Origin of the sequence: Acinetobacter oleivorans DR1, from assembly GCF_000196795.1 — a bacterium.
Taxonomy (GTDB): Bacteria; Pseudomonadota; Gammaproteobacteria; order Pseudomonadales; family Moraxellaceae; genus Acinetobacter; species Acinetobacter oleivorans.
The window spans coordinates 1-57,671 of the sequence record NC_014259.1 but is presented as its reverse complement, the minus strand read 5'-3'; the positions used below and the strand labels follow the sequence as shown (position 1 = coordinate 57,671).

Annotated in this window: 44 protein-coding genes, 2 tRNA genes and 3 rRNA genes; 19 read left to right on the top strand and 30 right to left on the bottom strand. The window is 40.7% G+C overall.

Annotated features, from left to right (window positions below):
* Positions 1–43 precede the first annotated feature (43 nt).
* Genes mutY through ahr form a run of 5 tightly spaced genes read left to right on the top strand, consistent with a single transcriptional unit; the run spans position 44 to position 3,575 of the window.
* Entirely contained in the window at positions 44–1,078 is a 1,035-nt protein-coding gene (gene mutY / locus AOLE_RS00245; RefSeq protein ID WP_013196531.1) for an A/G-specific adenine glycosylase, read from the top strand.
* 47 nt (positions 1,079–1,125) lie between these two features.
* The gene (locus AOLE_RS00240; protein WP_005300382.1) at positions 1,126–1,662 is read left to right on the top strand and encodes a M23 family metallopeptidase; all 537 of its coding nucleotides are present in this window, start codon (positions 1,126–1,128) and stop codon (positions 1,660–1,662) included.
* Positions 1,663–1,671: 9 nt separating this feature from the next.
* Positions 1,672–1,917, top strand: coding sequence for a hypothetical protein (locus AOLE_RS00235; protein WP_001287364.1), 246 nt, complete (start codon positions 1,672–1,674; stop codon positions 1,915–1,917).
* A 30-nt stretch (positions 1,918–1,947) separates the two neighbouring features.
* On the top strand, positions 1,948–2,508 hold the full coding sequence (locus AOLE_RS00230; protein WP_005300378.1) for a DNA-3-methyladenine glycosylase I: 561 nt from the start codon (positions 1,948–1,950) through the stop codon (positions 2,506–2,508).
* Between the two features lie 38 nt (positions 2,509–2,546).
* On the top strand, positions 2,547–3,575 hold the full coding sequence (gene ahr, locus AOLE_RS00225; protein ID WP_013196530.1) for an NADPH-dependent aldehyde reductase Ahr: 1,029 nt from the start codon (positions 2,547–2,549) through the stop codon (positions 3,573–3,575).
* A 2-nt stretch (positions 3,576–3,577) separates the two neighbouring features.
* Here ahr and AOLE_RS00220 read toward each other — a convergent pair whose 3' ends face one another.
* Complete coding sequence (locus AOLE_RS00220; protein ID WP_013196529.1) at positions 3,578–5,002, bottom strand: aminotransferase-like domain-containing protein; 1,425 nt, start codon at positions 5,000–5,002, stop codon at positions 3,578–3,580.
* Between the two features lie 90 nt (positions 5,003–5,092).
* Here AOLE_RS00220 and AOLE_RS00215 point away from each other — a divergent pair, with 90 nt between their 5' ends.
* Entirely contained in the window at positions 5,093–5,467 is a 375-nt protein-coding gene (locus tag AOLE_RS00215) for a hypothetical protein (RefSeq protein ID WP_013196528.1), read from the top strand.
* On the opposite strand, the gene AOLE_RS00210 is transcribed toward AOLE_RS00215, so the two are convergent.
* Positions 5,451–6,353: a LysR family transcriptional regulator gene (locus AOLE_RS00210; RefSeq protein WP_013196527.1), complete on the bottom strand. Its 903-nt coding sequence runs from the start codon at positions 6,351–6,353 to the stop codon at positions 5,451–5,453. The two genes, AOLE_RS00215 and AOLE_RS00210, sit on opposite strands and share 17 nt — an antisense overlap.
* 120 nt (positions 6,354–6,473) lie before the next feature.
* On the opposite strand from AOLE_RS00210, the gene dkgB reads away from it, so the two are divergent.
* A complete protein-coding gene (dkgB, locus tag AOLE_RS00205; RefSeq protein WP_013196526.1) occupies positions 6,474–7,277 on the top strand; it encodes a 2,5-didehydrogluconate reductase DkgB in 804 nt (267 codons plus the stop codon).
* A 4-nt stretch (positions 7,278–7,281) separates the two neighbouring features.
* A complete protein-coding gene (locus tag AOLE_RS00200; protein WP_013196525.1) occupies positions 7,282–8,472 on the top strand; it encodes an MFS transporter in 1,191 nt (396 codons plus the stop codon).
* A 41-nt stretch (positions 8,473–8,513) separates the two neighbouring features.
* On the opposite strand, the gene AOLE_RS00195 is transcribed toward AOLE_RS00200, so the two are convergent.
* Both AOLE_RS00195 and dapB read right to left on the bottom strand, forming a co-directional pair.
* Positions 8,514–9,167, bottom strand: coding sequence for an START domain-containing protein (locus AOLE_RS00195; RefSeq protein WP_013196524.1), 654 nt, complete (start codon positions 9,165–9,167; stop codon positions 8,514–8,516).
* Positions 9,168–9,217: 50 nt separating this feature from the next.
* Positions 9,218–10,039: a 4-hydroxy-tetrahydrodipicolinate reductase gene (gene dapB, locus AOLE_RS00190; RefSeq protein WP_013196523.1), complete on the bottom strand. Its 822-nt coding sequence runs from the start codon at positions 10,037–10,039 to the stop codon at positions 9,218–9,220.
* A 183-nt stretch (positions 10,040–10,222) separates the two neighbouring features.
* On the opposite strand from dapB, the gene AOLE_RS00185 reads away from it, so the two are divergent.
* Complete coding sequence (locus AOLE_RS00185; RefSeq protein ID WP_013196522.1) at positions 10,223–10,582, top strand: hypothetical protein; 360 nt, start codon at positions 10,223–10,225, stop codon at positions 10,580–10,582.
* A gap of 114 nt (positions 10,583–10,696) precedes the next feature.
* Here the strand turns inward: AOLE_RS00185 and dnaJ are convergent, their stop codons facing one another.
* From dnaJ to AOLE_RS00165, 4 genes are all read right to left on the bottom strand, one after another.
* Positions 10,697–11,809 (bottom strand): molecular chaperone DnaJ, encoded by a 1,113-nt coding sequence (gene dnaJ, locus AOLE_RS00180; RefSeq protein ID WP_002119101.1) that lies wholly within the window; start codon positions 11,807–11,809, stop codon positions 10,697–10,699.
* 103 nt (positions 11,810–11,912) lie between these two features.
* A complete protein-coding gene (locus AOLE_RS00175) occupies positions 11,913–12,290 on the bottom strand; it encodes a hypothetical protein (RefSeq protein ID WP_004790237.1) in 378 nt (125 codons plus the stop codon).
* Between the two features lie 139 nt (positions 12,291–12,429).
* Positions 12,430–15,555 carry an efflux RND transporter permease subunit gene (locus AOLE_RS00170; RefSeq protein ID WP_013196521.1) on the bottom strand — a complete coding sequence of 1,042 codons (3,126 nt, stop codon included), beginning with the start codon at positions 15,553–15,555 and terminating at the stop codon, positions 12,430–12,432.
* The gene (locus AOLE_RS00165; RefSeq protein WP_005300346.1) at positions 15,552–16,658 is read right to left on the bottom strand and encodes an efflux RND transporter periplasmic adaptor subunit; all 1,107 of its coding nucleotides are present in this window, start codon (positions 16,656–16,658) and stop codon (positions 15,552–15,554) included. Before AOLE_RS00165 ends, AOLE_RS00170 begins: the two co-directional genes overlap by 4 nt.
* Before the next feature lie 149 nt (positions 16,659–16,807).
* On the opposite strand from AOLE_RS00165, the gene AOLE_RS00160 reads away from it, so the two are divergent.
* From AOLE_RS00160 to AOLE_RS00145, 4 genes are all read left to right on the top strand, one after another.
* Positions 16,808–17,431 (top strand): TetR/AcrR family transcriptional regulator, encoded by a 624-nt coding sequence (locus tag AOLE_RS00160; RefSeq protein ID WP_013196520.1) that lies wholly within the window; start codon positions 16,808–16,810, stop codon positions 17,429–17,431.
* Positions 17,432–17,601: 170 nt separating this feature from the next.
* On the top strand, positions 17,602–20,286 hold the full coding sequence (gene ppc / locus AOLE_RS00155; protein WP_004790246.1) for a phosphoenolpyruvate carboxylase: 2,685 nt from the start codon (positions 17,602–17,604) through the stop codon (positions 20,284–20,286).
* A 297-nt stretch (positions 20,287–20,583) separates the two neighbouring features.
* Positions 20,584–21,879 carry a solute carrier family 23 protein gene (locus AOLE_RS00150; RefSeq protein WP_013196519.1) on the top strand — a complete coding sequence of 432 codons (1,296 nt, stop codon included), beginning with the start codon at positions 20,584–20,586 and terminating at the stop codon, positions 21,877–21,879.
* Between the two features lie 79 nt (positions 21,880–21,958).
* Positions 21,959–22,861 carry a LysR family transcriptional regulator gene (locus tag AOLE_RS00145; protein ID WP_013196518.1) on the top strand — a complete coding sequence of 301 codons (903 nt, stop codon included), beginning with the start codon at positions 21,959–21,961 and terminating at the stop codon, positions 22,859–22,861.
* On the opposite strand, the gene AOLE_RS00140 is transcribed toward AOLE_RS00145, so the two are convergent.
* The 3 genes from AOLE_RS00140 to ilvD all read right to left on the bottom strand — a co-directional run bounded on the left by AOLE_RS00140 (position 22,858) and on the right by ilvD (position 27,107).
* The gene (locus AOLE_RS00140) at positions 22,858–23,589 is read right to left on the bottom strand and encodes a sulfite exporter TauE/SafE family protein (RefSeq protein ID WP_013196517.1); all 732 of its coding nucleotides are present in this window, start codon (positions 23,587–23,589) and stop codon (positions 22,858–22,860) included. The genes AOLE_RS00145 and AOLE_RS00140 overlap by 4 nt on opposite strands.
* 78 nt (positions 23,590–23,667) lie before the next feature.
* The gene (locus tag AOLE_RS00135; protein WP_005300333.1) at positions 23,668–24,957 is read right to left on the bottom strand and encodes a hypothetical protein; all 1,290 of its coding nucleotides are present in this window, start codon (positions 24,955–24,957) and stop codon (positions 23,668–23,670) included.
* A 320-nt stretch (positions 24,958–25,277) separates the two neighbouring features.
* Complete coding sequence (gene ilvD / locus AOLE_RS00130) at positions 25,278–27,107, bottom strand: dihydroxy-acid dehydratase (protein ID WP_013196516.1); 1,830 nt, start codon at positions 27,105–27,107, stop codon at positions 25,278–25,280.
* Between the two features lie 348 nt (positions 27,108–27,455).
* On the opposite strand from ilvD, the gene fmt reads away from it, so the two are divergent.
* Positions 27,456–28,418, top strand: a complete 963-nt coding sequence (gene fmt / locus AOLE_RS00125) for a methionyl-tRNA formyltransferase (RefSeq protein ID WP_013196515.1) — start codon at positions 27,456–27,458, stop codon at positions 28,416–28,418.
* Entirely contained in the window at positions 28,415–29,719 is a 1,305-nt protein-coding gene (gene rsmB, locus AOLE_RS00120; protein ID WP_013196514.1) for a 16S rRNA (cytosine(967)-C(5))-methyltransferase RsmB, read from the top strand. The genes fmt and rsmB overlap by 4 nt, the downstream gene beginning before the upstream one ends.
* Positions 29,720–29,758: 39 nt before the next feature.
* On the opposite strand, the gene AOLE_RS19605 is transcribed toward rsmB, so the two are convergent.
* Both AOLE_RS19605 and AOLE_RS00115 read right to left on the bottom strand, forming a co-directional pair.
* Positions 29,759–29,902, bottom strand: a complete 144-nt coding sequence (locus AOLE_RS19605; protein WP_004790262.1) for a methionine/alanine import family NSS transporter small subunit — start codon at positions 29,900–29,902, stop codon at positions 29,759–29,761.
* A gap of 12 nt (positions 29,903–29,914) precedes the next feature.
* Positions 29,915–31,393 carry a sodium-dependent transporter gene (locus AOLE_RS00115; protein ID WP_005300319.1) on the bottom strand — a complete coding sequence of 493 codons (1,479 nt, stop codon included), beginning with the start codon at positions 31,391–31,393 and terminating at the stop codon, positions 29,915–29,917.
* Positions 31,394–32,034: 641 nt separating this feature from the next.
* On the opposite strand from AOLE_RS00115, the gene AOLE_RS00110 reads away from it, so the two are divergent.
* The gene (locus AOLE_RS00110) at positions 32,035–32,736 is read left to right on the top strand and encodes a TIGR04219 family outer membrane beta-barrel protein (RefSeq protein WP_081399233.1); all 702 of its coding nucleotides are present in this window, start codon (positions 32,035–32,037) and stop codon (positions 32,734–32,736) included.
* A gap of 64 nt (positions 32,737–32,800) precedes the next feature.
* On the opposite strand, the gene AOLE_RS00105 is transcribed toward AOLE_RS00110, so the two are convergent.
* From AOLE_RS00105 to tyrS, 7 genes are all read right to left on the bottom strand, one after another.
* Positions 32,801–33,397: a glutathione S-transferase family protein gene (locus AOLE_RS00105; protein ID WP_013196512.1), complete on the bottom strand. Its 597-nt coding sequence runs from the start codon at positions 33,395–33,397 to the stop codon at positions 32,801–32,803.
* Between the two features lie 165 nt (positions 33,398–33,562).
* A 5S ribosomal RNA gene (gene rrf, locus AOLE_RS00100) occupies positions 33,563–33,677 on the bottom strand.
* Positions 33,678–33,856: 179 nt separating this feature from the next.
* A 23S ribosomal RNA gene (locus AOLE_RS00095) occupies positions 33,857–36,749 on the bottom strand.
* Positions 36,750–37,101: 352 nt separating this feature from the next.
* A tRNA-Ala gene (locus AOLE_RS00090) sits at positions 37,102–37,177 on the bottom strand.
* A 55-nt stretch (positions 37,178–37,232) separates the two neighbouring features.
* Positions 37,233–37,309, bottom strand: a tRNA-Ile gene (locus AOLE_RS00085).
* Positions 37,310–37,368: 59 nt separating this feature from the next.
* Positions 37,369–38,906: ribosomal RNA gene (locus AOLE_RS00080) — 16S ribosomal RNA — on the bottom strand.
* Together the 16S, 23S and 5S rRNA genes with 2 tRNA genes alongside form the textbook arrangement of a ribosomal RNA operon.
* A 908-nt stretch (positions 38,907–39,814) precedes the next feature.
* On the bottom strand, positions 39,815–41,047 hold the full coding sequence (gene tyrS / locus AOLE_RS00070; RefSeq protein WP_013196511.1) for a tyrosine--tRNA ligase: 1,233 nt from the start codon (positions 41,045–41,047) through the stop codon (positions 39,815–39,817).
* Between the two features lie 61 nt (positions 41,048–41,108).
* Between tyrS and AOLE_RS00065 the strand changes: the two genes are divergently transcribed.
* Positions 41,109–42,236, top strand: coding sequence for an anhydro-N-acetylmuramic acid kinase (locus tag AOLE_RS00065; protein ID WP_013196510.1), 1,128 nt, complete (start codon positions 41,109–41,111; stop codon positions 42,234–42,236).
* 127 nt (positions 42,237–42,363) lie between these two features.
* Positions 42,364–43,206, top strand: a complete 843-nt coding sequence (locus AOLE_RS00060; RefSeq protein ID WP_013196509.1) for an alpha/beta fold hydrolase — start codon at positions 42,364–42,366, stop codon at positions 43,204–43,206.
* A gap of 59 nt (positions 43,207–43,265) precedes the next feature.
* Here the strand turns inward: AOLE_RS00060 and erpA are convergent, their stop codons facing one another.
* From erpA to AOLE_RS00040, 4 genes are all read right to left on the bottom strand, one after another.
* The gene (gene erpA / locus AOLE_RS00055) at positions 43,266–43,601 is read right to left on the bottom strand and encodes an iron-sulfur cluster insertion protein ErpA (protein WP_003656048.1); all 336 of its coding nucleotides are present in this window, start codon (positions 43,599–43,601) and stop codon (positions 43,266–43,268) included.
* Between the two features lie 124 nt (positions 43,602–43,725).
* Positions 43,726–44,730 (bottom strand): putative solute-binding protein, encoded by a 1,005-nt coding sequence (locus AOLE_RS00050; protein WP_013196508.1) that lies wholly within the window; start codon positions 44,728–44,730, stop codon positions 43,726–43,728.
* A gap of 352 nt (positions 44,731–45,082) precedes the next feature.
* Complete coding sequence (locus AOLE_RS20215) at positions 45,083–46,090, bottom strand: putative solute-binding protein (RefSeq protein WP_003656045.1); 1,008 nt, start codon at positions 46,088–46,090, stop codon at positions 45,083–45,085.
* Between the two features lie 255 nt (positions 46,091–46,345).
* Entirely contained in the window at positions 46,346–47,350 is a 1,005-nt protein-coding gene (locus AOLE_RS00040; RefSeq protein ID WP_013196507.1) for a putative solute-binding protein, read from the bottom strand.
* A 253-nt stretch (positions 47,351–47,603) separates the two neighbouring features.
* Here AOLE_RS00040 and AOLE_RS00035 point away from each other — a divergent pair, with 253 nt between their 5' ends.
* Positions 47,604–49,535: an ATP-binding cassette domain-containing protein gene (locus tag AOLE_RS00035; RefSeq protein WP_013196506.1), complete on the top strand. Its 1,932-nt coding sequence runs from the start codon at positions 47,604–47,606 to the stop codon at positions 49,533–49,535.
* A 50-nt stretch (positions 49,536–49,585) separates the two neighbouring features.
* Here AOLE_RS00035 and AOLE_RS00030 read toward each other — a convergent pair whose 3' ends face one another.
* From AOLE_RS00030 to dnaA, 6 genes are all read right to left on the bottom strand, one after another.
* A complete protein-coding gene (locus AOLE_RS00030) occupies positions 49,586–50,512 on the bottom strand; it encodes a TolB-like translocation protein (RefSeq protein WP_013196505.1) in 927 nt (308 codons plus the stop codon).
* 135 nt (positions 50,513–50,647) lie between these two features.
* A complete protein-coding gene (gene cybC, locus AOLE_RS00025) occupies positions 50,648–51,040 on the bottom strand; it encodes a cytochrome b562 (protein ID WP_005308364.1) in 393 nt (130 codons plus the stop codon).
* Positions 51,041–51,077: 37 nt separating this feature from the next.
* Complete coding sequence (gene gyrB, locus AOLE_RS00020; protein ID WP_004795574.1) at positions 51,078–53,546, bottom strand: DNA topoisomerase (ATP-hydrolyzing) subunit B; 2,469 nt, start codon at positions 53,544–53,546, stop codon at positions 51,078–51,080.
* A 52-nt stretch (positions 53,547–53,598) separates the two neighbouring features.
* Complete coding sequence (recF, locus tag AOLE_RS00015) at positions 53,599–54,681, bottom strand: DNA replication/repair protein RecF (protein WP_005308367.1); 1,083 nt, start codon at positions 54,679–54,681, stop codon at positions 53,599–53,601.
* A gap of 14 nt (positions 54,682–54,695) precedes the next feature.
* On the bottom strand, positions 54,696–55,844 hold the full coding sequence (gene dnaN / locus AOLE_RS00010) for a DNA polymerase III subunit beta (protein ID WP_005308370.1): 1,149 nt from the start codon (positions 55,842–55,844) through the stop codon (positions 54,696–54,698).
* A gap of 97 nt (positions 55,845–55,941) precedes the next feature.
* Positions 55,942–57,348: a chromosomal replication initiator protein DnaA gene (dnaA, locus tag AOLE_RS00005; protein WP_005308372.1), complete on the bottom strand. Its 1,407-nt coding sequence runs from the start codon at positions 57,346–57,348 to the stop codon at positions 55,942–55,944.
* Positions 57,349–57,671 lie beyond the last annotated feature (323 nt).

The window sequence follows — 57,671 nt, the reverse complement described above, 5'->3', positions numbered from 1 at the left end:
TTTCAGCTATAATTTAGCCCTTACTTCTCTTCTATAGCTGTTCATGCCTGAATTTTCTTTTTCTGATGCTCTTTTAAACTGGTTCGATGAACATGGTCGTCACGATTTGCCTTGGCAAGTTGCAGATGATCCGTACAAAGTTTGGGTTTCTGAAATTATGTTGCAGCAGACTCAGGTGAAAACGGTTCTGCAATATTTTGACCGCTTCATGGAGCGCTTCCCAACTGTAGAGATGTTAGGTCATGCAACTTGGGATGAAGTAGCGCCTTATTGGGCGGGTCTAGGCTATTACGCTCGTGCACGCAATTTGCATAAAGCTGCTGGTCTTGTTACTCAGCAGGGTAAGTTTCCTAAAACACTTGAAGAATGGATTGCACTACCCGGCATTGGTCCCTCTACCGCAGGCGCACTCATGTCTTTGGGTTTACGTCAGTACGGCGTGATTATGGATGGCAACGTGAAACGCGTTTTAGCTCGTTTCTTTGCCATTGAAGATGATTTAAGCAAACCACAGCACGAACGTGAAATGTGGAAACTGGCTGAAGAGCTTTGCCCGACACATCGTAACCATGACTACACGCAAGCGATTATGGACTTGGGTGCAACTATTTGTACGCCTAAAAAGCCTCTTTGTTTATATTGTCCAATGCAAGCTCATTGTCAGGCTTATCAGCAAGGTTTAGAACAAGAATTACCTTTTAAGAAACCGAAAAAAACACCACCTGTTAGAATAGCAGATGTTCTTATTATTCAGTGCGAAGATGAATGGTTCTGGCAACAACGCCAAGCTCATGGCCTATGGGGTGGTTTATTCTGTTTACCTATTTTAGAAAATGAACATGAACGACTGAGCTTAAGCCAGCAATTTAAATTACAGGCTCAACCACAAACTTTTCAAATCAGTCATAGCTTCACTCACTTTACATGGTTACTTAATGCTCATGTGTTCCACGTGGAACCTGATCAAAAAGAACATCTATCAATTGAACTTGAAGGCCAATGGTTAAGTCCGGAACAGGCTATTGCCAAAGGTGTACCAACAGCTATGAAAAAATTGATCTCGACAAGCCGTTCGTGACATAGTGAGCAAAATAATTTTGATATGACTGTGACAGGGAGTATTTTGTGCGACGTTTTGTTTCTCATTTCTCACTTGGTTTTCTGATTATTCTATTGGCTGCCTGTGCCAGTGCACCTAAAAAACCTGCCCCACTTCCACCTGCTCAAGTTAATAAACTTAAAAGTATGCAGCTTCCAAATCGACTGCCTGTACCCGTGAAAGGTGTCGATCGAGATGAGTTAAAAGACACATGGGGAGCTGCTCGCAGTCAGGGTCGTAGTCACGAAGGAATTGATATTTTGGCTCCACGTGGAACCAAAGTGTACAGTGCAACTGAAGGGCTCGTTGCCGATCTTCGCAATAACAACTTAGGTGGCAAAGTCATCTGGATTTTAGGTCCAGCTGGAACATGGCATTATTATGCCCACCTTGATGACCACAAACGTGGCTTAAATGTTGGTGACTATGTCAAAAAAGGCGATCTAATTGGCTATGTCGGCAATACCGGCAATGCACGTTATACTTCACCTCATCTTCATTATGGTCTTTACCTAGATGGTAAAGGTCGTGGTGCTGTTAATCCTTATTCATATTTACGCTAGGAACATTTTATGTCGGAAGCGCTGATCAATCGCTTAGTAGAGTTTGCCGAGTCTGGCAACCAGCAAAAGATCATTTTAAATGGCAATAGCTATCAAGGCTGGATCATGGAAATCAGTGATGATGCCCTGCTAATCAGTACCGGTTTTTCAGATAAAGTTGGTAAAGACTTTTGGCTAAAGTTTGAAGACTTAACTCAAGCTGAACTGTATTATTGGGATACTCGCCCAAATGAATGGGTGCTGTTTAAACTTTAAAATTCTAAGATAAATATAAGGAGCATTATCATGAAAACTCAACGTTGCGGATGGTGTTCCGACGATCCACTCTATATTGCCTACCATGATGAAGAATGGGGCAAACCGGAACATGACGAAGCACGTTTATTTGAAATGCTTTGCCTTGAAGGCCAGCAAGCTGGTTTATCTTGGATTACCGTACTGAAAAAAAGAGAAAGCTATCGTCAGCATTTTTTTAATCATCCGATTGCAGAAATTGCTTCATTCACAGATGATTTTTTAGAACTAAAATTATCCGATGCAGGCTTAATTCGCCACTTAGGCAAACTCAAAGCTATTCGTGATAATGCAATTGCGTGGCAAGCGCTCAAAGCACAAGTCGGTGACGTTCCTAAATGGCTTTGGCAGTTTGTAGATGCAGCTCCACAACACAATGATGTTGTAGATTATCGTAAGGCTCCTGCACAAACTGAACTCAGCGTAAAACTTTCCAAGACTCTTAAAAAGAATGGCTTCAAATTTGTCGGCCCAACCACTTGCTATGCTTTTATGCAAGCAGTAGGCATGGTCGATGATCATGAAAATGATTGTCAATTTAAAGCTTCATAACCCACTCGAACGGTCCAAATCCGCTTAAGGAGTTTCCGATGAGCAATAATATGATTCAGGCTTATGCCGCAATGCAAGCAGGTGAAAAACTGGTTCCCTATCAATTTGATGCAGGTGAATTACAACCGCATCAGGTTGAGGTAAAAGTTGAATACTGTGGTTTATGTCATTCTGATGTTTCTGTTTTGAACAATGAATGGCGCTCAACTGTGTACCCTGTGGTTGCGGGTCATGAAATTATTGGACGAATTGTTGCTTTGGGTTCAGAAGTCAAAGGTCTACAAATCGGGCAACGTGTCGGCATTGGCTGGACTGCTGAAAGTTGCCAAGCCTGTGATGAATGTATTGGTGGTCAGCAAGTACTTTGTACAGGCGGAAGTGTTGCAACAATCGTAGGGCATGCTGGTGGTTTTGCCGATAAAGTCCGTGCAGGTTGGCAGTGGGCTATTCCCCTCCCTGACGATTTAGACGCTGAAAGTGCTGGTCCTTTACTTTGTGGCGGAATTACCGTTTTTGACCCGTTGCTTAAACATAAAATTCAAGCAACACATCATGTCGGTGTGATTGGCATTGGTGGCTTAGGTCATATAGCCATTAAGCTACTCAAAGCTTGGGGCTGTGAGATCACTGCATTTAGTTCCAACCCTGATAAAACAGAGGAACTTAAAGCAATGGGAGCAGATCATGTCGTGAATAGCCGCGATACAGACGTGGTAAAAGCTCAAAAAGGGAAATTCGATTTATTGCTAAGTACCGTGAATGTGACTCTAAATTGGCCTGCTTTTATTGCAACACTGGCACCAAACGGAACCTTACATTTCTTAGGCCTTACGCTTGAGCCTGTTCCTGTTTCTGTAGGTTCACTTATTAGTGGTGCTAAGTCAGTGACAGGCTCACCGACGGGTTCACCAGCTGCACTACGTCAACTTTTGAAGTTTGCTGCACGCAAAAAAATTGCGCCTCAAATTGAGCTATTTCCAATGTCACAGCTCAATGAAGCAATTGAACGTTTACACTCAGGTCAGGCACGCTACCGCATTGTGTTGAAAGCAGACTTCGCAGAATAAAACTAACTTAAGGTTTTCATCTGTTGTCGTGACCATTCCGCCAAGTCACTAATTGCTTGGCGGACATCTGCTGTTAATTCATGACCCGCATTTAAACGAATGAAATGTCGATATCGTTCATCCTCACCAAAGACATGGCCCGGTACCACAGTAATTCCTTCAGCTTTCGCAGTGTAATAAAGCGCTAAGGTATCTACTTCCTTTGGTAACTGTATCCAGAGTGCGTAGCCCCCTTCTGGCTGACTTAACGCAATGGGAAGGCCATCAAAGGCTCTTAAAATGCAACTGCGATATTGTTCGACCTGTCGCATTAGATTTGGTCGTAGCTGCTCTAAATGCTCTCGATAACCACGGCTATAAATAAAATCAGCTAAGCCTAATTGTAGCGGTGTATTTACGCCAATATTACTTGCTAGTAGCTCAAGCCTTAAATGCTGTAGCTTTGAACTTAAACAGAACCACCCCACCCGATACGCGCTCGATAATGACTTAGAAACTGATCCACACCAAATGACATAGCCTGCGCGGTCCCAATAGCGAATCGGTAGCGGGCGTTCGTTGCTGTAACCGCATTCACCAAAAATATCGTCTTCAATAATAAAGCACTGATACTTTGCAGCTAATTCAGCAATCTTTTGTTTTTCCGCATTACTTAAACAATATCCTAAAGGATTTTGATAGTTGGCTGTCATCAGGCAAACCTTCGCCAAACCCTGCTGCATCAATGATTCTAAACGTTCAAGATCAATGCCTCGATGATGCGCTGGAATTTCAATAATCTGCCGTTTTAAACTTGCTATAAGCTGTAGTTGCCCATTAAAAGTAGGTGTCGGAATCAAAATACTATCGCCTACTTCTGTTAGATGCTGAATGACTAACGATAAAGCGGGGATACAACCATTGGTAATAAAAATATCTTCCGTTGCAATGAAGATTCCGTCTTCGCGCCAATGATCAGAAAGGGCTTTTCTTAATTGCTCATGTCCTTGTTTATTACAATAGAGAAAATCTTGTGGCTGGCAATTTTTTAAAGCCCGTTGAATAGAACGACGTAAACCCTCTACCGGAATAAAATGTGGCGTCAACTGAATCGAGCCCAACGGTACGAGATGGCTTTGTAAGGCTGCTTCTTGAATTTGGTTATGCAACTCTAAATTTGAGACTTGCCGAGGTAAAGACAAAAAATCTGGGCTATCCGGAATAGGGCTAGATTGAGTACGAGCAACCACAAAATAACCTGATTTCGGCTTTACATAAATCAGTCCCCTCGCCTCAAGCAATTCATAGCAACTTTTTGCTGTGCTTAAGCTAATACTGTGCTGACGAGCGAAATCTCGTAATGAAATCAGCTTTTGATGAGGCTTAAGCTCATCTTGATAAATTCGATGTGCTAATTGATTGGCAAGAACCTGATATTGGAAAGTCATTCTGTGCTGCTTTTTTAAAAATTTCTGTATCTGTACTGGTTTATAGAACACCTTTACGCTATAGAAATCAACTCAAAGAGTAGCAAGGCCATGAAATTAAAAGCTATATTGTTATTTACTATTGCTTTAGCTGGTTGCCAAACTGAGCCACAAAACGAGCAGTACAGACATACTGTTTGCCAAAGCCTGATTGAAGGTTATTTAAAAATGACCAATCAACAAGACTATAAAATGGAGCAACGCACTGATGATGAGGCCAGTACGATTTCTCATTATCAATATAAGCGTAATAGCTCTAATGAAGTTGTCATGGTGAATTCGACTTATTCCAAATTATATTTTAGTTGTCGACAACAGCAAAAAAGCTATTTTCTGGCACAGCATTCATCAGAGGGACAAATCACTCCAATTTTAGAAGTTCATTTTCCAACTGATGGGTATGCTACTTTTAGAGAGCGCTTTTAAAACCATCTTTTAACTGTTCTACCAAAAACTCAATGAATAAACGGATTCGTTTTGGTAGATGCTCTTGTTGATAATACACAGCATGGATGCTTTGATATTGATGTTCAATTTGGTCTTCGAATAATGCAATCAAGCGTCCTTCTTGAATATCTTTCCAAACTTCAAATTCAGATAGTCGTGCGATACCATGACCTCTAATCGTGAGTTGGCGTACCGTCTCACCGCTAGAAGCTTTAATATTTGCTTGTGCGAAAAAATATTCATCGCCGACTTTAATCGGCCAGCTATTAATATAGGCAGGTCTGGTAAAGCCAATCAGATTATGCTGTTCGAGTTGTTCAGGTTGTGTTGGTGTGCCTTTAATCGCTAGATATTCTGGACTCGCAACAATAAATAAACGACTTTTACACACTAGTTTGGCATGCAGACTCGAATCATTAAGCTCCCCAAATCGAAATGCCACATCGGTTTTATGCTGTAATAGATCAATCACCTGATCATTACTATTTAATTCAATTTCAATATTTGGATAGCACTCACGAAACTTATGCATTAATGGTGCGATCACGTGTAAAACAAACGGCGTTGCTGAATCAATGCGGATGAGTCCCGCGGTGCCCTGATCAGATTTTTGTAGTTCTTCTTCAGCAGCATTTAGCTCATTTAAGATTTTACGAGCCTTTACTAGAAACTGTTGCCCTTCTTGAGTGAGTTTCAACTTACGCGTCGTTCGCTCTAACAAAGTCACATCTAACTTCGCTTCCAAGCGTGTTAAAGATCGACTAACCCCCGAAGGTGTTTGTTTTAAATGCTCTGCCGCTGCAACAAAAGAACCCGTATCAACGATTGCGATAAACGCGACGAGTTCTTCAATTGTTGATTTCATGTCTTATTCCATTATTGACTAATGATCAAAGATATTTTGCTTATTCATCTATTTTTTCGCAACAATAAAAAAAGCAAAATGCACATCAAGTTAAATGATTATTCAAATTTAGGTAAACACATGAATATTCCACGTTTTGGTCTAGGTACTTTCCGTCTTAAAGAACAAGCAGTCATTGATTCTGTAAAAACTGCTTTAGACGTAGGTTACCGTGTAATTGATACTGCTCAAATTTATGACAATGAAGCAGCGATTGGTCAAGCCATTGCCGAAAGCGGTGTATCGCGTCAGGACTTATTTCTAACCACAAAAATCTGGGTAGATAATTTTGCTCAAGATAAGTTTATTCCAAGCTTAAAAGAAAGCTTAGAAAAGCTTCGTACTGACCATGTCGATTTAACTTTGATTCATTGGCCAGCACCAGATTTAGGCGTTTCGATTCCTGAAATCATGAAGCTTTTACTTGAAGCGAAAGAACAAGGTCTTACTAAACAAATTGGTATTTCAAACTTCAATATTGAGCTTACTCAACAAGCGATTGATACAATTGGTGCTGAAAATATTGCAACCAACCAGATTGAGTTAAGCCCTTATCTTCAAAACCATAAACTTGTAAATTTCTTACAAGAGAAGAATATTGATGTCACTTCATATATGACGCTTGCGTACGGTAAAGTGCTTCAAGACCCTGTTTTAACTGAAATTGCAGCAGCTCATAAAGCAACAACAGCGCAAATTGCACTTGCGTGGGCACTGCAACGTGGTTTTGCAGTTATTCCATCTTCGACTAAACGTGAAAACCTGATGAGCAACTTAAAAGCACAGGATATCGAGTTAACTTCAGCTGAAATGCAAATGATTGCCAAACTTGATCGTAACAGTCGTGAAGTTAGCCCAGAGCCATGGGCACCAGTTTGGGACTAAACTCATGAACACTCAATCAAATACGGCGTTCTCGTTATTGGCATTGGCAATTGGCGCCTTTGCCATTGGCACCACGGAATTCTCACCAATGGGGCTGTTGCCGAATATCGCTAATGATTTAGGGATTTCAATTCCAACAGCCGGAATGTTAATTACGGGCTATGCACTTGGCGTCATGCTAGGTGCCCCGTTCATGACACTTTGGTTTGGTGGTTTTGCACGACGTAATGCGCTTATCTTCCTGATGGCGATCTTTACGGTAGGTAACCTGATAGCAGCGTTTTCACCAAGCTATATGAGCTTATTAGGTGCGCGTCTCATCACAAGCCTTAACCATGGTGCTTTCTTCGGGATCGGTTCAGTTGTAGCAGCAAGCATTGTGCCCGCACATAAACAGGCCAGTGCTGTAGCAACCATGTTTATGGGCTTAACCATCGCCAATATTGGTGGTGTCCCGTTGGCAACATGGGTTGGGCAAAACATTGGCTGGCGTATGTCCTTCCTTGCGATTTCATTGCTTGGTGTGATTACCATGCTCGCTTTATGGAAAGCATTACCACAAGGTATGGTTGCCCAAAAACCGAATGTGAAAGCTGAGTTGAAAGTGTTAACGCGCACTCCAGTAATACTTGCTCTACTCACCACCGTGCTTGGTGCGGGTGCAATGTTTACGCTCTATACCTATATTGCGCCAAGTTTGACTGAGTTTACACATGCTTCTCCGACTTTCATTACGTTTATGCTTATGTTGATTGGTGTCGGTTTCTCGGTTGGTAACCATTTAGGCGGTCGCTTTGCAGATTTGTCTATTAACAAAACTCTGATTGGTTTCTTGGTTCTGTTAATTGTAATGATGGTGACTTTCCCAATCCTTGCACAAAGCCAGATTGGAGCAGCCATTGCATTAGTGATCTGGGGTGCTGCAACTTTTGCTTTAGTTCCACCATTACAAATGCGTGTAATGTCTGTCGCTCACGAAGCACCAGGCCTTGCCTCTTCAGTAAATATCGGTGCCTTTAACTTAGGTAACGCAGTTGGAGCAGCAGCAGGTGCTTTAGTACTCGATTTAGGTTGGGGTTATAGCGCAGTATCATTTGCTGGTGCATTGCTAGCAGGGTTAGGTTTGTTATTGGTTTTATTCCAAATCAAACGCGAGAATAGTCCCGCCCAAGCATTACAGCAGTGTTCAGATTAATAAAAAAAGCGCCTGATCTCAGGCGCTTTTTTTTAAGCTATTTATTTTAAAATTTCTGGTAACTTGGGTTGCTCGTAAATCGGGTTAGTCACTTCCCGCTTCATTTTCAGCAACATCTGGTAAGGCTGTTGTTGAACAAACATATTTACGAAGCTCAGCGGAATCGCACCAGCTGGGTCAGCATAGCCACTTGTGGTTACTTTAACTTTATTGTTTGCAAGTTTCTGGAAGGTCCAGTCCCCCTCATAACGCGTTAAGCGCACTACATCAGGTTGTATCGGATAATTACTATTAATCGCCGTGTTCTTAATGGTAATGAGACCATTGGCCGCTTTACTCATTTTCCCTTTTACAACCACATCGCGATCTTTTAAAGGAAAAGGAAAATCTAACAACATATAGAGTGTGAATTCACCCTTTTTCTCATCTTGAGACAACATCTGAACCTTGCCCATATAAGGCACCCACTGATCAGCACGATTTACATCTAAAATCACAGCGACAGCGCGTTCAAGTGGCACATCAAAAGTCGTTTCAGCCTTATATTGAAAGACTGGATTATCAGTCTTTTGATAGGTCCAGACTTTAATATTATTACGGTCTAAGCTGAGTTTAGCTTTTTCCGTAGAAGCAGCCCCCGTCCAGAGGCTGCTTAAGCAAAGAAGAGTGGTCAAGGCAATTTGTTTTTTATTCATGTTCTGCTCTATCTTGTTTTTCTCGCTACACATGGAATACGGACAGGGTTTTAAACCTGTACGTCGTTCAATCCTAAAACATCTTTCATGTCATATTTACGCGCTTCACGGCCCACAACCCATGCAGCAGCTCGCACTGCCCCAGCAGCAAAGTTCATACGATTCGTTGCTTTATGAGTCACTTCAACGCGCTCACCTTCACCAATGAACATCACAGTGTGTTCACCAACGATATCCCCACCACGAATGGTTTCAAAACCAATCGTTTGACGTTCTCGCGGACCTGTGTGCCCTTCACGGCCATAAACAGCAACTTCTTTTAGGTTACGGCCTAAAGTATCTGCAATCGCTTCACCCATCATTAATGCTGTACCTGACGGCGCATCTACTTTATGACGGTGGTGAGCTTCAATTACTTCAATATCTACTGTATCGCCAAATACTTTTGCTGCAAGCTCAAGTAACTTGATTGATACATTTACACCTACTGAATAGTTCGCTGCGTAAACTACAGGTGTATGAGTGGCAACTTCGTCTAATTCAGCTTTTTGCTCATCTGACATACCTGTTGTACCAATAACCATGGCAACCCCAGCTTCACGGCAAAGCTTCAAATGCTGAGCAGTTGCAACTGGTGCAGTAAAATCAATGATTACATCGCAATCTTTCAGAACATCGGCCAAGCTTCCTGAAACCTTCACACCCACTGAACCAATACCAGCAAGCTCACCAGCGTCAGTGCCCACCAAACTACTTTCCGGACGCTCTACCGCAGCAGCTAATTGATAGCCTGCTTGTTGAACTGCTTGAATAAGCGTACGGCCCATACGACCGCCTGCACCTAAAATACCAATGCGTGGAGCTGCTGACATAATCCTTCCCAATCTTCTGTTTTACGTAATTTGTCTACTATATCAAAACTCTTTGCTCACGATAAAAAGTAAAAATTATTTTTTGAGATGAACTGAAATTTAATCTGTTTTCACAAAAGTTAAAGAATTGATCTGCACACTACGGGCCACGAATGAAAAAAAGATGACTATAAGGAGTTCAACATGCATTCGAGAATTATTGGCTTTACCTTGATGATGGGGATTATGAGTTCAATGGCATTTGCAGAGCCTGCAATCCAGCCAGGAGACACCTTAGAAAGCTTATCTAAAGCACGTATTACAACTAACGTAAGTACTCAAACAGCAACACCTACAGCTCAGACTGTAGCAACTGATGCCAACACTGACGTTAAAGTTGAAGATATTGACCCGATTATTGGCGAAACAGCAGCAGAGGCACCAAAAGTGGCTGTACAGGCAGAAGCAGTAGCTGCACCAGTAATCGAAAATGCTCCTACTCTTGCTGCTAGCGAGCCGACTGTAAGTGTTAATGATATTGATGTTGCTCACCCTACAGAGTAAGCAGACGTAATTTTCTTTTAAGCAGAATAAAAATAATAAGATGAATCAGCGCAATAAAAAGGCGGATATTTTATCAATATCCGCCTTCTTTTTAATTTCTTATCTAATCAACTATTAATCGAACAAACGATCAAAGAATGATTTTTTCTTCGGTGAAGAAGCACTGTCTTCGCCATCAAAAGAAGCTTGCAACTCTTTAAGTAATTCACGTTGACGAGAATTTAAGTTGACTGGTGTTTCTACCACAATACGGCAGAGTAAATCACCTACCATGCTGCTACGTACTGGACGAACACCTTTGCCACGTAAACGGAATAATTTACCTGTTTGAGTTCCCTCAGGAATCTTCAAACTAACGCGACCTTCCAAAGTTGGAATTTCAATTTCTTTACCAAGTGCAGCATCAGCAATGCTCACTGGTACGTCCATATAAAGATCGGCACCATCACGTTGGAAAATTTCGTGTTCACGAACTACAACTTCAACGTACAAGTCACCTGATTGGCCATCACGAATTGCTTCGCCTTTACCACTCAAACGAACGCGGTCACCATTATCTACACCCGCTGGAATTGTAACTTCCAACGTTTGCTGGCGATCAGCGACACCTGAACCATGACATGCCTGACAAGGGTTTTTAATAATTTTACCTTGGCCACGACAAGTACCACATGTTTGTTGTACAGAGAAGAAACCTTGCTGCATACGTACTTGTCCTGAACCATGACAAGTTTTACAAGTTTCAACATCTTTTGGATTTTTTGAACCTTTACCATCACACACATCACAAGGTGCTGGAGCAGTAAAGGTAATGGTTTTTTTCACCCCTTTTACAGCTTCTTCAAGGGTAAGTTCCATTACATAGCGTAGATCTGATCCGCGACGTTGACGCTGTTGACGTCCACCACCACCGAATGCACCACCGAAGATATCACCGAACTGGCTGAAAATGTCTTCGGCACTAAATCCACCAAAGCCACCACCACCGCCGCCAAAGCCGCCTTCGAACGCATTATGACCCATGCGATCGTACATGCTACGCTTTTCGCTGTCCGATAAAACTTCATAAGCTTCAGCAGCTTCTTTAAATTTCTCTTCAGCTTCGGCATTGTCAGGGTTTCTATCAGGATGATATTTCATCGCCAATTTACGGTAGGCTTTTTTGATCTCATCATCACTTGCGGTTTTTGAAACGCCTAAAACCTCATAATAATCACGTTTAGCCATTTTTGGCGGTGCTCCTCACGGAATTTTATCAATACTCTATTGCCGACTAAATGGGGGGCTTTAGCCGAATTTACAAGGGTAAAATGTTTAAAAAATAGATATATTAAAAAACTGCCTTATTTTTTAAATATTTAGACAAGCCTTTTAACCATGCATTTAATAGAAATAACCACGCAATAGCGCTAAATACCACACCAGCAACCGTAGAGGCGGTTACCCAGAGGTTACTGTCCCATGCAAAAAAGAAGAGCGGAATAAACCAGACCACAGCAAAAATTGCCATACAAAGAAATAGAATCCCGTTTCGCATAATCCATAGTGCATGCGCATGAATCCAAACTTCTGCATTATCTACAACCGCCACTTTACGAGCGACCAAATAAGCAAAGGCCGCAAAAATAACCGTAAACAATGCAAGAAACATGAACGCATAAGAAATTACTATATAACGGCGATGCTGTTCGATATGGTCTTGCCCCATCTGTATTTCACCTCAATTCACTGCACTTAGCCTATTTTTTATGCAGTGAAATAATCCTGTATTTTTTGTGTAAAGACAGGTGCTACTATATTGGAGTTTTCAATATTTCGCACCTTTATTCACAAAAAATTTATGTATTTTATGCGGTTTTTTTCACCTTAAACCACGCTGCGTAGAGCGCAGGTAAGAAAAATAATGTCAGTAAGGTGGCAACAATCAAGCCGCCCATGATCGCAACTGCCATTGGACCAAAGAAAATACTTCGTGAAAGTGGAATCATGGCCAAAACTGCGGCTAATGCAGTCAAAATAATCGGGCGGAATCGACGCACTGTCGCCTCAATAATCGCCTCCCATGTTGGATGCCCTGCTTGCCTGTCTTGTTCAATTTGATCAATCAAAATAAGCGAGTTACGCATGATCATGCCAGAGAGTGCAATTGTGCCCAACATGGCCACAAAGCCAAATGGTTTGTTAAATAGGAGCAAGAATAAAACCACACCAATTAAACCCAGCGGAGCTGTTAACAACACAATAGTCGCGCGTGATAAGCTTTTGAGCTGAATCATCAGTAATGTCATGACCACAGCCAAGAACAGTGGCATACCCGCATTAACGGAATTTTGCCCACGTGCAGACTCTTCTACAGTTCCACCAACTTCAACCAGATAACCACTTGGTAGTTCAGCACGTAACTTATCCATTGATTCAGCTAACTCGCCAACAACAGTCGCTGGTTGTAATTGAGTGCGGATATCTGCGCGAACAGTAATGGTCGGTAAGCGGTTACGATGCCAAATTAAACCATCTTCAAACTTATACTCAATTTTAGCGATTTGAGCTAAAGGCACAGTCGTTCCGTTGTTCGTTGGTACAGCTAAACTTGCCAGGGAAGCCACTTCAACTCGTTCGCTCTGATCGCCGCGTAAACGGATTTCGATGAGTTCACGCTTTTCACGATATTGCTCAATCGCACTACCTGTAATTGATGCATTAATGAAGTTCGCTAAATCGACACTAGAGACCCCCATTTGTCGAGCACGATCTTGGTCAATTTGAATTGAAATAATCTTACTCGGCTCACCCCAATCTAAATGCACATTGGTGGTATTCGGGTTTTCGCTAATCAGTTTAGCGACTTTCTGTGCTTCTTGACGGACCAGATTTTGATCTTCACCCGACACACGATATTGCAATGGATATCCAACAGGAGGGCCATTTTCTAGTAATGACACGCGAGTACGAACTTGCGGCAGTAATTGCCTAATTTGTTTGTCTAACGAGCGTCGAATTTCATCACGATCATCCAGAGATGATGCGAGTACAACAAACTGTGCAAAGCTGGCTTGCGGTAATTGCTGGTCTAACGGTAAATAAAAACGTGGTGACCCTGTACCGACATAAGCCACATAGTTATCAATACCTTTTTGTTTAGACAGAAATTTTTCAACCTTTTTCACAGCTTGTTCTGTCGCTGTTAAAGAAGCACCTTCTTCAAGTTTTAAATCGACTAAAATCTCGGCACGGTTCGAAGGTGGGAAAAACTGCTGAGGAACGATCTTAAACATCAGCACAGATAGCACAAAAACACCCACCGTCGTCGCAATTACTGTTTTACGGTAAGTCACACAAAACTCAACCATCTTTCTAAAACGTAAATAGAAATTAGATTGATAAGGATCGTAGTGATGGTCCTGTGAAATGGCCACAGTTTGCGGTTGCGGTTTTTTGGTTAATCTCGCCCATAAACGGACATACCAAGGTGCCTGATGACCTGTTTTAGTAAAATCGGGTAATAGCTTTTCGCCTAAATAAGGTACGAATAAAACTGCTGCAACCCAAGAGACTAATAAGGCAATCGTCACCACCTGAAAGATAGAGCGAGTGTATTCACCTGTACCAGACTGAGCCGTAGCGATCGGTAAGAAACCAGCCGCAGTAATCAGTGTTCCGGTAAGCATTGGAAATGCAGTTGTTTTCCATGCAAATCCGGCGGCTTTAATCCGGCTATAACCCTGCTCCATCTTAATTGCCATCATCTCGACGGCAATAATGGCGTCATCGACTAACAGACCCAGCGCCAGAATCAAGGCACCCAGTGAAATCTTATGCAGGCCTACATCGAATAGATTCATCCCCGCAAAAGTCATTGCTAAAACTAAAGGAATAGAAAAAGCGACAACCAATCCTGTACGGAAACCTAAAGAGAAAAAACTCACTAACAAGACAATAATAACTGCTTCAGCAAGTACCTTTATAAACTCATGAATACTGCGTTGTACTGCTACAGGTTGGTCAGAAACTTTTTGAAGCTTCATGCCTAAAGGCAAAGTTTTTTGCAGTTGGGCAAATTCTGTGTCGAGATTTTTACCTAAGGCAATAATGTCACCGCCCTTACGCATTGATAAAGCAATACCGATACCATTTTCACCCATGAAGCGCATGCGTGGCTGAGCAGGTTGACTAAAACCACGGTAGACATCAGCGACATCTCCAAGCTGAATGGTTTTATCACCTACCAATAAAGGCATTTTCTTAATTTCATCAATGTTTTGTAAATGACCACTTACCCGAATCTGGATGCGGTCTGTGCCTGTTTCAAAAAAACCTGCACTTGCCATACTATTTTGCTTTTGTAAGGCATCTTGAATCGCTGTAACTGGAATACCAAGCTGTACCGCTTTGGTGTTAGAAATCTCAATCCAGATTTTTTGATCTTGCAGACCAATTAATTCAACCTTACTGACATCTTTGACACGTTGAAGCTGTAATTGCAAACGATCTGCATATTCCTTAAGAAGTGCATAGTCAAAGTCTTTGCCTGTCAGTACATAAATATTGCCGTAAGTGTCTCCAAATTCGTCATTGAAAAATGGACCTTGTACACCATTTGGCAACTCATGGCGTATATCATTTACCTTCTTACGAACGTTGTACCAAACATCAGGAATCTTGTCAGAAGTAAGTGAATCCTTCGCTACAAAAGTGACTAACGACTCGCCTGGACGGGAGTAAGCCATAATCTTGTCATACTGCCCTGTTGTCATGAGTTCCTTTTCGATACGGTCAGTAACTAAAGTAGAAACTTCTTTGGCAGTCGCCCCAGGCCAATAAGTCTGCACCACCATGACTTTAAAGGTAAAGGGTGGATCTTCACTTTGTGATAATTTTGAATAAGAGATTGCACCGATAATGCCAAGCAACAGCATAAAATAAAGGACTATGCCTTTATTATTTAATGCCCATTCCGAGAGATTGAATTTCATGGCTGGGTTGCTCCCTGAATTTTCACCCCACGGTTTTCACGATCAATCGGATGAATCTTCTGTTTATCACGTAGCAAATGTACGCCGCCGATCACAACCCAATCGTTTGGAGCCAATCCAGATAACACAGGTACACTATCTTTGCCATATGCACCAATCGTTACAGGTACTTTACGCAAAGTCTGGTTCGCATTAACCACCCACACATAAGGTTGATTATCTGTTGCTGAAACACTCGAAAGTGGCACACTCATCACATTGGTTTGAGTCGAGCTAAAAAATACGCGTGCACTTTGTCCAAGCTGAATAGCAGATTGACCTTCTTTGAGTGCAACTTTCACTGTAAATGTACGAGACTGATCCGCTGCTGGGGAAACTTCACGCACATAACCAGCAAATCGGTCATTCGGTTTAGACCATAACGTCACCCAAGCTGCTTGGCCAACCTTGATCTCGGAAACCGCTTGTTCTGGCACACCAATGACAACTTCACGCTCTCCATCAATGGCCAGTTGATAAGCTGCTTGGCCCGCAGCAACCACTTGTCCAATCTCAATGTTTCGTGCAGTAATCACCCCGTTTTTATTAGAAACGAGTTGGTTATAACCAGTTTGGTTTGCAGAAACTTCATAATTAGAACGAGCTTGCTGTAGAGCCGCTTGCGCAGCGTCATATTGATTTTTTACCGTATCGAATTGCGAACGACTCACCGCATTAATCGGCAATAATTGCTGAAAACGTTTAAGTTCGTCAGCTGCTGTTTTTGCTGAAGCCTGTGCATTGTCCAGTTGGGCTTTAGCGGCATTTAATTGTAGCTGAGCATCTGCCACGTCAAGCTTTGCTAAAACTTGTCCGACTTTAACTCGATCACCTACATCCACGTAACGTGCCGTAACCTGTCCACCGACCCTGAATGCTAAAGCTGTTTGCTGTCTGGCCTGCACATCCCCTGCATAGCTTTTTTGTTCATTGAGAGTAGTTAAGGGTTGGGCCACCATCACATAGGGTATTTCTTCTGTTTTGGGAGCTTCTTTACTACACCCCATTAATGTGACCGTACAAACAATCACCATACTCATGATGAGAGGTTTTAACAGATTCATATCTTATCGCTCTTATTCAAACTGATTTTTTAAGGCACAATATGCTTGCATCATAAATTGTTTATTTTTTAATTAATATACCCATGGGTACATTAATTAAAGAAAAACTTATAAATTGCTTTCTTTTTAAATTTTTATCAGAGGATTTTGTGCAAACAGTTAATCAAAGTGGTCGCCCCAAAGATCTGGAAAAACGTGCTCGTATCTTACAAGCCGCGAAAGCTATTTTTTTAAAATCTGGCTATCACGGTACCAGCATGAACCAGATTGCACAGGAAGCAGGTGTCACTAAACTCACGGTTTATAATCACTTTCAAGACAAAGCGAACCTGTTTATCTGTGCAATTACACAAACTTGTGAAGAGACACTGAATCCTAAACAATTTGAATTAGATGCATCGGTAGACTTTTATCAAGCACTCTTTATTGTCTGTTCACGCGCTTTACAGATTATTTATTCACCTGAAGCACTAAAGCTAGAACATGTATTATTTGAACTCGCAGCAGAACAAAGCCCTTTAGCTGAACAGTTTTTTGATGCATCACATACACGACTTCAAAATCAGTTAGCCGCATTCTTCCAAAAAGCAGCTGAATTAGGGTTTATCCAAGCCGATGATCCAATTTATCAAACAGAGCTTCTTTTAACTTTATTGCTTGGTGTACGTCACCATAAGGTTCTACTTAGAATTATTGCCGTACCAAACGCAGAAGAGCTAGAACACATTATTAGAGATGCAATTCATTTATTTTTGCTCAAATATCGGAATTAAACCAAAGTCCGATTGCCAAAAGTCGCACTGAGTGCATGTCTACTTTTAAGACGCCATAAGCGAATTAAATGTTATTTTTTAAGCAAAAATTCACATTTTCTTACGCTCAAAGCTTGGAATGTTTGTTAATCGCGCTATATTCGATAAGAATAAGAACAGGAGAAAATAGCATGGTTCAGCAAATCGATGCGCCACTGCGTGAGGATGTCCGTTTACTTGGCAATTTGTTAGGTGAAACCCTAAAACAACATGCAGGACAAGAACTGTTTAATCAGATCGAGCAAATCCGTGCTCTTGCAAAAGGTGCACGTGATGGTCAAGCTGAAGCCGAAAAGCAATTAGAACAATTATTTTTAGAATTGCCCGATGAAGAGCTATTGCCTCTTACCCGCGCTTTTTCTCATTTTTTAAATTTTGCCAATATTGCCGAGCAATACCATGTGGTTCGTAGTCGCAGACAGGCAGAATTTGATTCGGAGGCTAATTCTCCAAATCCACTTGTTCACCTATTTCAAAAATTTAAAGATAAAAGTATTTCGACAGAAAAACTGTTCCAGCAAATTTGTGATCTCAATATTGAGTTAGTACTTACGGCGCACCCAACTGAAGTGAGTCGTCGTACCCTGATTCAAAAATATGATGATATCAATGCTTGTCTTTCTCAACTTGATCAGCAAAAACTTACTCCGCGTGAACGACAAAATGCACTTGCCAACTTAAAGCAACAAATCAGTTCGGCATGGCAAACAGATGAAATTCGCCAGCACCGCCCGACCCCTGTTGATGAAGCAAAATGGGGCTTTGCAACCATTGAACAAACACTTTGGAATGCTGTACCTAAATTTATTCGTGAATTAAATGAGTTGGTTCAAGATAATTGCCAACAAAACTTACCCCTTAACATTGCGCCAGTGCGCTTTGCTTCTTGGATGGGTGGAGACCGTGATGGCAACCCAAATGTTACTCACCAAATCACTCAAGAAGTACTGTGGTTATCACGCTGGCAAGCTGCCGACCTTTACCTAAGAGATATCGAAAACTTACGTTGGGAACTTTCAATCCAAACCTGTTCTGAAGAAATGATTCAGGCTATTGGTAACCAACATGCAGAGCCTTATCGTGAATATTTACGTGCTACACGCGAACGCTTAAAAGCGACTCGCCACTGGTTAGCACAGCGCTTACAAGGCTTAGAAGCAGACGACAGCAATGTCATTAAAAGCAAAGATGAGCTTTTACAACCCCTATTGCTTTGTTATCGCTCTTTAATCGACAGTAACTTACCTGAAATTGCGAATGGTCAACTCCTCGACTTTATTTATCGTGTGAACTGTTTTGGTATTGAACTACTTAAACTCGACATTCGCCAAGAATCAGGTCGTCATCGCCAAGCGATTTCAGCAATTACCGAATATTTAGGTTTAGGTAATTTTGAATCGTGGACTGAACAAGCGCGCCAAAACTTCCTGATTCAGGAATTACAGAGCAAGCGCCCGCTTTTACCGAAATATATTAATGAACCTGAAGGCAGTTTGATTGGACACCCAGATGTCCAAGAAGTATTTGCAACCATGCGTACTTTGGCAGACCAACCGCCTGAGTCTTTAGGCGCTTATATTATTTCGATGGCTGAATATCCAAGTGATGTTTTAGCGGTGTTGTTATTGCAAAAAGAAGCAGGTATTCAGCACCCTTTACGTGTAGTTCCTCTATTTGAAACTTTAAAAGATTTAGATGGCGCTGCAACAACCATGAATACGCTGTTCAATATGCATTGGTATAAACAGCACATTCAGGGTAAACACGAAGTGATGATCGGTTACTCCGACTCTGCAAAAGATGCTGGTTTCATGTCAGCTAACTGGGCGCAATATCGTGCTCAAGAAGAGCTAACTGCAATTGCTCAAAAACACGGCGTACAGTTGACGCTGTTCCACGGCCGTGGTGGCTCAATTAGTCGCGGTGGAGCTCCAACACAACAGGCACTATTTTCACAGCCGCCGGGTTCGATCTCTGGTGCAATCCGTGTCACAGAACAAGGTGAAATGATTCGCTTCAAGTTCGGTTTAGAAGGAATTGCCATGCAAAACCTTGAAATCTATACCGCAGCAACACTCGAAGCGACCTTATTACCGCCACCAGAGCCTAAAGCCGAGTGGCGTGAAATCATGAACCGTATGACAGATCACTCCGTTAAGGTTTATCGCCAGACAGTGCGTGAAAATCCACATTTTGTGAAGTACTTACGGACGGTTACGCCTGAACTCGAATTACAAATGTTGCCATTAGGCTCACGTCCAGCAAAACGTAAAGTGAGTGGGGGTATTGAGTCTTTACGTGCGATTCCATGGGTATTTGCATGGACCCAAATCCGTTTGATGTTACCTGCATGGCTAGGTACTGGTGCAGCAATTAATGAAGTGATTGCCGATCAGCAAAAAGCAACGCTTGATGAAATGCTCCAGCAATGGCCTTATTTCCAGACGCTTATTGATATGTTGGAAATGGTATTGTCTAAATCCGATGCCAACATTGCACTCTATTACGAGTCCCATTTGACTGACGATGAAGATTTAAAAGTGCTCGGTAATCAATTACGTCAGCGCTTAAAAGATGCTGTTGAAACACTACTTAAATTGAAAGATGAATCAAAGCTTCTTAGTAACAACGAAGTTCTTGATCAATCAATGCAGGTTCGTAAACCATACTTACTTCCTTTGCATCTTTTACAGGCTGAACTCATGAAACGCCGCCGTGATTATCTTGCTGAGCGTCAGGCAGAGAACACACCTGTTGACCATGCACTTATGGTGAGTATTGCGGGTATTGCTGCTGGTTTACGCAATACAGGCTAAGCTAATTTTACCGATTGTTTAACAAGGCAGTGCATCTTGATGTACTGCTTTTTACTTGCAAAATTCTTTATTTTTCTTAAATTTTCTCTGATTTTCTATTTTTTTGAATATTTTTTTAAAATCAAAAAATTAGTCTTTATGAGAAAAAAATAACTAATTACTTATATTTAGAATTCATAAAATTATACCAATCATTAAAAAATAATTACTTTTCACTAACATACTTCTCTCTAGAGATTAAATGCACTCTCAAGAAAGAGTATCATGGCACCAATTAAAGAATAACGAGCTTATTTTATGTCCAATTGGTTTCCAAAATGGCAGCCTTACCAAGGTGATATTGACCACCGACCGGTCTCTACCAACGAATATCTCCCTCCAGTTCAAAGTGCTATTTTAGGTATTCAACATGCGTTTGCCATGTTTGGAGCAACTGTTTTAGCACCATTACTCATGGGCTTTAATCCTAACCTTGCCATTTTAATGTCTGGTATCTGTACCATCCTATTCTTTTTAATTACGGGTGGTCGTGTTCCGAGTTACTTAGGCTCAAGTTTTGCATTTATTGGTGTGGTTGCAGCAGCAACTGGACATATTACAGGTTCAGGGGCCAATCCAAACCTTTCGATGGCTTTAGGCGGAATCGTAGCATGTGGTGTGTTTTATGCCATTATCGGTTTTATTGTGATGCTTACGGGTACACGCTGGATTGAAAAACTCATGCCGCCTGTGGTGACTGGCGCCATTGTGATGATTATTGGTCTAAACCTCGCACCCGTTACCATTAGAGGTGTTGCAGGCCAACCATTTGAAATGTGGATGGCCTTAATTACCGTACTTTGTATGGGTAGTATTGCAGTCTTTACTCGCGGCTTATTGCAACGTTTGCTTCTATTGGTCGGTTTAATTTTGGCATATGCAATTTATGCTATCACCACTAATGGTCTAGGTTTTGGTAAACCAATCGATTTTAGCCAAATCTCACAGGCTGCATGGTTCGGAATTCCAAGCTTTTCACATCCTACTTTTGATACTAAGGCTATGTTAATTATTGCGCCAGTTGCGCTTATTTTAGTAGCAGAAAACCTAGGTCATATTAAAGCAGTAGGTGCAATGACTGGTGAAAACCTGACGCCGCAATTAGGCAAAGCATTTGTTGCAGATGGTTTAGCAACCACTCTTTCTGGTAGTGTTGGTGCACCGGGGATGACTACTTACGGCGAAAACATTGGAGTCATGGCAGTCACTCGTGTGTACTCAACCATTGTTTTTGTGATTGCTGGTGTCTTCGCCATTTTCTTAGGCCTATCTCCAAAATTTGGCGCGGTAATTAGTACGATTCCAAGTGCTGTTTTAACAGGCGCATCTATTGTCGTGTTTGGTTTAATTACCATTGCCGGCGCAAAAATCTGGATTGAAAACAAAGTTGATTTTTCTAACAATAAAAACCTGATTGTTGCTTCTGTAACAATTATCTTAGGTGCAGGAAATTTTGAATTAATGTTTGGCAATTTCAATTTAGGTGGCATTGGTACAGCAACATTTGCAGCCATTATTCTAAATTGGTTGTTTAGTTTAAAAGATAAAACCTAAATCAAAAAAGGCAGCATAAGCTGCCTTTTTTGATTACGATTTAGTATGATGAATTTTTGCGTTTCAATACGTTCCTATCATGCGTTTTGATTTTTTTGATTTACAGTTGGTTCTTCATATTGTCTCGACTGGTAGCCTAACTAAAGGTGCTGATCGCTCTGCGATTTCACTTCAAGCAGCGAGCGAGCGTATAAAAAAACTCGAACAGTATTTTGAGACACCCTTATTTATTCGCCAAACCACTGGGGTAGAACTCACCACAGCTGGACATGCTTTTGTAGAACATGCTCGTCAGCTTTTAGCACAAAAAGATCAACTCGAACAAGAAATGCAGCGGTTTAGGCACCCTACCACAGAGGCATTAACGCTTTGGTGTAACTCTTCTGCTCAAAGTGAATATTTGCCTACGTTATTACCGCAATATCTGGTGCTTCATCCCGAAATGAATATTGATTTACATGAGGCAGAAAGCTCAGAAATTGTAGATGCATTAACCCAAGGAATTGCGAGTCTCGGTCTAGTCTCAAGTTTTTTTGATACCAGACATTTGCAAACTAAGGAATTTGCGAGTGATCCTTTAGTTCTGATTTGCCCCGCTACACATGAGTTAGCTCAATACCAAGAGCTGAATTTGGTAGAGGCTCTAAGCTATGGTTTTATTGGCCTTAAACCCCATCACTCTTTGCAACAGTCCATCGAAACCCAAGCTAAATTACTAGGCTTTAACATACAGTACCGTTTGCGCTTACCTAACTTTAGTGCAATTGCTGAGGTTGTCGCCAAAGGTGTGGGAATTGCGATTATGCCAGCTCGTGCGGCACAGCGTTTGCAATCAGATTATGATTTTCATTCCATTCAACTGCTAGGTGCATGGGCAAATCGTAAACTCCTTTTAGCCACACAAAACTTCAACCAGCTGCCTAGGAGTTACCAACAGTTTGCAGATTTTTTATTGCAGCATCGTCCTGAAAAAACGGCTTAATGCAAAATCATATAAAGCCCTAATGACACCAAACCTATAAAAAAGATACGACGAAATAACTGCTCGTTGAGTCGATAGCGAATTTTTTTACCTAACCACATTCCAACGAGTGCAGCAAATAAAGCCGCAAAAGATAACCGATAATCCAGTGTTATTCCTGAAATTGGGTTGTGGTGTAAAAACACCGCAAGACAAATGGTAGACACCGTAAAGGTTAATCCCAAAGCCTGAACCAACTCGTCACGTTTTAAATGCAAAGACTGCAAATAAGGAACAATCGGAATAATAATAACGCCTGTTGCTACGGTCACTGCCCCACCAATATATCCAATAATCGGCGATAACCAGCGCTCATGTTTCCCTAAATGTGGAAGCTTTTTGACACACAGTCCATAAAGGCCATATAAGGCCAACATACAGCCCAATAAAATCTCACTACTGTGCCCATGGCTTTGACTTAAAGTCGGTAGAAAACTCCATATTGAACCGACCACAATACCTATGAGTAAGGTCCAGAAACGGCGAATAAAAGCCCAGACATGTCCTTCAGCAAAAAGCTGCCAAACATTGGTGACCATTGAAGGAACAATGAGTAAAGAGGCTGCTTGAAAAGGACTCATTGCGATGGTGAGTAAGCCCATCGATACTGCGGGCAACCCTAGGCCAATCATGCCTTTAATCATGCCAGCAAAGGCAAACACCATCATAATAATTACTAAAAAAGTCACTGTTTATCTCCGATTCCCTACATAGTTATGCTACGGAAAAAACAGGTTTTGCCCTATTCTTGTTTTTAGGAGTAGGCCTCAATTAGAAGTTGAGGCCGTTTTGTATTTTTCTTCTAAAACATTACTAAAAATACTTTCAATCATCCAAACGCGGTACAAGCTATTAAATACATAACTTTGCCCATCAATACGCAACTCTAGAACTGGTAAATCAGGCTGATGCTTATCTTTGCAAAAAGCATCATTTTGTGCCAAAACAGCTGGTACATCCTGCTCGGTTAACTGCTCAATTCCCAGCTGATGCTGTAATTCTTGGAAATGCTTTTGGAAAGATAAATCTTTGCCTTTTGTCCAAACGGCCTGCAAGATCGTAAAAATCGTATCGATTTGCTGATTTTCCTGCACACTATAGAAAAGCTTTGCCATTTCAAGCGCACTTTCTTCGGTAGGGCGGCAAAAAGGAGTAAAAGCGACATCTGTTCGTTTAGAAACACGTGTTGCCAAACTCCAATCAAACCAGTCTCGGCCTTGGTAGCTTAAAGGGTAAACTTTTAATTGAATATCATAATAATCAGCCAGTTCTTCCTTAATATAAGCAAGCAACAGCCAACTCATTGGATCTTCTAAGGCAATATATAAATCAAGTTCAGGATGAAGTGTCTGAATTTCGGTAAGTGCCTCAGCATCATTAATTAAATGTTCACGCCATTCAATATGATTAATTAAAAAGATCGGATTGCCAGTCAGTAACTTTTGCTGTTTTAGACGACGGGTTAAACGTAATAAATCATCTACCGCATGATATTTACGTCCACCAAACTCAAAGTAAGCTGCCGGTACAGGCTCATCCGTAAAAATACGTTCTGAAAAATGTTGAGGAAGCTGATGTTTAACTGCCATGGCATGCAAAGTACGTAGCTTTCCGTATTGCTGCTGCCAAAGCATGTGAAAAATATCTTCGAGTAAATGTAAGAAATTCTGGCCTTGTAATGGGGTTCTTTTTAATATGACGGCGGCTTGTTTTAAAGATTCTTGGCTTGGTATTTCTGGAAACTCATCAAAAGCAAAACGGTGTTGTTTGGCTAATATTTTGGCATCATTCAAACAATAATTTTGCCATTCTTCATGCGACATAGCATTTGGAGGTTCAGAAGCCGTATGGGAAATAATAATTTTTAAGGGCTTAAGTTCATCACTTAAAATCTCATCGAGCTGAGATAGTTGCTGAACAGCTAAATAGCTATACACATCATCAAGTCGTAAATAAATACTTAAACCATTTTCCGTGGGTAACACCGCTTGACGTGAAGGTTTTTGGTAAAACCAACTCGATCGGATAGGGTCAAACCAACGGCGTAGCAGTGACATGAGAGTAGAGCCTCTAAAAAATAAATCCTAAGCAAGACCAAAAAACTGCTTTGATCGCAGTACAAAGTACCGCAGAAACTTCATATACAAAATGCTGAAGAGCTCTGCTTACACAGAACAAAGTTCATGTTATTGCACGTATTCCTGCATCGGTGAAGATTTTATCATCATTTTATAGCAAACCCATAGAATGACTTGCAACACCCTCATCTACAAGCCTATTTTTTCGAACAGATGTAAAAAATGCACCCATCAGCATGATAATAATTCATCGTGCAAATGGATGCATAGTTTCTATTCAATTAATAAAATTGAATATTTTATAGAACGCGTACAGCTCCTTTCGCTGCACTTGTTGTATGCATTGCATAAACTTTTAACGCTTTTGATACCTTACGTTTACGTTCTTCTTTCGGATGCCAGCCTTTCGCTTCTTGAACTGTACGACGGTGCGCCATAGTCGCATCATCAACGTTTAAGTGAATCGTACGGTTTGGAATATCGATTTCAATAGTATCGCCATCTTCAACCAAACCAATTGCACCACCTTCAGCCGCTTCTGGTGAAACGTGACCAATCGAAAGACCTGATGAACCACCAGAGAAACGACCATCTGTCACCAATGCACAGTCTTTTCCTAAACCTTTCGATTTAAGGTAGCTGGTTGGGTAAAGCATTTCTTGCATGCCCGGACCACCACGTGGACCTTCATAACGAATAACAACAACATCACCAGCTTTAATATCATGACCCAAGATTGCATCTACAGCAGCATCTTGGCTCTCAAATACACGCGCTGTGCCCGTAAATTTCAAGATCGATTCATCAACACCCGCAGTTTTCACGATACAACCATCAAGCGCGATGTTGCCGTATAGAACTGCTAAACCACCATCTTTAGAGAAAGCATGTTCTGCATTGCGAATAACGCCTTTTTCACGGTCGCCATCTAATGTTGAATAATAGCGATTTTGCGAGAAGGCAACTTGAGTTGGAACACCACCTGGAGATGAGCGATAGAACTCATATACATCTGCATCTTCAGTACGAATAATATCCCACTTATCCAACGCATCTTTTAAAGTTTTCTCGTGTACAGTCGGTACAGATACATCAAGTAATTTCGCACGGTCAAGCTCACCCAAAATGGCCATAATGCCACCCGCACGGTGAACATCTTCCATGTGAACGTCTTGTTTTGCAGGCGCTACTTTAGACAATACAGGAACTCGACGTGACAATTCGTCAATGTCGTCCATGGTAAAATCAACTTCTGCTTCACTTGCTGCAGCCAATAAATGTAGAACCGTATTAGTTGAACCACCCATTGCAATATCAAGGGTCATCGCATTTTTAAACGCAGCCTTGGTTGCAATTGAACGAGGTAGAATACTTGCATCTTCTTGTTCGTAATAGCGCTTAGCCAATTCAACAATAAGTTGGCCTGCTTTTAAGAATAGTTTCTTGCGGTTTGCATGTGTCGCAACAATCGAACCATTACCCGGTAAAGATAAACCTAAAGCTTCAGTTAAACAGTTCATTGAGTTTGCAGTGAACATACCTGAACATGAACCACATGTTGGACAAGCCGAACGTTCAAACTCTTCAACTTCTTCGTCTGTATAACTTTCATCAGCCGCAACAACCATTGCATCAACAAGGTCAATCGCTTTTTCATTACCACGGAACTTGACCTTGCCCGCTTCCATTGGTCCGCCAGACACAAAAACAACTGGAATATTCAGGCGCATCGCAGCCATGAGCATTCCCGGAGTAATTTTGTCACAGTTAGAAATACATACCATGGCATCAGCGCAATGTGCATTCACCATGTACTCGACTGAGTCAGCAATCAAATCACGTGATGGTAATGAATAAAGCATGCCGTCATGCCCCATTGCGATCCCGTCATCTACAGCAATCGTATTAAACTCTTTAGCAACACCACCTGCCGCCTGAATTTCTGCTGCGACTAGTTGCCCTAAATCTTTAAGATGTACATGGCCCGGAACAAATTGAGTAAATGAGTTGACCACCGCAATAATCGGTTTGCCGAAATCCTCATCTTTCATTCCTGTTGCACGCCATAAGCCACGTGCGCCAGCCATATTTCTTCCGTGTGTCGATGTTTTTGAACGATAGTCAGGCATTAGTGTTTCCAACAAGTTGTGCTTGAGCGGAATTTCTCCCACTCTGGCTGAATGATACTGATATAGCGTTAGATCAGTCGGAATATTGACTCATCATCATAATTTGATCATTCTCCATTCTATAGAAGCAAATAATATTCGGAAAGCCAAGAACAGTAATAGTCAGTCAATATTTAGCAAAACTTACATGAATAATTTTTTATTTTTTCATAACCTTTTTTTATCAATAAAAAATTTTGAATAATTTTTTGTTCACTATTTAAAAATCAAATCTCTCAATAGCCATGAGTTTAGGGCTTCAAACGTTTTTCACGTATACTACCCATAAACTCTTTTTGGATTGCATTTGTGAAAATTATTTTTGCTGGCACCCCCGAATTTGCTGCAACAGCATTGGCGGCATTATTAAAAACTTCCCATGAAATTATCGCCGTTTACACCCAGCCAGATCGTAAAGCAGGCCGTGGACAAAAACTAACGCCATCTCCTGTAAAACAGCTTGCGCTTGAACATGGTATCCCTGTTTATCAACCACTTCACTTTAAAGCATCTACAGAAGAAGGGCTCGCAGCCCAACAAGAACTTGCAGCTTTAGGTGCCGATGTGATGGTCGTTGCAGCCTATGGCTTAATTCTTCCACAAGCTGTGCTAGATATGCCTAAATATGGCTGTTTAAATATCCACGGCTCATTATTACCACGTTGGCGCGGTGCAGCACCAATTCAGCGTGCGATTGCAACAGGTGATGAAGAAACCGGAATCACAATCATGCAAATGGCTGCTGGTTTAGATACAGGCGATATGATGTATAAAACCTACTGTCCCATCACAGCCGAAGATACATCAGCGACTTTACATGACAAACTCGCAGCTCAAGGCGCAACAGCAATTTGTGACGTACTCGAGTCAGAAGAAACGCTAAAAAAATATTTGGCAGAACGTGAAGTTCAAGATGAAAGCCTAACTGTCTATGCACATAAGTTAGTGAAATCAGAAGCTCGTATTGACTGGTCAAATGATGCTGTTCAACTTGACCGAAATATTCGTGCGTTCAACCCTTGGCCAGTTGCATTCATTCAGTTAGATGAAAATAATGCTTTGCGTGTTTGGAACTCAACCACATCTACTCAGAACCAAGCAAATGCCCAAGCTGGTGAAATTATCGCGATTGATAAACAGGGCGTACATGTTGCTTGTGGCCAAAACTCTTTTATTTGTCTGACCAGCGTGCAATGGCCGGGTGGTAAAGCAATGAATGCACAACAAATTGCACAAACTCAAAAACTTCACGTAGGACAAATTCTACCATGAGTCAGGTTTCATCAAATTCGTCACGATTTAACTTACGTGCTCAAGTCGTTCAGACGTTATTAAAAGTCCAGCAAGGGCAATCACTTGCTAGTATTTTAAATACACAGCTGAATCAAGTTGCAGAACGTGATCGCGCACTATTTCATGAACTTGTTCTAGGTACGCTCCGCCAATGGTTTGCACTTAAATCAATTAGCCTACCTTTGCTCAGCAAACCGTTAAATAATGAAACTGTTGAAACCTGTCTGTATGTTGGGCTTTATCAAGTTTTATGCACGCGTATTGCAGCGCACGCTGCCATATCAGAAACAGTAGATGCCACCAAACAACTTGGATTTCCTGCACTCGGCGGTATTGTGAATGCTATTTTGCGCCGAGCTACTCGTGAAACTGATGACTTTCAGCAAGGTTTACAGCAAGCGCATGGCTTACCAAGTTGGCTTTTCAAAAGGTTAAAAAAGGATTGGGGAGAACAAACTGAATCTCTTTGCCAATCATTAAAACAAGTCGCACCTTTAACCTTACGAGTTAACCAACGTCATATTGGTCGTGATGCTTATTTAGCAAAATTACAAAGTCTAGATATTCAGGCCCGTGCTTGTACTCTGTCTGAAGCAGGTATTGTTCTTGAACAATCTGTACAAATTACCCAGCTACCCGGCTTTGAAGAGGGATGGTTTTCTGTACAAGATGAACATGCTCAACTATGTGTAATATTATTGCCAGATCTAAATAATAAAACAGTAATTGATGCCTGTGCAGCTCCCGGTGGAAAAACAGCTCATTTACTCGAAAAGTTTAAACCGGCTCAGCTCATTGCTATTGACCAAGATTCTAATCGTTTAATCCGTGTAACTGAAAATTTAAACCGCTTAGCACTTGATCAAAGTCAAACAGAAATTTTGGCAGCCGATGCAACCCAATGGGTTCCCGCAGAACCAGTAGATTGTATTGTGCTCGATGCACCTTGCTCCGCTACAGGCGTTATTCGTCGTCATCCTGACATACGCCTATTGCGCCAATCTAGCGACATAGCTCAAACGATTGAACTGCAAAAGCAAATTTTGGAACACATGTGGCAACAACTCAACGTTGGAGGCACATTGCTCTATATTACCTGTTCAGTTTTAAAAGCTGAAAATGAACAGCAGATGATAAATTTCTTTGCAGAACATAGTGATGCAAAAGAAATTAAGATTGAAGCGAATTGGGGACTTGAACAAATTCATGGCCGACAATTATTACCGCAAGCACAGTCTGGCGATGGATTTTATTATTGTAAAATTCAAAAAATTGCATAAAAAAAGCAGGCTTAAAGCCTGCTTTTTATTAGATCAGCATCAAAGCGTATGCTGATCTTTTACATCTTCTAAAACGTCATCTAACTCTTCAGGATGTTTCGATAAATGTAGAATGGATAAAGCCAACCCACCCCATAAAAACACCATCGAAATCACCATCATCACGATTGCCGAAGTATTCATTATTTTATCCTCCTAGCGATCTTTCATTTTGCTTAGCACGATTGCAACGACCGCACAGAAAATCACACTGCCCCAGCCGAATACACCTTGTAAGCTCATACTATAAGTATCATAGCCATTTTTGATCAAATTAAAAACAGTCATACAGAGTGTAGTTAACAAGATTAAAGATGTAATAACCGTTAAAGTGAAATCCCATCCCTTACCAACTTGAATGGTTGAGATACGATTTATATGGTCACTAAGTTCTTTAAGCGCTGAACGTTTAAACCAAGCTACGCTAATAATTGATATTAATGCACCACCGATAATACCGATGTTATTAATAAAGTGATCAACAATATCAACCAGCTTAATTGCATTTACACTTGAGAATAAAATAATTGATACAAGTGCACTACCACCACCAATAATCGTTACAGCTTTTTTACGGCCCCATTTCAACTTATCTTGCATTGCTGCAATAGGCACTTCCAAAATACTAACCATCGAAGAAATACCTGCGACGAAAAGTGAAGAGAAGAATAAAAGACCAAATAAATCAGCCCCTGCACCTAAGCTTGAAATAATTTTAGGGAATGCGATAAATGCTAATCCAATTCCGCCACTCACGACATCTTTAACATCAGTACCCGCTGCATGTGCCATAAAACCAAGAGCAGCAAAAATACCAATCCCTGCCAAAATCTCAGTTGATGCATTTGCAAAACCAACGATTAAGCCAGAACCAGTTAAATTCGTTTTTGGTTTTAAATAAGATGCATAGGTAACCATGATCCCGAAACCAACAGATAATGAAAAGAAAGTATGACCATAAGCGGCTAACCATACTTTATAGTCCATCATTGCTGACCAGTTTGGCGTAAAGAATGCATTTAAACCTTGAACTGCACCAGGTAAACGCAATGACTGAATCACCAAAATAGTGAAGAGAATGAATAATAATGGCATGAAAATTTTATTGGATAATTCCACACCCTTTTTCACCCCACCATAAAGAATGATTAAAGTAAGTGCCCAAATTCCAACAATCGGCCAGAATAAATGACTTACAAACTGTAAATCAAAACCAGTCGCTTTTGAGGTTTGTAGGTAGGTATTAAAGAAGAAACCTTCCGGATCACTTCCCCACATTTGACCAATAGAGAAGTAAACGTAACTACCTGCCCATGTCAAAACGCTCGCATAATACAAACCAATAATGATACAGACACAAACCTGCCACCATCCTAATGTTTCTCCACCTTTAAATAAGGCCCGATATGCTTTTGGAGGTGAACCAGTACTACGATGACCGACCGCATAATCTAAAAATAGTAACGGTAAACCAGCAGTAATGAGTGCCAATAGATAAGGAATAAGAAACGCACCACCACCATTTTCATAAGCAACGTATGGAAAGCGCCAAATATTACCTAAGCCTACAGCCGAACCAACGGCTGCAATAATAAAACCAGATCGTGACGTCCAGTTTTCACGAGAATCTGTCATAAAACACCTAATGTTAAAAGATTGCTTATTTTTACTGCTATTGTTGATTGTTATTCCGCATGCAAAAAAAGAACCAAAGAATACTTTTGTGTTTGATTGAGAATAAAAGGCACCTTGTGAGTATTTTTATTTTCATTTCAAACAAGCAAAAATAGAAAATTCTTCCTTAAAGATTTTTGTCCATTTTTTGCCCCTATATAGCTGAACAATACCTGTTTTTATTTCTTTTTACTGTAATTTCCATCAGAAATTTTACGAATTTTTTAAGTTTTTTTCACAATTGGTTATTTTTCAGCTAATCTTTAAGTTTAAATCAAATAGTCAGACAATATTGTTCAATGACATTTTCTTCCAAACACTAAAAAGATCTATTTAATTACTCGACTTATCCATTAATTTCTTGCTCAATTTCCAATTAAAATTTGATAATACCCATTTTTTAGATGACAAAATTTATACTAAAATCTGTAGAGGGCTAATGTCATTCAAATGAAAACGTTAAATATTAATTATTTGAAATAATTAATATTTTATCTAGCTTAGAAAAATTATTAATAATATGTGCTTCACCCTCATATTTTTTATCAATGCATCTGTAGCAAGATGTCTATATGATGCGTTCAAAGATTTCTTTTATGCGGATGTTCAAAGTGAAAATATTAAAAATATCTTTATTAACGCTCGGGATGGGCTTAAGTGGCCTTGCTCAAGCAGATTTTGTTGGAGTAAAGGGAGATGTCGGCTACTGGTTTTACGATGGTAAAGCGAATATGTCTTCTCAATTTCCTGATGATCAAGATCTAGATCAAAAAGGTAGTGCTCAACTCTCATTGGCAATAGAACACCCAATCCCATTTATTCCAAATGCAAAAATACGTTATGTAAATTTAGATACTCAAACTAAATCAGAAACTCTAGGTCAAGCTAACTATAAAGTTGATTTAGATCATAGCGATTTTATTCTCTATTATGAGTTACTAGACAATATTGTGAGTGTAGATGCTGGGCTTGGTGCAACTGTACTAAATGGTGATATTACTGCTTATACTGGTAAACGCGTGGATATTGATAAAACATATCCTATTGCTTATTTATCTGGTGAAGTCAAACTTCCATTTACAGGCTTAAGTGCTAAAGGTGAAGCAACTTATACAAACTTTGATGATGCACGAATCACAGATGCATTAGCAGAAGTAAAATATAAATTTGCAGATAATCTACTCATTGATCTTGGTTTAACAGCAGGATATCGCGTACTCAATATTGATTTAGATGACTACGATAATAATGATCTTAAATTTGAATTTAAGGGTCCTTATGTCGGTTTAGAAGCCCATTTCTAACTTGGCACGGGTTCGAAATTTCCTTCCTATATAAAAAAGGACTCTTAATAGAGTCCTTTTTTAATTAGCCCATACCTACATAACCTGAATATTTTCGAATTCTTTGGCACCACGCTTGAATATTTGGATATAGCTCCAAATCAAAACCACCTTCCTCCGCGACATGCGTGTATGCATATAGGGCAATATCAGCAATAGTTAATTGATTTCCAATAAGATAGTCATGCTCTACTAAAACTTTATCCATAATAGATAGTGCTTTATGACCTTTCGGTTGTAAATTATGATATTCCTCTATTCTTTCTGGTGGTAACCCTAAATATTTATTAATAAACCGAGCAACTGCAATAAATGGTTCATGACTATACTGTTCAAAGAACATCCACTGATACATTTTTGCTTTCGTATAGGAATCTGTAGCAATAAACTCTGTCCCCTCCGCCAGATAGCCTAAAATAGCGTTAGATTCACTTAAAACACGGCCATCATCTAGAACCAGTACAGGTATTTTTCCATTAGGATTTAAGAATAAAAAATCTGCTGTTTGAGTGTCTTTTTTTAAAATATCAATGTGGACCCATCTATGTTTAATATTTAATAAGGAAAGTAATAGTTTAATCTTATAACAATTACCCGAACCTACATCACCATAAATTATCATAGATGCTTTTCCCTTATTATTCATATTTAAGTATGTAATTTTCTTATTATTTATAGCATGAATCTTTCATAATATTTTCAGTTTTATTTTTTCTCAATCAATTCAATTCTCGCGCATGCAAAAGAACACCCCGGTTTCTTTCGAGACCGGGGTGTTAGAATAATGAGCTGGCGATGACTTACTCTCACATGGGAAACCCCACACTACCATCAGCGCTAAGAGGTTTCACTTCTGAGTTCGGGAAGGGATCAGGTGGTTCACTCTTGCTATGGTCGCCAGCACAACTGGTATGGATACTTGCATTGGTCTTAATGTGCCGATGCGTTTTCCAAATCTTTACAGATGGGCTGATTGAATCTTACTTTATTTGTTCATTTTAGCTAAGCGTATAACTAAATCAAGTTGCTTTGCATATTAATGAATCGATTGATGCTTTATATACAACTGCTTGGGTGTTGTATAGTCAAGCCTCACGAGCAATTAGTATTGGTCAGCTTCACATATCACTATGCTTCCACATCCAACCTATCAACGTCCTAGTCTCGAACGGCTCTTTAGAGGACATAAAGTCCTAGGGAAATCTTATCTTGAGGTAGGCTTCCCGCTTAGATGCTTTCAGCGGTTATCCCTTCCGAACATAGCTACCCGGCGATGCGACTGGCGTCACAACCGGTACACCAGAGGTTCGTCCACTCTGGTCCTCTCGTACTAGGAGCAGATCCTCTCAAATTTCCAGCGCCCACGGTAGATAGGGACCGAACTGTCTCACGACGTTCTAAACCCAGCTCGCGTACCTCTTTAAATGGCGAACAGCCATACCCTTGGGACCTGCTTCAGCCCCAGGATGAGATGAGCCGACATCGAGGTGCCAAACACCGCCGTCGATATGAACTCTTGGGCGGTATCAGCCTGTTATCCCCAGAGTACCTTTTATCCGTTGAGCGATGGCCCTTCCATACAGAACCACCGGATCACTAAGACCTACTTTCGTACCTGCTCGACTTGTGGGTCTCGCAGTTAAGCGCGCTTTTGCCTTTATACTCTACGCGTGATTTCCGACCACGCTGAGCGCACCTTCGTACTCCTCCGTTACTCTTTAGGAGGAGACCGCCCCAGTCAAACTACCCACCAGACATGGTCCTCGCCCCGGATTACGGGGCAGAGTTAGAACCTCAACATTACCAGGGTGGTATTTCAAGGACGGCTCCATTGGAACTAGCGTTCCAACTTCAAAGCCTCCCACCTATCCTACACAAGTAAGGTCAAAGTTCAATGTCAAGCTGCAGTAAAGGTTCACGGGGTCTTTCCGTCTAGCCGCGGGTACACTGCATCTTCACAGCGATTTCGATTTCACTGAGCCTCTGCTGGAGACAGCGCCGCCATCATTATGCCATTCGTGCAGGTCGGAACTTACCCGACAAGGAATTTCGCTACCTTAGGACCGTTATAGTTACGGCCGCCGTTTACTGGGGCTTCGATCAAGAGCTTCGCTTACGCTAACCCCATCAATTAACCTTCCAGCACCGGGCAGGCATCACACCCTATACGTCCACTTTCGTGTTTGCAGAGTGCTATGTTTTTAATAAACAGTTGCAGCGGCCTGGTTTCTGTGGCTGCCAATAGCTCAGACCGCAAGGGTCATCACCGTCAGCAGCGTACCTTCTCCCGAAGTTACGGTACCATTTTGCCTAGTTCCTTCAGCAGAGTTCTCTCAAGCGCCTTGGTCTACTCGACCTGACCACCTGTGTCGGTTTCGGGTACGATTCCTGTGTAACTGAAGCTTAGAGACTTTTCCTGGAAGCATGGTATCAGCCACTTCGCTGTACAAGTACAGCTTGCTATCAGATCTCAGCATAGAGCACCCCGGATTTGCCTAAGATGCATGCCTACTTCCTTCCACCTGGACAACCAACGCCAGGCTGACTTAACCTTCTCCGTCCTCTCATCGCATTACACAGAAGTATTGGAATATTAACCAATTTCCCATCGACTACGCCTTTCGGCCTCGCCTTAGGGGTCGACTCACCCAGCCCCGATTAACGTTGGACTGGAACCCTTGGTCTTTCGGCGAACGGGTTTTTCACCCGTTTTGTCGTTACTCACGTCAGCATTCGCACTTCTGATACCTCCAGCATACTTCTCAATACACCTTCATCGGCTTACAGAACGCTCCCCTACCACTTGACTAAAAGTCAAATCCGCAGCTTCGGCACATAGTTTTAGCCCCGTTACATCTTCCGCGCAGGCCGACTCGACTAGTGAGCTATTACGCTTTCTTTAAAGGGTGGCTGCTTCTAAGCCAACCTCCTAGCTGTCTATGCCTTCCCACATCGTTTCCCACTTAACTATGATTTTGGGGCCTTAGCTGGCGGTCTGGATTGTTTTCCTCTTGACTACGGACGTTAGCACCCGCAGTCTGTCTCCCGGATAGTACTCATAGGTATTCGGAGTTTGCATCGGTTTGGTAAGTCGGGATGACCCCCTAGCCGAAACAGTGCTCTACCCCCTATGGTATTCGTCCGAGGCGCTACCTAAATAGCTTTCGGGGAGAACCAGCTATCACCAGGCTTGATTAGCCTTTCACCCCTATCCACAAGTCATCCCCTGGCTTTTCAACGACAGTGGGTTCGGTCCTCCAGTTAGTGTTACCCAACCTTCAACCTGCTCATGGATAGATCGCCTGGTTTCGGGTCTATACCCAGCAACTAAACGCCCTATTAAGACTCGATTTCTCTACGGCTCCCCTATACGGTTAACCTCGCTACTGAATATAAGTCGCTGACCCATTATACAAAAGGTACGCAGTCACCGAACAAGTCGGCTCCCACTGCTTGTATGCATGCGGTTTCAGGATCTATTTCACTCCCCTCACAGGGGTTCTTTTCGCCTTTCCCTCACGGTACTGGTTCACTATCGGTCAGTCAGGAGTATTTAGCCTTGGAGGATGGTCCCCCCATATTCAGACAAGGTTTCACGTGCCTCGCCCTACTCGTCATCATTATGTGTGCCCTTTCGTGTACGGGAATATCACCCTCTACGTTCGCACTTCCCAGAGCGTTCCACTAAAACACACATAACTTAATGGGCTGATCCCCGTTCGCTCGCCGCTACTAAGGGAATCTCAATTGATTTCTTTTCCTAAGGGTACTGAGATGTTTCACTTCCCCTCGTTCGCCTTGCAACACTATGTATTCATGTTGCAATACCTACCTTAAAGTAGGTGGGTTCCCCCATTCAGAAATCTCCGGATCAAAGGATATTTGCCGCCTCCCCGGAGCTTATCGCAGGCTATTACGTCTTTCATCGCCTCTGACTGCCAAGGCATCCACCACATGCACTTAATTACTTGACTATACAACCCCAAACAGTCGTCAACACTTACAAGTGAGTGTTGTCCGTGCGATTCTTCATCGCTACTATCTGTTGCCTGTGTATTTAAACACTGTACAGCTTCAATCTAAATTCATATACCAAAACGCTTGATTCAGTTAATTTGCTAGTTCTCAATTCATCTAGATTAATTGCTTAATCTAAACTCTTGAGTGAACAATTTATTTCAGACTCAATTTTGCCAATCTGTTAATGAATAAACACGCCTTCGTCAGGTCATGCTTAATACCGTGATACTTAAATCACAGAAGTTAATAAACTAAGATCTAAATCTCTATTTACTAATTTCTGTAATCCGAACTTCTCTTAAGTTCTGGTGGAGACTAGGAGAGTCGAACTCCTGACCTCCTGCGTGCAAAGCAGGCGCTCTACCAACTAAGCTAAGTCCCCAGCTTACATCATCAGTCATGTATCTTTTATCTATAACTTCAACCAGTCAAAGTCATGGTGGGTCTGACAAGACTTGAACTTGTGACCCCACGCTTATCAAGCGTGTGCTCTAACCAACTGAGCTACAGACCCTCAGATACATCTATGAAGAACAACTTGTTGTGGATTCTTACCAATCGTCAATCTTTCGTTAAGGAGGTGATCCAGCCGCAGGTTCCCCTACGGCTACCTTGTTACGACTTCACCCCAGTCATCGGCCACACCGTGGTAACCGCCCTCTTTGCAGTTAGGCTAGCTACTTCTGGTGCAACAAACTCCCATGGTGTGACGGGCGGTGTGTACAAGGCCCGGGAACGTATTCACCGCGGCATTCTGATCCGCGATTACTAGCGATTCCGACTTCATGGAGTCGAGTTGCAGACTCCAATCCGGACTACGATCGGCTTTTTGAGATTAGCATCCTATCGCTAGGTAGCAACCCTTTGTACCGACCATTGTAGCACGTGTGTAGCCCTGGCCGTAAGGGCCATGATGACTTGACGTCGTCCCCGCCTTCCTCCAGTTTGTCACTGGCAGTATCCTTAAAGTTCCCGACATTACTCGCTGGCAAATAAGGAAAAGGGTTGCGCTCGTTGCGGGACTTAACCCAACATCTCACGACACGAGCTGACGACAGCCATGCAGCACCTGTATGTAAGTTCCCGAAGGCACCAATCCATCTCTGGAAAGTTCTTACTATGTCAAGGCCAGGTAAGGTTCTTCGCGTTGCATCGAATTAAACCACATGCTCCACCGCTTGTGCGGGCCCCCGTCAATTCATTTGAGTTTTAGTCTTGCGACCGTACTCCCCAGGCGGTCTACTTATCGCGTTAGCTGCGCCACTAAAGCCTCAAAGGCCCCAACGGCTAGTAGACATCGTTTACGGCATGGACTACCAGGGTATCTAATCCTGTTTGCTCCCCATGCTTTCGCACCTCAGCGTCAGTGTTAGGCCAGATGGCTGCCTTCGCCATCGGTATTCCTCCAGATCTCTACGCATTTCACCGCTACACCTGGAATTCTACCATCCTCTCCCACACTCTAGCTAACCAGTATCGAATGCAATTCCCAAGTTAAGCTCGGGGATTTCACATTTGACTTAATTAGCCGCCTACGCGCGCTTTACGCCCAGTAAATCCGATTAACGCTTGCACCCTCTGTATTACCGCGGCTGCTGGCACAGAGTTAGCCGGTGCTTATTCTGCGAGTAACGTCCACTATCTCTAGGTATTAACTAAAGTAGCCTCCTCCTCGCTTAAAGTGCTTTACAACCATAAGGCCTTCTTCACACACGCGGCATGGCTGGATCAGGCTTCCGCCCATTGTCCAATATTCCCCACTGCTGCCTCCCGTAGGAGTCTGGGCCGTGTCTCAGTCCCAGTGTGGCGGATCATCCTCTCAGACCCGCTACAGATCGTCGCCTTGGTAGGCCTTTACCCCACCAACTAGCTAATCCGACTTAGGCTCATCTATTAGCGCAAGGTCCGAAGATCCCCTGCTTTCTCCCGTAGGACGTATGCGGTATTAGCATTCCTTTCGAAATGTTGTCCCCCACTAATAGGCAGATTCCTAAGCATTACTCACCCGTCCGCCGCTAAGATCAGTAGCAAGCTACCTCTCTCCGCTCGACTTGCATGTGTTAAGCCTGCCGCCAGCGTTCAATCTGAGCCATGATCAAACTCTTCAGTTAAAAATCATTTTGCACCTTATTAAAGACAAGGTGCCAATTCTGGCTCATCAATTTTCTGACTTAAATTTCGCTCAAATAAACTTCGAGTAATTTAAACCAATCAATCAATGATAATATTTCGATTAATCAATCAGTAAAAATCCACACAAGTTGTTCTTCAATTCTCTTAATGATCTTCTTCCTGGTTCGTCACCAGCAAGCTAGGTCGGCTATATTACTCTTAATCTCTTAAAAGTCAACAGGTAATTTCGATATTTTTAAAACTTATTCTCAAAACCAACTTCTCATCAAATTTATCACTTAAAGCAACCAACTTAATTCCAAGTAACTGTTTTTCAACAAGTTATTATCTGCATCACCGCCGATGGATGTGCATTATAGAGGATTAACATCCCTTTGCAAGGGGTATTTCAGCCTTTTTCTATTGAGTGCCGTTTTTTTCTACTATTTTGCAAAAAAAGTGATATATATGGCTTTTTTTTAGGCATTTTCGCCACTTTTATTAATTTTATTTTTAGGAAAATACAGTTCATCTTAGATTTTTGATGTCTTCTTATTCTTATATAGTCGTTAGAGGTATATATAGCATTCTCTATTCCAAAGATTCCAAAGATTCCAAAGATTCCAAAGATTCCAAAGATTCCAAAGATTCCAAAGATTCCAAAGATTCCAAAGATTCCAAAGATTCCAAAGATTCCAAAGATTCCAAAGATTCCAAAGATTCCAAAGGAATATTAGAGCAAATACTCTACTCTCAAGCTATATTTCGCTCTATCTTGTTATTTGCTTTGATTACTTTTCATTATTACTGATCTATAAATTGTTCCACGTGGAACGTTGAATTGTTTTTTTAATCCTTAAATAAAAAAAGCAGGATTACTCCTGCTTTTTATCACTACAGAACATTCTTAGTCAGTGAACGTTACACGTGCAATTGCTTTTTTACCTGACTGAATAATGAAAGTACCGTTTTCTTTTACAGAGAAACCAGCATCAACAGCATTCCAGTCAACTTTTACTGCACCGCGAGCTACTGCATCTTTTGCAGCTGCAGCATTCGGATTTAATCCAGCTACACGTAGAATTGTGGCAATAAAGATTTCTCCACCAAACTCACCACGCGAAATAGTCACCTCTGGGGTGTCTTCTGGTACTTCACCTTCTGTAATAAGGTTGCCAGCACTTTTATGTGCATTAGCGGCAGCTTCTGCATCATGGAAGCGCTCAACTAGCTCAAGTGCAAGAATACGCTTTACTTCTTGTGGATTACGACCAGCAGCAATTTCTTCTAATAAAGCTTTGATCTCATCTAGAGATTTAAAACTTAATAAATCGAAATAGCGTTCAATTAAAGAGTCTGGCATTGATAAAACTTTTTGGTACATTGCCCCTGGTGTATCAAATACACCAATATAGTTACCTAAAGATTTAGACATTTTATTTACGCCATCTAAACCTTCTAGAATCGGTACAGTGATACACACTTGCGATTCTTGGCCATAACGACTTTGTAAAGTACGACCCATAAGTAAGTTAAAGGTCTGGTCTGTACCACCTAACTCAACGTCAGCTTCAAGCGCAATGGAGTCATAACCTTGAACTAAAGGATATAAAAACTCATGAATTGCAATTGGCTGATGATTGCTATAGCGCTTAGTAAAGTCATCACGCTCTAACATACGAGATACAGTTTGCTGACTTGCTAGCTGAATAAGGTCAGCAGCAGATTTTTGATTAAACCATTCTGAGTTAAAACGTACTTTTGTTTTATTCGGGTCTAATATTTTGAAAACTTGTTCTTGATAAGTTTTAGCGTTGGCTTCCACTTGTTCACGTGACAACGGCGGACGAGTTGCACTTTTACCAGTTGGGTCACCGATCATCGCTGTATAGTCACCAATTAAGAAGGTAACTTCATGGCCCAAATCTTGGAAGGTTTTTAATTTATTAATAAGAACCGTATGTCCTAAATGTAAATCTGGCGCTGTAGGGTCGAAACCAGCTTTAATTTTAAGAGGACGATTCTCTTTGAGCTTTTTCAGTAAATCTTCTTCTGAAATAATTTCGTGCGTGCCTCGTTGGATGAGGGCAAGCTGTTCTTCGGCGGGCAAGAAATTTGACATCACAAAACCTAAACACATCAGTTATTCAATTTGTGCGATATACTAACATTTTTTCAGCGTCTTGCAGGGGAAGTTGCATATGAGCGCAATCTATATCGGCGTAATGACTGGCACTAGTATGGATGGTGTGGATATTGTTGCGGCTTCATTTGAGCCACTACAACTTCATGCCACTCTTACAGTTCCATTTGAACCCGAGTTACGTGATGAGCTTATGGCGTTAACTTTGCCTGATGACAATGAAATTGACCGCATGGGTAAAGCTGATGTTGCTCTAGCCAAAATGATTGGTCATGGCATTAATACTCTCATTGAAAAAAATCAGTTAGATCGTAGTCAAATTAAAGCAATTGGCTCACATGGGCAAACCATTCGTCATCGCCCAGAACATGGATTTACTTTACAAATTGGTGATCCCAACATCATTACTGAAATTACTCAGATTCAGGTTGTTTCAGATTTCCGTCGTAGAGATATGGCAGCAGGTGGTCAAGGCGCACCATTGGTTCCGGCTTTCCATCAAGCATTATTTCAACATCCAAGTATTCATCGTGTGATTTTGAATTTGGGTGGTATTGCCAATGTGAGTATGTTGCCTGCCAATAATGCTGATGGCGTCTTTGGTTTTGATACAGGCCCTGCAAATATTTTGATGGATGCTTGGTGTCATCGCCATACAGGTCATCCATATGATGAAAATGGCGATTGGGCTGCCTATGGTCATCCTATTCGCTCTTTACTCGACCGTCTTCATGCGCATGAATATTTTTCTAAAGAGCCGCCTAAGAGCACAGGACGTGAAGACTTTAATATTGACTGGTTAGATGATCAGTTAATCGATTGGAGAAATGATTTAACTTACGATGAGTTAGAAGATACCCCTGAAAACATCCAAGCCACCTTATTAAAGCTTACTGTGCGTGCCATTCAAAAAGCGATTTATCGTTCTGAGATGGAAACAGGTGAAGTATATGTATGTGGTGGTGGTGCTTATAACTCTTATTTATTAGAACAATTACGCTGGCGTCTTCGTAAGCACAATTGGTCTGTTCAACCTACAGATGTTTTAGGGCTCTCCCCTACTTGGGTTGAGGCTACAGCATTTGCATGGTTAGCAATGCGCTTTGTAAATGGTTTAAGTGGTAATTTGCCCGCGGTAACAGGTGCTTCGGATTTCAGAATTCTAGGTACAATCACAGTAGTATAAAAACTACTTATTGATTGATTGGTCAGATTCGACCTCATAACACATTTACTGACCCGAAATGCTGTTATTTAAATGAGCATAAAAACTCATGATAAATGCCGACAAAAATAATTTAAGGCATATTTGTATGGATCTGACCAAACGTATTTCTCAATACACACGTGGGGCTTGGACATTCGATGTAATTGATTCAGGCCCTATAGATAGTCCACTCGTTGTTTTATTGCATGGTTTTCCAGAAACTGCTCATAGTTGGGAGCAAACCTCTGAATTATTGCATCAGCATCAATTTAGAACGCTTGCGATTCATCAACGTGGTTATAGTTTAAATGCTAGGCCTCAAAGCCGATTTCAATATTCACTGAGTGAACTTATAGAGGATGTGACAAGTTTAATTGAGCAGCTTGGTCAGCCAGTTTATTTAATTGGGCACGACTGGGGCTCGGCAATCGCTTCGGGCGTTGCGATGAAGTATCCACAATATATTCAGCATCTGACTTTAGTTTCTGTGCCTCACCAAGCTGCTTTTTTAAAAGCTTGTTTAAGCAGCAGACAACTTTTTAAATCTTATTATTTTGCAATTTTTCAGCTACCAATTCTGCCCGAACTTTTATTTAAAAAGATACCTAAATTGGGCCGGAAATTTCTTAAGTCAACAGGCATGACTGAACAGCAAATTGAGATATTTGAGGCTGAATTTATAGAAGAAAATAGATTAACTACGGCGTTGAATTGGTATCGTGGCTTTTTTTGGGACAAGCCTCAAAATCCGTTTAAAGCCATAGATGTCCCTACTCTCTTTATTTGGGGCAAACATGATATTGCCGTTACAGAAAAAAGTGCCGAGCTAAACTCACATTATTTTAAAAATAGTTATGAGGCAGTTTTTATGGATGCATCTCATTGGATTCCATATCAGAATGCTCCTGAACTGGTACAATATTTTTTAGAATCTGTCCGTAAAAAATAATGATCTGACCAATAAAAAACCTCTCAAAATAGAGAGGTTTTTTTAATTTTAAAATTTTTTTAAATCGAGAAAGAAGAACCACAACCACATGTTGTTGTTGCATTTGGGTTTTGGATAATAAAACGTGAGCCTTCAAGACCTTCTACATAGTCAACCACTGAGCCAATTAAATATTGATAGCTAAGTGAATCAACAAGCATTTTTACATCGCCATTTACGAATTCTGCATCATCTTCATTTACGCTTTCAGCAAAATTGAAGCCATACGAAAACCCTGAACACCCGCCTCCTGTTACATATACACGTAACATGAGATCGTCATTCCCTTCACTATCACGGAGTTGGCGTACCTTATTGGCAGCATTATCTGTCAAAACTAGAGCTTGGGCATTCATGATGATTGTTCCTCGGATTTTGCTGTGCCTTTCAAAATAAAAAAGACCCTATATTGAGTATAGCATAATCAATATAGGGTCTGTCTTCGAAGTTTAAAGCGAATCTTGAGTATTTTTATCAAGATTATTTGTAATTCTCGTCCTGTAAGCCACATTCGAAGTTTTTAGCATCTTGCTTACAACGGAATTGCCACAGTAGTTTCATCATACGTTTATCGTATACACCACGTTGTGTAAGGTTAATTCGAGACTCCCGCATAAGCTTTTGGTAGCCTGGTTTATCAGCTGCTGGAACATCCATCCAGTATTTTTGCGGAATATCAGCTTTCATTTTACCCAAGATAGTAAAAGCACGTGGTAGCTGACCTGAAACCCATTCTCTAGATTTCTGACCAAAACCAGCTGGGAACTTATCAGGACGGATAATAATATTTCCTGTGACCTGTAAGATCGGATAGTTCACGATCGCACCTTTTGTTCCTAAACCTTTTTGTAGCTCTAATGGTTTAAATGCTGCTGCTGGTGCACCAATAATATCAACTTGATGGTTATTAAATTTCGCGCCAAAATTTGTGACGTCAGCACTAACAGCCTGTGCTCCTACCTGCTGAACCATAATTTTTTGTGCTTCATCATAGTCAAGAACAGCAATTTTCTTACCTGCGGCTTTCGCTACTGTATTGATGCTGCGATCGTTTACTAGAAGGTAAGCATCACCAACTGGAATAACACCGACAACCTCATAGCGACCATTAACCATATATTTACTAAAAGTTGGACTCGCTAAACCTTGCATTATTTTTACAGCAAGCTTGAGGTCAGGAATGGCCCCTATCGCGTCTAATGATCCAGTAAATGAGTTAAATTGACGGCCACGCATCCCTGACACACTAATACCATCACATTTGCCTGCTTTAAAATCTTCAGCAATCACGGCTTCGTTTTGGTTTACTTTAAGTTCGATATCAGCTCCCCAGTTTTTAGCGGCAAGTTGATAATCCTTCATTAATGCATAGACATCGCCATTTTTACCAACGAAGTCAAAAACACATACTGTTTGTTTAGCCTGAGCTGCAAAAGAAACTGTTGTAAGTCCCATCGCAAGTAATAACATTTTGGAAAATTGCATATTCTTTTTCCTTTCCTTGTGGAGTTTTTGTTTTTCGATACCAAGAAATTTCACACCAATCAGGTATGAAGCGGATAGGCCTCATATAAAAATCATGATGGAATATTGGCATAGACCCTATTTGCTTTTATGATTTTATTTCCATGAAAAATAGATAGCGATTGACCTATCTATTAGCAATTATTTTAATCACTCAAGTCCTTGATCCATTTTTATACCTTCATGTTTCCTTATGAAGTTTTTATCTAAATTTAGCTTAACGTCTTTCTAACTAACCACAATGGCAGAATTGACAGCACATATAAAACAAAAAGCCTAGAACTAAGTCTAGGCTTTCTGAAAGAAATTAAGATTATTCACCAGGCATTGAACATTCAAAGTTAGCCTTGTCTACAGAACAACGTGCTTTTTTCAATACAGACATCATTCCTGCATCGTAAACACCACGTTTAGTTAAGTCCATACGACCATCACGCAACATTTTTTGATACTTAAGTTTGTCTTCTGCACTTAAGTTCATTTTGTATTTGCCAGGAATTTGCGCTTCTAAACGGTTGATCATTGCAAAGTTCTTAGGTAACTGTTTAACGAACCAGTCACGAGATTTTTGACCAAAACCAGCTGGGAATTTATCAGAACGTAATACTAGATCTGCTGTAACGTGTAATACAGGGAAGTTCCACATTACACCGTTTGCACCTAAACCTTTATTTAACTCTAATGGTTTGTAAGCATAAGCAGGTGCACCTACCATATCTACCTGACCATTGTTAAATTTCGCGGCAAAGTTTGAAATATCAGAAAGAACCGCTTGAGCGCCTACGCGTTGCACCATAATTTTTTGTGCATCGTCATAACCTAACACGGCGAATTTTTTACCCGCAGCTTTTTCAACAGAGTTGATGTTTTTGTCACGTACGAAAATGAATGCTGAACCTAGCGGAGAAATACCAGCAACTTCATATTTTTTACCACCCATATTAGTGGTCATTTTAGCTGCATTACGCGCATCTAATACATAAGTAATTGCACGTTGAGCGATTTGGTTATTTGGAACACCACCGAGTGAGTCGATAGATCCTGCGAATTTGTTATATTGGCGTGCACGCATTGCTGTCATTGCTACAGCATCACATTTGCCTGCTTTAAAATCATTATCAGCAACAGCCTCGTCCTGACGAGGAACCAAGTTAATTTCAGTACCCCAGCCTTTTGCAGCTAGAGCCCATTCTTCCATCATTTTATATGAGTCGCCTGCTTTTCCTAAGAGGTCGAATACACATACGGTACTCGCTGCTTGCGCTGAAGCAGAAAAACCAACAACAGAAGCGGCAGCCATAGCAAGTACGATTTTTTTCATTTTCTTCATCCTTCCACGGAACAGATTTTTTGTTTGAAGTTTCCTTTCAAAGACAGATATTAATCATGTTTTTTAGAAAAAAATAGAGCTTTTACTCAAATATTTTTATCTCATTGAACCATTGTTTGTTCAATTTAAATTATTTATTAGTGGTAAAAATCACTAAGTTTCCGTAAGTTACTTTTTATATTCACAATTTTCATACCCATATTCAGCTTTGAAATATATGTAGCGTTTTTGTGTTTAAAAAATAAACTATTCTCCATTAAGGGTACATTCAAAATTAGTTCTTTCAACCGTACAGCGAGCACGCTTCAGCACACTCATCATTGTTGCATCGTATACCCCTTGTTTTGTTAAGCTGAGGCGACCATCACGTAAAATTTTTTGATATTTAATTTTGTCTTCGACTGAAAAATTCATTTTAATTTTTGATGGTACGCCCATTTCTAGCCGTTTTATCATGGCAAAGTTCTGAGGTAATTGCTGTAGAAACCAAGCACGTGACTTTATACCGAAATCTGCGGGGAACTTATCACTTCGAGCAACTAAATCTCCCGTAACGTTAACCACAGGGAAAGTAAACATTGCCCCTTTCTCTCCCACCCCTTTACCAATCTCTAAAGGTTTATAAGCATAAGCTGGTGCAGCAATTGCATCGACTTGTCCACTATTAAACTTTTTCACAAAATCGGTAATTTCTGATGGAATGGGCTGCGCTCCAACACTTTCCACCATAATTTTCTGTGCTGCGTCATATTGCAAAATAGCAAATTTAGTACCGCGTACTTTTTCAATTGAATTCAGGTTTTTATCTCTTACAAATAAATAAGCCAATCCAATCTGAACAATCCCGACGACTTCGTAATTGGCTCCATTTTGTGCAGTTACCATACGATGTTTATTACGCTTATCTAAAACGTAGCTAATTGCTTTTTGGGCAATGGCATTACTGGTTACTCCACCAATCGCATCAATCGAACCTGCAAATTTATTGTAATTTCTCGCCCGCATGGAAGTCATATAAGCGGCATCACACTTGCCTTCACGCAACCTACGGTCAACCAAAGCTTCATCTTGAAATGGAATTAAAGTGATATCAGCTTGCCACTCTTTCGCTGCAAGCGCCCATTCTTCCATCAGTTTATAGGATTCACCTGACTTTCCTAATAAATCAAACACACACACATTTTGTCCCGCATGTGCTGTCCCTATAGCACAGCAAAATGCTGCGCCAATTATCCCCAATCTTTTTTTCATTTGACTTTCCTTAGTCTAGTTTTATTAGTAGCTCATTAATCAACCAAAATTTAAACTGTTTTTATTTTAGCCATATTTTTTTAAATGTGTTCTATCTTGTTCAATATTTTGAGAATTTCGGATGAATAGCGAAATTTAGAATGTCTTGATATATGTAATTATTAACAGCTACTCACTAAAATCCGGAAAGTTTTGTTTTCATCGGCAGTTCTCTTTAAAATACAGCATCCCTAACTCACCTCGATACAATAAGATGATTCAATTTGACCAAGTTTCTTTACGCCGCGGTGGACGTGTTCTATTTCAAAAAGCGTCTATGCAATTACACCCAGGTTGGAAGATTGGTCTAACTGGTGTAAATGGTGCAGGTAAGTCAACATTATTTGCTGCATTACTTGGAAGTTTAGGTGCCGATGAAGGTTCACTTACTCGTCCTACAGGCTGGACTGTAGCGCATATGGCTCAAGAAATAAAAGCCTTAGATATGCCTGCAATTGATTTTGTTCTTTCGGGTGATGAAGAATTTTGGGATATTCAAAATAAGCTTGCTCAACCAGATCAACTGACTGATTTTGAATTGGCTAAATTGCATGGCCGCTTTGATGAAATTCATGGTTATTCAGCGCCATCAAAAGCAGCCCAACTCATGGCTGGTCTTGGTTTTCTAGAAAATCAATTACGTTTAAACGTTGAGAGTTTCTCAGGTGGATGGCGTATGCGCTTAAATTTGGCGCGTACCCTTATGAGTCGTTCAGATTTATTATTACTAGATGAACCAACCAACCATTTAGACTTGGATGCAATTCTGTGGTTAGAAGATTGGCTTAAAGCCTATGAAGGTACACTCATCCTCATTTCACATGACCGCGACTTTTTAGATGCGATTACTGATCATATTCTTCACATCGAAAATCAGGAACTCACGCTTTACACCGGAAACTACTCTACATTTGAAACTACGCGTAGTGAACGTCTTGCCCAACAACAACAAGCTTTTGAGAAACAAGAAGAAACGCGCGCTCACCTACAAAAGTTTATTGACCGTTTTAAAGCAAAAGCGACTAAAGCTCGTCAGGCGCAGAGTCGCATTAAACAACTTGAGCGCATGCAGCAACTTGCACCTGCTCATGTAGATACGCCGTTTACGTTTAGTTTCCGTGAACCCACCAAAATGAGTTCTCCTTTGCTGACTTTAGACAATGCCAGCATTGGTTATGGTGATAAACAAATAGCCGAAAAAATCAGATTACAAATTACACCAACCTCACGTATTGGTTTACTTGGTATGAACGGCGCAGGTAAATCAACATTGATTAAGAGCTTAGTTGGTGATTTACCACTCTTAGCGGGTGAACGTAAAGCTTCCGAACTGCTTAACATTGGTTATTTTGCGCAGCACCAAATGGATGCTTTAGATGGGCATGCTACTCCAATGTTACAGCTTGCTCGTATAGCAGATAAAAAAATTAGTGAAGCCACCCTACGTTCTTTCTTAGGTAGTTTTGGCTTTAGTGGTGAACGCATGGATACGCCATGTGAAACCTTTTCTGGTGGAGAGCGCGCCCGTTTAGCCCTCGCACTCATTGTATGGCAGCGTCCAAACGTTTTAATTCTCGATGAACCGACGAACCATTTAGATCTAGATATGCGTCATTCACTGAGCATGGCATTACAAGACTTTGAGGGTGCTGTTGTACTGGTTTCCCACGAACGTCAACTCATTGCAAGTGTTTGTGACGAGCTTCTTTTAGTACACGGCGGTAAATGTACCGAATTCGAAGGTGATTTACAGGATTATGCAAAATGGCTACGTGAAGCACGTCAGCAACTTATCAATGCTCAAACTGCTGTGGCTCAAAATAATTCGTCCTCAACCACTGCTGCCGCCCCAGCTAAAGTTGATAAAGAAGCACAGCGTAAAGAAGCAGCTCGCCGTCGTGAACAAACTCGACCTATTCGTAAAAACATTGAAAAAGTTGAGTCTCAAATTGAGAAGCTTCAACCGCAGCTTGCCAAAATTGAAGAATCTCTAGCAGACACATCTCTATATGAGGCTGCACGTAAAGACGATTTACTCAAACTTATGAATGAACAGACTGAGCTGAAGGCTAAACTTGAGCAACACGAAGAGCAGCTTTTAGAACTCATGATGGAGTTAGAAGAAATGGAAGCTTCTTTTGATTAATCTGTTTTCTAAAATAAAAAAGCCGATTTCTTAATCGGCTTTTTTATTAATTAATAAGGGGTATAAAAAGCCCCTAATTCATTTAAATTGCTATTTACAGGTAAAGGCCAAACATTGCTTGATTGGCTATCTGCGATATATAGATCATAACCGCCTCGACTGCCTGTTTGTCCGGCAAGAGACACCACCATGTAACGCTGATCTAAAGGTGCTGGATCTGAAGTATCATAATTAATGCTGTTAAATGGCAAACGTGTGGTTTGTTTATTAGCTATATCATAGAGATAGATCTGATCATGGGCATTTGTTGAGCTATACCAACGCACATATAAAAACTGACTGCCTTGCCACCATACTGGATAATATGAGGCAATATTGGTCAGTTGTGTATCATAGGCACCCGACTGATCAATACTGAAAACTCTAGAATTATTTCCAGCACCTTTCGCATACAAGATTTGGGTGGTATTCACCATCGGATAAGGCATCGATTCTTCTATGTCCCAACCATTTTGAGTAACAGAAGTAATCGTCCGATCCGTCATTTTAACGATTTTTAAATCGCCATTTTGTTTAAAAATAATACGTTGGTTATCTATGAATTTTGGATCTTCGTCGCGTTTGTTATTTCCCTGAGTTAAGTTAATGGGTAACTCACTACTACCCACTTTCCAAGCATACACATCCCATGCATCGCCATAATGCTGCCCAGAGTTAACCCCCATAAAAGTTAACCATTTACCATCTGGGGAAAAATGGCCATTCATCATATGGTCGATTTTCCAATTTGTGCCCAGTAATGTAGTCTGCTGCGTTGTGAAGTTATAAAGATAAAGCTTACTGTCCCATGCGTCATAATCACTATAACGATGAAAAACTAATTTTCCATAAAAGGTCGGGACTGTAGCAGCATGCAATTGAAATACACTAGTGACAAAAACAATGCTACCCAATATGAGTTTATAAATCTTTTTCATAATTATATTGCCTATTGTTATTAGTAAGTACCGCCTAGAGAATATAACTTCCAATAGTTTAGGTATTAAACAAAATGCTTTTCTGGATACAAAAAAAGGGCTAATGATGATTAGCCCTTTCCCATAAAAAATCAATTATCTAAATTTTTTATGATTTTCATTTCGAATTTTGACTAAATTGATTGCTTCAGTTTTTGCTTGGTCTAATTGTCCTTGCTCAACTAATGCAGTTACTTTATCAATCTCAGTAACAAGCTGATCTAAACCAGCTTGGTACTCTTTTACCTGTACATTTCCTGAAGGTAAACCTTCGAGTTTATGCGGCAAATATTGCTTAGAAGAAACTGCTGCTTCACGCATTACAACAAGTTGTTGTTTCGCATTAGCAGCATCTTTCGCTTCAGCAAATGCTTTAGTGCTCTTAGCTAAAGTTTTCATATTTGTTTCTAAATCAGCTGCCCAAACAGCAGAGCTTCCTAAAAACGCACATGAGATTAACAGACTAGCTAATACTTTCTGACCCATCATCTTCTCTCCCTAGACTGATTTAGAATCGTGTTATCAATTAAGCATCAATATCCGCATTTAAAGCATTTTCTTCAATGAATGCACGACGTGGTTCCACATCATCACCCATCAAGCAAGAGAACATACGATCTGCTTCAATCGCATCATCAATAGTTACCTGCAACATATTACGGTTTTCAGGATCCATTGTCGTTTCCCAAAGCTGTTCAGCGTTCATCTCGCCAAGACCTTTATAGCGCTGAATCATCATACCGCGACGCGAATCTTGCAAAATATGCTGCCAAACTTGATGGAAGTTAGCTACCTGAATACGGCGATCACCTTTTTGTAAATAAGCACCATCTTCAAGCAAACTGAACCAACTCTTCGAGTTTTTCAGCAAACGTGCATACTCAGCTGAATTCAATAAAGCTGCATCAAGCAAATATGCATGTGGCAAGTTATGAACATATACTGTAATACGCGGCCAATAATGCGCAGATTTTTCACCTTGAGCATTTTCACGTTCAAATGACTCTAGTGTAATTTCTGGACGTAAACTTGGCTGTAACCTTGTAATGATAGCTTTTACTTGATCAGCCCATTGTTGTACATAAGCCTGATCATGATTTTGATCGCTCTTGAATGCTTCTACTTCAAGTAAAGCATCCAATAAGCTAGCTGGATAACGTAAAGTTAAGCGCTGTAAGCTCTTTTGTGAAACTTGATAGTCTTGAATTACTTTTGCAAGAGCTTCACCCGTAATAGCAGGCGCTTCAGCATTGGTATGCAAAGATAGCTCATCAATCGCATTTGAAATTAAATAAGTTTCCAATGCATCATTATCTTTGATGTATTGTTCCTGCTTACCTTTTTTCAATTTATACAAAGGTGGCTGCGCAATATAGATATGCCCACGCTCAACCAATTCTGGCATTTGACGGAAGAAGAACGTTAATAACAAGGTACGAATGTGCGAACCATCAACGTCGGCATCGGTCATGATAATGATTTTATGATAGCGTAGCTTATCGGGATTATATTCTTCACGGCCAATACCACAACCAAGCGCAGTAATTAAAGTACCTACTTCCTGACTAGAAATCATTTTGTCAAAGCGAGCACGTTCAACGTTTAGAATTTTACCTTTCAAAGGTAAAATAGCCTGCATTTTACGGTTACGGCCTTGCTTGGCACTACCACCTGCAGAATCACCCTCGACAAGATATAGTTCAGAAAGTGCTGGATCTTTTTCCTGACAATCTGCCAATTTACCTGGTAAACCAGCGATATCAAGCGCGCTTTTACGACGCGTCATTTCACGTGCTTTACGTGCAGCATCACGTGCACGTGCAGCATCAATAATTTTGCCTGCAATCGATTTTGCAGCTTGCGGGTTTTCAAGTAAGTAAGCAGAGAACTCTTTGTTCATTGCTTGCTCAACTGCTGGTTTTACTTCACTCGATACCAGTTTTTCTTTGGTTTGAGATGAGAACTTCGGATCAGGTACTTTTACCGAAATAATAGCAGTTAAACCTTCACGCGCGTCATCACCGGTTACATTAACTTTTTCTTTCTTGATAATATTTTCATTTTCAAGATATTGGTTAAGACCACGAGTCAACGCTGCACGGAAACCTGCTAAATGTGTACCACCATCTTTTTGAGGAATGTTATTGGTAAAACAACGAACGTTTTCTTGATAACTTTCGTTCCACTGCAAGGCTACTTCTACAACAATGCCGTTATCTGTATCCGCAGTAAAATGGAAAATCTCATTCAGATGAGTTTTACCTTCGTTAATATATTTTACAAACTCAGATAAGCCACCTTCGTAGTCATACACATGTTCAAGGTTAATTCGTTCATCACGTAAAACAATACGCACGCCCGCATTCAAGAATGAAAGCTCACGTAAACGACGCGCTAGAATTTCTACGTTAAAGATAGTTTGGCTAAAAGTTTCTGCACTTGGCCAAAAACGTACTGTTGTACCGCTTTTATCTGTTTCACCAATCACACGTAATGGATATTGTGGATCGCCGTGTTGATATTCTTGCTCATGCACTTGACCAGCGCGAGAAATCATTAAATGTAATTTACGCGAAAGTGCGTTTACTACAGAAACACCTACGCCGTGCAAACCACCTGAAACTTTATAGCTGTTGTCATCAAACTTACCACCTGCGTGCAGAATGGTAAGAATTACTTCAGCTGCAGAAACACCTTCTTCAGGGTGAATATCGGTTGGAATACCACGGCCATTATCAGAAACGCTTACTGACTCATCTTCATGAATAGTGACAATAATTTCATCACAATGCCCAGCTAAAGCTTCATCGATTGCGTTATCGACTACCTCGAATACCATATGGTGTAAACCGGTACCGTCGTCTGTATCCCCAATATACATACCCGGACGTTTACGAACTGCATCTAATCCACGTAATACTTTAATACTAGAGGAATCATAAGCCTTTTCATTGGTTTGTTCTGTTTGAGAGGCTGATTGAGACTCTGAACTCATGGTTTCTCCCTAGCAAATATAGGTTTATTCAAAGATGGTTAACATCAAAAAATTATGGTGAAGCAAGACTAACTTGACCGGATTCAACATTGAATAATTGATATGAAATAGACAGATCATGTAAGTGTTTTTTTACCGATGCATGATCTAAAGTTGTCATAAAAACCTGGCTACCAAGTTGGCTTAATCGTTCAATTAAACGTTGTTGTGCGGTTAAGTCTAATTCTGCTGTCAGATCATCTAATAATACCACAGTTTCCTTATTACTCGCATGTAACATTGCAATTTGTGACAGTTTTAAAGCAATAATCAGCAGTTTTTTCTGACCTCTTGATAAAACCACATCAGCATGTCCAAACGGGGTTTTTAAGCGTAAATCTGCACGATGAGGACCATATTCGGTATACCGTCTTTCGATATCTTTTTGGTGTTGATTTAGTAGGTCTTGCATGAGGCCCTGCTCTGTATGAAAACCTGGACTGTATTCCAGTTCAATTTCAAGATCAGGGAGTAATTGGCTCAAATCATTTTGAAAAAACACATTCCATTGTTCCACAATACCCAAGCGCTGAGAGTGCAAAATTTCACCATAATCACTCAGCATTTTGTTCCAAGGCTCTAAATCAGCCAACGACAAATTTCTTCGGGTTTTAAGTAGCGTATTTCGCTGTTTTAAAGCCCGCGAATAGTATTGCCATGCAAAATAAAATTCAGGTTCCACGTGGAACATCAGCCAATCTAAAAGTTGGCGTCGTGGTTTTGCACCATGGTCGATAATGTCGGTACTTTGTGGATCAAGATGCTGCAAAGGAAGCAATTTAGCAAGTTGGCCTTGGGTAGCTACGGTATCGCCATTGACCTTCATCAACTGCTCACCAGAGGCTAACTTTTGCATGCCAATTTTTTCAGTACTAGACTGTGCAAAGACAATCGCATCTTCGGCAGCATACTGAATATAGTTTTTAGGAATATGAGTGCGGAACGATCGTCCAGTTGCAAGCAAATGAATTGCTTCCAGAATTGAGGTTTTCCCTGAACCATTAGCGCCATAAAATATATTAAACGGTTGCAACCCTTGGAGTGCAACCGTTTTTAAATTACGCACACGTTCAATGTTTAAGCGCGTAAGATGCATATTAGATAGCCAGATTATACACGCATCGGCATAACTACATAAGTTTGATCAGTATGTGCTGGGTCTTGGACCAAAACAGACTGATTCGCTTCACTCATACTCATGTTTACGTCATCGCCATCAAGTACACCCAATACTTCAAGTAAATATTGCGCATTAAATGACATTTCAAGCGGTACGTTTTGATATTGGATAGCTAAATCTTCAATAGCCTCATCTTGCTCAGGATTATTCGCACGAAGCTGTAAAGAATCTTGATTAAAATTCAAGAAAACGCCACGCAATTTTTCATTACTCAAAATTGCAACACGTTGTAATGATTGCTTAAATACATCATGGCTAATTAATACATGTTTATCGCCACCACGTGGAATTACACGACGATAATCAGGGAATTTTCCATCGATCAATTTTGTTGTAAAACGAACAGTAATATCACCCTGCTCTTTGTCACGACTTGGCGTATTGATGGTTACATTTAACAACTCACGACCAATCAACAATGTTAATTGTTCATCTTCAATACTCAATAAGCGCTGTAATTCACCAACAGCTTTACGAGGTACAATAGCCTGAACCAATTGAGATGATGTAGAAGAAGCCGTAATTTCACAAAGTGCTAAACGGTGTCCATCTGTTGTTACTGCACGTAATTGATTTTCATCAATTTCCAATAAAGTACCTGTTAAATAGAAACGTACATCTTGTACAGCCATCGCAAAAGCAGTTTTTTCAAATAAACGCTTTAACTCACGTTGAGTTACCTGTACTTGAGTACCTTGACTATTTTCAGTCGTCAATAATGGATAATCTTCTGCTGGTAAAGTTCCTAATACGAAACGGCTATTACCAGATTTTAAGATACATCTTTGATCTTCAGTAATTTGTAAATCAATTAATGCAGCTGTAGGCAATGATTTACAAATTTCCATTAATTTACGCGCAGGGACTGTGGTTTCCCCTGCTTCAAGGCATGCCCCTTCTGTTAAAACAGTGCTCGCAACCAGTTCGACCTCTAAATCGGAACCAGTAATGGTGAGCGCCTGAGCATTAGTCTGAATTTTGACGTTTGAAAGAATATTCAATGTATGACGACGTTCTACCGCACCGACAACATGCGATAAAACATTGAGTAAACTTTCTTTAGCGATTTTCAAACGCACGATTCATTCCTCTAGCAACTTGGAGCAAATATTTCATTTTTTAGCTGTGTACTATGCTGCACTTACGTAGACTTTGCAACAATGTCTTATTATTTCATTAACTCTGAAGTAGACGCAGTAGATTTTTATAATCTTCGTCAAAAATTGGATCTTCTCCGCGCAGACTGGTTACTTTTTCACAAGCATGCATCACAGTACTGTGGTCGCGTCCACCAAAAGCCATTCCAATTTCTGGAAAACTATCACCGGTCAATTCACGAGCAAGTCCCATTGCTAACTGACGTGGTCGAGCATAAATTCGCGTACGTTTGGGCCCTACTAATTCTTTTAATGGAATACGGAAATATTCACTTACCACGCGCTGAATATTTTCTACACTAATCGTTCGTGCACGGATAGCCAACACATCTTTTAAAGACTCACGCACAACATCAAGATCGATTGGCGCACCTTTAAAACGAGAAATTGCAACGACTTTATTAAGTGCCCCTTCAAGTTCACGTACGTTAGCAACGACTTGTTGTGCAATAAATAGTGCACAATTTCGAGGTAAATCAACGCCGCTATTTTCGGCTTTCTTTAATAAAATTTCGATACGAGTTTCAATATCTGGTGGTTCAACACCTACTGAAAGTCCCCAAGAAAAACGGGAAACTAAACGCGGATCTAACTCTGTTAATTCTTTTGGATAACGGTCTGAAGTTAAAATAATTTGTTTAGATTCATCAAGTAAAGCATTAAATGTATAGAAGAACTCAACTAGACTCGCCTCTTTACCCGCTAAGAGATGAATATCATCGACCAACAATAAATCCAAAGAACGGCAGTTCTTCTTAAATTCTTCTACTTTGCCTTTTTGTAAAGAACTCACAAAATCCTGAACAAAACTCTCGGAAGTCATATACATCACACGAGCATTTGGTTTGGCTTGTAATAAAGCATTACCCACTGCTTGCATTAAGTGCGTCTTACCTAATCCTGTAGGACCGTATAAAAACAAAGGGTTATGCTGTGAAGCACCTAATTGAGTTAATACTTTTCTACATGTTTCAGCAGCCATCTGGTTCGAACGCCCTTCAACAAATAAAGAAAAAGTAAACTGAGGATTCAGTAGTTTCTTTTTCGATGTTTTCGGATTGACGACACTATTCGCATGTGGGCTAGAAACAGACTCAGGCTCTTTTTTTACTTTAATACTTTGTGGTGGCGCAGTTTGCAAAGCAGCTGTAGTGGTTGCTGGTTGTTCGCTCGATGACAAAATACTCCCAGGACGAGAATCAACTAAAATCTCAACCTGACGGACACGCCCTTCTGACAACTGCTCAGCCAATATAGAAATTAATTCTAAATGATTCTCTTGAATGTAACGCGTCCAATAAGGGTTAGGAGCATAGAGACGTAGTATCCCTTCTACTTCTTCAGCAACTAATGGGCGAATCCACATCGCAAAGACGTTATCAGAGAGCTCTTGTCGCAAGCGAGTTAAGCAGTCTGTCCAAAGCATGTGTATCCCCTATTTTTGCGTTTTTAAATTCAAACAATCTAAAGATTCACCCTTCCATATGAGAAGGGGTCGCCATTCTAACCAAGTTATCCACATCTGTCATGACGAATTCGAGTGATTTTGTCTAAAAAGAAAACTCTTGTGAATAAATTTAAATTCAAAACCACTTGTGTATAACTTTTTGCACAACCTGTGGATAAATTATCACACAAACTTATCCACAATCCATAAATATAATAAAAACAGAGTTATCAACAACCCAAACATATGTTTTTTAAATTTAAAAGTGCGAAATCCACAGAAAAAACCACTCCTAATAAGAA

Coding starts and splice junctions, on each gene's coding strand:
- mutY (WP_013196531.1), top strand. CDS start 44: ATGCCTGAATTTTCTTTTTCTGATGCTCTTTTAAACTGGTTCGATGAA.
- AOLE_RS00235 (WP_001287364.1), top strand. CDS start 1,672: ATGTCGGAAGCGCTGATCAATCGCTTAGTAGAGTTTGCCGAGTCTGGC.
- AOLE_RS00230 (WP_005300378.1), top strand. CDS start 1,948: ATGAAAACTCAACGTTGCGGATGGTGTTCCGACGATCCACTCTATATT.
- ahr (WP_013196530.1), top strand. CDS start 2,547: ATGAGCAATAATATGATTCAGGCTTATGCCGCAATGCAAGCAGGTGAA.
- AOLE_RS00220 (WP_013196529.1), bottom strand. CDS start 5,002: ATGACTTTCCAATATCAGGTTCTTGCCAATCAATTAGCACATCGAATT.
- AOLE_RS00215 (WP_013196528.1), top strand. CDS start 5,093: ATGAAATTAAAAGCTATATTGTTATTTACTATTGCTTTAGCTGGTTGC.
- AOLE_RS00210 (WP_013196527.1), bottom strand. CDS start 6,353: ATGAAATCAACAATTGAAGAACTCGTCGCGTTTATCGCAATCGTTGAT.
- dkgB (WP_013196526.1), top strand. CDS start 6,474: ATGAATATTCCACGTTTTGGTCTAGGTACTTTCCGTCTTAAAGAACAA.
- AOLE_RS00200 (WP_013196525.1), top strand. CDS start 7,282: ATGAACACTCAATCAAATACGGCGTTCTCGTTATTGGCATTGGCAATT.
- AOLE_RS00195 (WP_013196524.1), bottom strand. CDS start 9,167: ATGAATAAAAAACAAATTGCCTTGACCACTCTTCTTTGCTTAAGCAGC.
- dapB (WP_013196523.1), bottom strand. CDS start 10,039: ATGTCAGCAGCTCCACGCATTGGTATTTTAGGTGCAGGCGGTCGTATG.
- AOLE_RS00185 (WP_013196522.1), top strand. CDS start 10,223: ATGCATTCGAGAATTATTGGCTTTACCTTGATGATGGGGATTATGAGT.
- dnaJ (WP_002119101.1), bottom strand. CDS start 11,809: ATGGCTAAACGTGATTATTATGAGGTTTTAGGCGTTTCAAAAACCGCA.
- AOLE_RS00175 (WP_004790237.1), bottom strand. CDS start 12,290: ATGGGGCAAGACCATATCGAACAGCATCGCCGTTATATAGTAATTTCT.
- AOLE_RS00170 (WP_013196521.1), bottom strand. CDS start 15,555: ATGAAATTCAATCTCTCGGAATGGGCATTAAATAATAAAGGCATAGTC.
- AOLE_RS00165 (WP_005300346.1), bottom strand. CDS start 16,658: ATGAATCTGTTAAAACCTCTCATCATGAGTATGGTGATTGTTTGTACG.
- ppc (WP_004790246.1), top strand. CDS start 17,602: ATGGTTCAGCAAATCGATGCGCCACTGCGTGAGGATGTCCGTTTACTT.
- AOLE_RS00150 (WP_013196519.1), top strand. CDS start 20,584: ATGTCCAATTGGTTTCCAAAATGGCAGCCTTACCAAGGTGATATTGAC.
- AOLE_RS00145 (WP_013196518.1), top strand. CDS start 21,959: ATGCGTTTTGATTTTTTTGATTTACAGTTGGTTCTTCATATTGTCTCG.
- AOLE_RS00135 (WP_005300333.1), bottom strand. CDS start 24,957: ATGTCACTGCTACGCCGTTGGTTTGACCCTATCCGATCGAGTTGGTTT.
- ilvD (WP_013196516.1), bottom strand. CDS start 27,107: ATGCCTGACTATCGTTCAAAAACATCGACACACGGAAGAAATATGGCT.
- rsmB (WP_013196514.1), top strand. CDS start 28,415: ATGAGTCAGGTTTCATCAAATTCGTCACGATTTAACTTACGTGCTCAA.
- AOLE_RS19605 (WP_004790262.1), bottom strand. CDS start 29,902: ATGAATACTTCGGCAATCGTGATGATGGTGATTTCGATGGTGTTTTTA.
- AOLE_RS00115 (WP_005300319.1), bottom strand. CDS start 31,393: ATGACAGATTCTCGTGAAAACTGGACGTCACGATCTGGTTTTATTATT.
- AOLE_RS00110 (WP_081399233.1), top strand. CDS start 32,035: ATGTTCAAAGTGAAAATATTAAAAATATCTTTATTAACGCTCGGGATG.
- AOLE_RS00105 (WP_013196512.1), bottom strand. CDS start 33,397: ATGATAATTTATGGTGATGTAGGTTCGGGTAATTGTTATAAGATTAAA.
- tyrS (WP_013196511.1), bottom strand. CDS start 41,047: ATGTGTTTAGGTTTTGTGATGTCAAATTTCTTGCCCGCCGAAGAACAG.
- AOLE_RS00065 (WP_013196510.1), top strand. CDS start 41,109: ATGAGCGCAATCTATATCGGCGTAATGACTGGCACTAGTATGGATGGT.
- AOLE_RS00060 (WP_013196509.1), top strand. CDS start 42,364: ATGGATCTGACCAAACGTATTTCTCAATACACACGTGGGGCTTGGACA.
- erpA (WP_003656048.1), bottom strand. CDS start 43,601: ATGAATGCCCAAGCTCTAGTTTTGACAGATAATGCTGCCAATAAGGTA.
- AOLE_RS00050 (WP_013196508.1), bottom strand. CDS start 44,730: ATGCAATTTTCCAAAATGTTATTACTTGCGATGGGACTTACAACAGTT.
- AOLE_RS20215 (WP_003656045.1), bottom strand. CDS start 46,090: ATGAAAAAAATCGTACTTGCTATGGCTGCCGCTTCTGTTGTTGGTTTT.
- AOLE_RS00040 (WP_013196507.1), bottom strand. CDS start 47,350: ATGAAAAAAAGATTGGGGATAATTGGCGCAGCATTTTGCTGTGCTATA.
- AOLE_RS00035 (WP_013196506.1), top strand. CDS start 47,604: ATGATTCAATTTGACCAAGTTTCTTTACGCCGCGGTGGACGTGTTCTA.
- AOLE_RS00030 (WP_013196505.1), bottom strand. CDS start 50,512: ATGAAAAAGATTTATAAACTCATATTGGGTAGCATTGTTTTTGTCACT.
- cybC (WP_005308364.1), bottom strand. CDS start 51,040: ATGATGGGTCAGAAAGTATTAGCTAGTCTGTTAATCTCATGTGCGTTT.
- gyrB (WP_004795574.1), bottom strand. CDS start 53,546: ATGAGTTCAGAGTCTCAATCAGCCTCTCAAACAGAACAAACCAATGAA.
- recF (WP_005308367.1), bottom strand. CDS start 54,681: ATGCATCTTACGCGCTTAAACATTGAACGTGTGCGTAATTTAAAAACG.
- dnaA (WP_005308372.1), bottom strand. CDS start 57,348: ATGCTTTGGACAGACTGCTTAACTCGCTTGCGACAAGAGCTCTCTGAT.